Genomic DNA, 57,671 nt, shown 5'->3' on the forward strand with positions numbered 1-57,671 from the left:
ATAAGTGATAAATGCATCGAAAGTGAAGTTTTTATACTGTAATCTGTTTCTCATACCACCCTGAAAATCCGGGGATGCAGAACCTACCAATCGGGGAGCAGCCACTCCATAATCTTCGGTAATTGTTCCATCCTCGTTAATCCATTGAGGAGCACCCGTTTGTGGATTTACACCATACCATTCTCTCAGGTAATAGGTGTTCATGTCGTATCCTTCTTCCAATCGCATGTTGTCGTCATCAAGATTGATAGGCTCGCCATCATACAATTCAACAACTTCGTTTCTGTTTGTTGAGAAGGTTAAAGACGTGGTCCAGTTAAAGTCTGTTCCCTGAATATTTGTAGTGGTGAGAGCTAATTCAAAACCTTGGTTTCTTACCGATCCAACATTCAGGATACGATCGTCAATACCGCTGGTACCTGGTAACGTAACTTCCTGGAGGAGGTCGTCATTTGTTCGCTGATAAACATCAACTGACATGTTGATTCTGTTCCAAAGATCCAAGTCAACACCTATGTTGTATGTTTTGGCAACTTCCCAGGTTAAATCATCATTTGGAACCCGAGAAGGGAAACTGGCAGGAGAACCAATGTAGTTACTGGTAAAGGAATACAATCCCTGTGCTTCATAATTACCAATACTGGCGTTTCCTGTTGTTCCGTAACTGGCACGAAGAGCCAATTGCTCGATTGCATCAACATCGGCAAGGAAATTCTCACGGCTTAAAATCCAAGATGCACCTACTGAATAAAAATTACCGAATCGGTTCTCTGCACCGAATCTTGAAGATCCGTCACGTCTGAATGAAACCGTTGCGATATATTTTTCAAGGTATTCATATTCAGCCTGAGCCAGAACTGATACAAACGCGCTTTCGCCAATATTCCCTCCTACTTCGTAAGGTACAGCTGCTGCGTCAGGAATTTTCAAACCCGGAGCAAGACCACCGCCAACAAAATTGTTCCACTCGGATCGGTTTTCCTGATACTCGAAACCAACCAGACCACTTAAGGACTGAGTAGCCCAGCCTTTGTTAAGATGAAGAAGGTTAGAAGTAAGCAAAGATGTAGCCCGCTCACTTTCATTTTCAATTGAGCCATTTCTGGCGCCACCTGCCAAAGATCTGCCATCCAGGAATATCTCCCGTCTGCCGTCCCGTTGGGAGTAGCGGTTTGAACTCGTAACACTTGCCCAATCTGTAATATTATACTCTAAACGGATATCAGTAGAGTAGAAAGAGACTTTATCAATGTCAGTATTCCATTGCATCCCATGAAGCGGGTTTTCAGAATCACGAGAGTACCAGTCTGACTCGGTACCTACACGAACTGTGCCGTCTTCATTATAAGGACTATCCCAAGGCAGAGCTCTTTGTGAGAATGTTAAAATCGTATATGGATTTCCCTGTACAACATTGTCTCTCGTGCCATAGTTACCGGCAACCCTGGCAGCTACACGAAAGTCTTCGTTAAAATTATGCTGTACGTTTACACGACCAGAAATTCTCTCGTAGTTCGTACCGATGTTGGTACCTTCTTCCTGAAAGAAATTTCCTGAGATAAAAAACGTAGTCTGACTGTCACCACCGGAAATAGAAGCGTCATACATCTGTGTAATACCCGTATCAAAACCGATATCTCTCCAGTTGGTGTCATGGTTCAGAATTTCCGGACGGTTATAAAAAGGGCCATTTTCTGCACTCACCATGCTTTGGTGAAAATCATATAATTCCTGTGCATCCATCCACTCTTCATTTCCATGCAGAGTTGTACTGTATCCCCTTGAGGATTTCAAGTTAATTTGAGTATCACCAGCACGACCTTTTTTAGTGGTAATTACCACAACCCCGTTAGAAGCCCTGGAACCATAAAGTGCTGTTGCTGCCGCATCTTTCAGCACACTAATCGATTCAACATCAGAAGGCGCTACTGCCTCACGTTCACCTGCACCCGCAATCACACCGTCTATAACGTAAAGAGGTGACGAACTGGCTGATATTGAGCCCATTCCACGAATTATAATATCCGCGTTTTGACCAGGCCGGCCACTGGATTGTTCAACAATAACACCAGCCATTTGTCCTTCAATAGCTTCCGTCGGATCACTGGTTGTTATCGTTTCAATATCCCGTTCGCTAATTTGAGCAACAGAACTGGACACGTCCCTTTTTGACACTACTGTATAACCCAATACAACAAGTTCATCAAGAGCCTGGACGCTTTCCGCCAATTCCACATTTATAGTTTCCATTCCATTAACCGGAATATTCTGTGTAATAAAACCGATATATGAAAAGCGAAGAGTTGCATCTGCGCTCACATTCAGTTCATAATTACCTTCAAAATCTGTTGTGGTACCGGTTGCTTGACCAACAACAGCAACGTTTACCCCAGGAAGAGTTTCTCCTGTTTCCACAGAAGTCACTGTACCAGAGACCGTTATTTGCTGAGCATATAGGGAGGCACTAAAGATCAATATCAATACTGCACCCAACCCCGATCTTATAAGAGAGGAATGTATATGTTTTCCCATATTTACACCGTTTAGAGATTAAATAAGAATTTTAAACAAAAGAAAAGTTATTGTTTCTTTATATAAAGGAATAAAAATCAAAAAAATGAGAAAAGCAAAACATTTATGTTTTTTTTAATTCGTTTTATAACTTTTTTAGATGAAAAAAACAGATATAGTAAATTTCTAATGGTTAAAAGGGAATAGAAATGAAATGAGCCGAAAAAACAAAAGAAACCTAACTTCTTTAAAGGAAAGAAGAAATTATTTAAAAAGTTTAAATTTTTGATCGGTATTATCTGAAATAGAAACGAATAAACTTGGTTTACATTATATTTATAACATAAAAGAATATGTAAAAAATTTACTTTTCTATCCGTACAACTCACATGAAAGAAATTTTCGCCTTTCGTTTTATAGTTTTTTAAAACGAATCGAAAGATTAAAACTATTCTTCCTTCCAAATATTTATTGAGTGAACCTTCCCGGGACATATAATAAGACTATAGTCATTCATAAAACCACCACTCTTTACGTTTTTTTTACAAAGATGGATTGATTTAGGTGATTTTTTATCCCGTTCTCACTAAATCGATAGATATGCTAAACTTTTCTCCCCGGTCGCCATCCTGCTGTTTTATGAGAAACAGCAGGATGACAAGCTTTGTAATTCTCGTTATTTAACGTGAATTGATTACTCTACTAAACTAATGACAAAATTTACTGAAGCTCAAAGTGTGGCACACTCTCTAAAGTCACACGAACTTCAACCACCTGATCCCCTTCATGTACTTTTCCATTGCTGTCTTTCCAGCGTCCGGCCGGAAGAACAACTTTTCGTGTATCGATACCTTTCTCCAGTACGGGAGCAACGAGGATGGTGTCTCCAAGGAAAAATTGATCATTTATATTTTCAAATCCCTGATGTGGAAACATATACTCCATCGACCGGACGATAGGTTCGCCTGATTTTACCGACTCACGGGCTAACTGAAGAATAACGGGTGCATATTTTTTTCTCAGTTCCACCGCTTTTTCCACCGCTTCTAAATGCTCGTTATCCAAAATTCTCCACGGAGCAACTGAAAATTGCATCATTGGCATGAGCGCATGAGATTGTGCTGAACGAACAATCAACTCCTGATCAATTTCCGCGCCGGGTAAGAATGAGGTAAACTCGCCGCCGCCAATCATATCCGGACAGGTAAAGTTGTATCCAATCAGTCCCTGGAGGAGAATGTCCGGAATTAATTTATGCAGATCTTCCCAACTATGAGCTTTATCCCGCAAGCGATTTACCAAGGGTTGTCCTCCCATTTTCCACATCGCACGATATTCATTCAAAGAATAATCAAGCCCTATACGTCCATACAGTTCACTTTGTCGCTGGCGGGAAGCCGGACCATCGCTCGTATAGGTGTTGTCATAATGATGAAAATCTCCCGCATCAAATTTAAACCCATCTACATTGTAGGTTTCCTGAAGGTAATCCAGTTGTTCCTTGAACCATTCTTCAGTATCCGGATTGGACAGGTCCAGAATACCGCTTGCCCCATTCCACCATCGGATAACCGCTGCATTTCCTTCGGCGTCTTTCAGCAGCATATCTTTCTCACTCAGCAACCGGAACACATCACTGTCGGGGCTGACCATAGGCGCCATCCAAAGCATCACTTTGAAACCCATGGCATGAAGAGAGTCTACCATTGCTTTTGGATCCGAAAACCGGCCGGGATGAAAATCCCACTTTCCGTAATCTTCCTGCCAGTTGTCATCAATCATCAAAACGCCGGGAGGAAATCCGTTTGATATGATATTCCGTGCATATTCCAGAATATCTTGTTGATTCTGATCGTACATCAGCTCAATCCAGGTGTTGTACTGTGGCGCGCTAAACATCAATTCATCCGGCAATTCTCCTGCCGGCGGAAAATAGGTTTTGGAAGCGTAAAGATATCCTTCTCTCAAAGTAGAACCTGCGTCTGTATGGATCAGTGATGAATTAGGTGAAGAAACGGTTAAAACATTATTAGCCATTTTTACTTCAAATGGGTCTTCCGACCAGATCACGTCACCTTCGGTTGAAAGAAGAAGCGGCTGAACCTGGTTTCCGTAATTGCTTTCCAAATTGGCATGATATCCGTTTTTAATTGGGAGCATTTCTCCATGATTCACCACTCCACTCCACCAGGCTTCATTATCTTGAACCGGAATTTCAATGGTTGCTTTTTTTTGTTGGCCAGTGGCAATTCCTGTCACCAGAAACAGGAAACAGAGTAATTGAGTTATGATGTATTTTTGATTCATGCGATTGTCTGTACTGCTTTTAATTATTTTCAAACCTTTATCTACTAACCTATTCATCATCATTTTAAAGAAGCTTGTGAAATGATATTTGTTTAAGAGTTACATCTTTGTTTTGGGACGTTTTTCAAATTTGTATCTCACCAAGAATATTTCGTCCCGTTTCGGAATCCCACATATCTTCATTGGCAAGCTGAATAGCAAACTCAGGACGGCCTTGTAGTAATCTGTCTGGCAGGTGCAGAGAAACCTCATACACGCCGCTTTCCAGTTCTGATTTTTCAACCGGGATTGTAATTTCAAATTCGCCTTCCCAGGTTCGAACATCGCCGGGTACAGAAACGATTTGTTCTTCGCCCGTACTTGAATTCTTGAAAATCAAATAAGCTTCGCGTTCCCTGAAAGGCCGAGCATAGCCTTTGTTTTCCATGGTTAATGTTACTTCTAACATATCTCCGTTTTGTGAGAACGAGGCTTGATTCAGTACAAGCCGGTATCCTAAATTTTTGAGCATTTCATCAAAATAACCGGAATCAATCCAGCCATTCACAACATCCGGATGGTAATCCCGGTTGATGATGGACCAGTTTGCCAGATCCATCTCTTCCACTGCATTTTCGCCATCCGTCCGGGGAGAATTTAATCCGTTCGTTTCACCGGTCATGGGCAGGTATTGAGTTTCATTTTGCAGGAATGAATAGTCATCCGTTCCCACAGGATTTTCATTTTCGCCCGAAACGCGATATGTCCCCATATCACCCCAGACATTTAAAAATGCATCATTATAAAAACCAACTCTTGCCTGGGGAGTATCTTTGTACGCCGTGGCATCCGTAAGTTCTGTTTCTCCATACATGCTAATTTTTGCTTCCGGATATCTCACCTGTATTGGAATGTCCATCGGAGTGGCGTCGTGCATAGCGTATACCACCTCTCTTCGATTTGCCCATTGCGTTTCGTTGATGCTGCCGTCTGTTCCGAATTCGTCGGAATTTGTATAATACCACTCGCCCCACGTACCAATAAAACCAGCCTGATGAGCTACAATCACATCTTTATTTTCTTCCAGCACAGGAGCTAACTGGTTGATATGCTGCAAAATCAATGCTTTGGTTGGCTGCTGAGGCTCGGTGGCTGACTGACGATTGGTATAGGAAAACCGCACCAAACATTTAAAACCTGCATTGCGAATCCGGTTAAAATCATTCTGGATATTCTCTAAATAGGCTTGTGAGATTTCTGATTCTAAAAAATCTCCCAATAAGAAATATCTGTATAAAACCGTGATTTTTTCCGGCCCTGTTCTCCACTCTGTTAACTCCGCTTCATCAATATTCGAATAATCCGCCGTTGAATAATAGGAATCATCGGTAATGGAATATTTTTGCAGGCCCCGTTCAGGGTTTGCAATAATTGCATCGGATTCTGTGTATGTAAAAACCTGATCCTGAAAGGTATTTTTGCCGGAGTTTTTATTTACATCACAGCCATACATTAATAGTAGTGTAGCTGCCAAAGCTGAAAGTGTTCGTTTCATATTTCTCAAGATGATTGAATTGTGGTTTGTGCTATTTGTTAGCATATGTCTCTTTCTTTCGCCGCCGACCCTAAATTTATCCAAGACCGGGCGTTGGTCGGAGTGTCAGGCTTCCGTCAGAATTTGTTTCCTGTCGGCAGGCCCATTCCACCGGATATAATTTTCCTTTCACCTTGATTTCTGCAGACAATCGTAATTTTTGCCAGTCAGCGCCTTTGGGAAGCATCATTCGCACCTGCCGTACGCCGGTGGGTTTCGGATATCCCGGATCCACAAATCCGGAAGAAAGTTCCTCACCACTTTCATCTTTCAGGATCAGTTTGATCGATCCCGGAACGCCGGATAATCCGTCATTTACCAGACCAAAAACCAGTCCGTTATGCCCTTCTTTGTTAAAGTGCCAAATCCATGACGGGCGAATTCTATACCCGATTTTTCGGGCAATTTCATCGATGCCATTGGGATGTTGTTCATAATACCGCAGAACTTTATCGGCAGCGATGGCCTGCCAATTCCACAAGGAGTAGTAATTGGGCCCTACATCCATCACATGGTGGATCTCATTTTCTGTGTGCGTTTGTCCATCATAAACCAATGTACCTTCTTCGGTTCCGTCTGACATTCCCACTTCAATGGAAGCCGCAATATGCGACTCGCGATTACTAAGTGCAGCAATCTGCTGATTTTCAATAAAAATCGTGTCGGTTCGCAGCCAGTTTCCGGTTCTCAACGTTTCTTCCAGAAGTGCATCATTTCCAACTTTACTAAAATCCGGCTGTGTGTTTGTTGTGAGTGGCACATGGTTCCAGTGTTCCTGCTGTATTCTGAACATCTCATTAAAAGTTTGTTCAGCTACGACAGAATCGGGAAATGGATTTGTCTCAAACGGCCAGGTATGTCCTTCTCCCCAAAATCCATACATATAGGTGTCCATATATTCGATAAGCGGATGGCCATTATATTGCTCTGCCAAAAGGCGATCGAAGTCACGAAATGCTTTCTGAAATTCGGGATGATCATACCGGGGTTCATAATGAACTTTTCCATCCAGGCCAATTTCGTCTGTTTTTCCCAGCTCAACCATTGGCACTTTTTCTGCCACAAAATCGGGCATCGCCAGGCCGGGAATTTCAGGATTGCTGAGCATCACACGGAATGCAATTCGTTTGTTGTATTTTTCTGCCATTTCAAAAGCCAGATTCCAGGCTTTGGATGAATTTAACTCGCCTGGTTTTTGCTGAAGATCTTTCCAGTTCAGGCGCAGGTACAGTTTTTGTCCCATGGGAATCTGCGCAAGCTTTTCAATGGATTTTTCCAGTGATTCACCTTTCACCGACGGTGGTCCTGCTTCATCAATTACATATGTAACCAGTCCCATCCCAAAATTATTAAGGATTCTTTGCGATGGAATAGTCGTCATAACCACGCCCCATCCCGGAACTTCATCTACGGGAAAAGGACCTTGGTAAAGTCTGTTTTTTTCGGGGGAAAGAATCTCAGATGACAAGGGATTTTTACCAATATTATTGACTCCCAGGAATGCCGCGGCTCCTGAAAGGCCCACGGAATGTAAAAACGATTTTCTATTCATGATTTAAGCTCTATGGATTGATATTGAAATAAGCAGAAATCAAATCTCTCTCAGATTCGATTTTATTATTGAACAGGTAATACAATCGTATCCAGGCCCTGCTCTCCGGCAGAAGAGGTATAACTGGCTGTTAAGACATACGCCCCGCCGGTACTATTCTGATCAGGTTTTTCCATCACTTCAAGCACACCTTCGGCTCCCTGATATACCCAACATGTGGTGCAGGAACCCTGCTGAAGGATGTAGTCTACAATCTTCGAAATTTCTTCGTCGTTGTATGTTACTGTCGGCGGCATAACCACCTCTCCCCATTTACCAGACGACCCGTCTTTCACACTTTTTACCAGTTGTTCTTGACGATTTGCATCATTTTTATAAGCATCTGCTATCTCTGAAAAGGAAGGGCCAGTCATTTTATTTTCATCGGAATGACAGCCAAAACAAGTGCTTTTACCAAGCAGCGCCAAACCGCCGGCTGTATACAGATCACTTTTTGCCTGATCTTTCAGAGAAGCTGAATTTTTATAATCAGACACATAGCGAACATTCAGAAATACTTCTATTGAATTGATTTCTCCGTAGCGCGAACTTCCGTCCGTTTCATCTTCCACATGAATGGAATAACGGACCCGCTGTCCCCACGTGAGATTTCCTGAAGCTCCAATTTCTAACTTGACATCCGGTTTTCCGGCTTGAACAATGGTTGTCGTTGGCAGATCTGCGTTCCCGGAACTTGGATGCAATGCATAGAAGAAGGTAAATCCTGCGATGATACTTAAAGCAACTCGTATACTCATAATGCCCGTTCTCTAAGCCTGATCGATTTCGTTCGCTACACGATTTGCCGAGTTGGTTGCAGCTTCCATCCCCCAGCTTCGGTTATCTGCGTATCCGCCGGCAAAATGCATTCTTTTCTCGGGACGAATCAGGTGAGGCCAATAGCTGTTCAGCGTTCCCATCGGGAAACCTTCTCTTTCACACCCCGGCGTAAATGTGTCGGTAGACCAGTCTTTTATCAATACTTGCTCAATATCAATGTTTTTGGCATCACCGGGATAGAGTTCTTTAAATGTAGCCAGTGTTCGCAGCGGATTTACACCGGATGGCGCTTTGGCCATCAATACAGTTCGTGACGTATCCACCTCTTCCGCTACACGCCAAATGGTTTGCAAAAACGGATGATTAAAGGTGAGATTGATACTCACATCATCTTTCTTCCAAAATTCGGACCGGGCCTGAAAAACCACGCGGGATTTTTGTTCGTATGATATATTATCGAGGATAAATTTCTTTTCAGCGGGTAAATCCGGTGTGATGATGACATTTCGAAGAGCTGTAACCGGTAAACAATTGGCTATGAAATCAGCCGAGATTTTTTTGTCTTCGCCAAACTCACGATAGGTTACGGCTACGCCGGCAGTGTCATTTTGGATTTCAAGAATATTGCATCCCAGTTTTACTCGTGTGCCTAACCGTTTCGCAAATTCTTTTGGGAGAACTTCATTTCCCTCCTTAATCCTGAAAAGATCAATGGGGCCCCAGTAGCCCCTTTTTTTCATGATATATGTTTGCCATAATTTGTTAAGGGCAGACGTACCGCCCCCTCCAAGCAACTGAAGGGCAGCCTTTGAAGCGCCCTCCTTTTTATAAATATCGGATACAGGAACCGTATCTAACTCATCATAGCCAACACCGAATGGCTGATATTCATCATCGAACTTTTCGAGGTAAGGTTCCAGGTATAATTTTTCGAGGCTTACATAGGTGCTTACATTCTCGTTTTCAGAAATTGCACGCTTTTCCCTTCGGTTAAGCCCACCGGATTTTTTGATAGCATCCTGCTGCCTTTGCTGCTGATCACTTTCGCTGAGCCACTCATCATCCACTCTGTTCAGCGTATTTACGCGATGGTAATAGGGAATCACAGGAATATCGAACTCATCGATATATTTCCAGTAATTTTCATACCCCGGCTTTGTGAAATTTTCGGCGCCGTAGTCGGCATACAGGCCGTCAGCCAGTCCATCATGCACAGATAAAACGGTTCCCCCGTAACGGCCGGCGGCTTCAAGTACCACAACTTCGTGGCCCATTTTCATCAGTTCATAAGCACAGCATAAACCGGCAATACCCGCGCCTGCCACAATCACTTTTTTCTTTACGCGCGGGTTTGCAACCGGACGTTCAGCCCGGTTTTGTTTGGAGTAAAAAGGCATGGCGGAAAAACCCAACCCTACTAATGAACTTTTTTTCAAAAAACTCTTTCTGTCCATGGTTATTTCGGCTTAAAAAATTTGGATTAGCACTGATTTATTCCGGGCTTGCCATAACCATTACATGATGCGTAAAGCTGGTTTCCAGTTTCGCTTCAGGACCCGTTGCGGTTCCAAGATCTTCACCGGTTTCATAATTCATCAGATGATATTCTTTGCCGGATTCCAAGCCGCGAAGTTCCACTTCGCCATCAAAAGAATCGGAATAGAAAGCGTAGAACAGTTTACCATCTTTTTCTACCGCATGGGCTTCGGGAGAGTAGAAACCAATATCGTACAGTTCACCACGATAGTTTCCTTTTGGCAGCATATATTTTTTGTAGATATCCATCCATTTGGCTACCAACTCTTCTCTTTCTTCTGTAAGCACATATTTTCCTTCGGGATCAGCATCGGCTGGCCATGTAAATTTGGTTCCAATCACGCCGCCAATTCCCACGGTAGAAGCAAAATCACTCTGATCGTCACTTAGTTCAACGTGATCTCCATAATAAGCCGCATCGCCACCCATTAACGCTTTGTAGGTTTTTCCTTTCAAACGAATTTGCCATGAATTGAGCGGATCAGAAGAAACCGACTGGTTCATAAACGGTGTGATAAAGGAAGAGATCGAAGCTCCGCAGGGACAAATTTCCACAACGGCATCGGGCTTAATATCAAGGGCTGTATCATAAATCACTTTGTACAAGTCCGGGAGTTCTTCTAACGATTTTTCCGGGTACTCCTGACTGTCCTCATGTCCGTAATCCGGCGGTACCTGGTTCAAATGTTGTCCGTCAATTTTCAGCCCGTCATATCCCCATTCGTCCATAAACTTCTCAACCAATTGTTTGTGATACTCTTTGGTTGAGTTCAGTGCAGGATTTAAATAATGGCTGTTCCACCACGTAATATGCTGGTAGTCTCCTCCTTGATTTACCAACAGCATATCGGTCTGATTTTCGTGAACATCCGATCCGGGATCTGCAGCCAGCGGAGCCCACCATAGTTTTGCCTTCAGTCCATGCTGGTGAATTTGATCCACAAATTCCTTCATGCTGGTATCATTAAACTTGTTATTTGTAACCCAGCTACCTTCGGCAATCTGCCAGCCGTCATCCAAAACAGCCCATTCAAATCCAAGCTCTTTTACTTTTGGAAGGGTGTTTATCACTTGGTCAACTGTAAAATTACGTTCGTATCCCCAGGCGCACCAAATAGGCTCATAAGCTGTTTCAGGCGGAGTTGGAAACCCGACTCCTTTAGCTTCCATTATTTTACTGTAATTCTTAACAGATGCAAAAAAGTCTCCTGTATGGGCCATAACAATAGTCTCCAATGTGGAGAAATTTTCTCCCGGAGCAAGATCTCTGTCAAATTTTTGGGTAGAGATACTATCTGCATCAAATTGAACGGCAATCTGTACGCCACCTTCAATACCTTCTGAATTTACCGGAAGTGAAAGCAACTGGGGTTCAATATCAATATGACCAACTGCTAATCCCGCATCCTGTCGCCAAACATCTACGATTGGTGTACCTCCTCCATAATCAGAAGAGTTCATTCCCTGGTAATTTTTTTGATAAAAATCTTTTCCTACAGGTAACACCCAATCCTGCCGTGAAGGATACGTTCCGCTCTGGAACGACCAAAACCCTGCCTCAGATGCGTCTGTCACTTCACCGGCCACGGTATACCGATTGTTTTCCCATCCCTGGATGGCAATACTTTCATCTCCAAGATTTTCATAATCTACCTTTGTAATAATCAGATTTGGGATATCCTCATAAACGGTAGCCGTAACTGTTTTTTTGATTTGATATGAATCCTGGTTTAGCTCACCACTGATTGTAAGGCGATTTCCTTTCCCAATCATATCATTGACAGATTGGCTGGTGAACTCCGTTTGTTCGAAATCACTAAATGATTCTCCGTTTATCTTCAGAATTTCTGAAGCCTGAAAATCCGTAATGAGATCCGTTTCTGCCTGTGAGAAATCAACTTTTGTATATAGTTGATTATTGAAATGAAGAGTTAAATCGCCACTTTTTATCGAGGGTTCATCATGGCTGGAACAAGCTGTAAAAACAATGGCTATTCCGAGGGAGAGTAAAAAACCAAAACGTGAGATAGATTTCATATATGGATAGGTATTATCGGTTAAGAATTTTTTCCGGATTGGTTACATAAATTTTTCTGAGCACATCTTCACTCAAATCAAAACCATTCAAGCTCCAGTGATATCCGAAAGTGTCGTGTTCATAAAAATGCTCGTCCATTGTTTGAAGCACCCGAAATGTTACATCGTACATATGCCCGTCCGTACCCATATCCGTACCGTATACAATCTTATCCTGGTGGTCGATAATAAATTGCCGAACATGCCGCGGAATTTGAGATAGTTCGGCGTAACGCGCGGAAAGATCAGCATAGAGGTTGGGATATTTTTCAAGCATCCGTCCAATGATGTTCAGATCATATGCACTATTCCCAAGATGGGCGGCCACAAATGTTGTATTTGGATGTTTAGCTACTGCATTCTCCAGTGTTTTCAGAAGTTCGCCATGGCCAAGAATATCTTTCTTGTTATCAAGACGCCAATCGACAGCGTTCATCAGGCCATCATTGGTAGAGTCCATTTCCATATAAAACCAGTATGGTTCAGCCACATGAATATTGATCGGCATATGAAGTTCGCCTGCTTTTTCCAGAACCGGATCCAGTCTTTCATCATCAATGTGCAGACCTACACCTTTTGTTGGATGTGAATAAACAAGGCCGCTTCCTTTATCGCCAAGTTCGCCAATGCCGGTTGCACCAACCGCGTGCAAACGTTCAAGCTCTTTAACTGATTTTTCAGAAAATCCGGGTTCGTTGTAACCGGTGTAATCAATTCCGCTCCACACTTCAAAATAATCGCCGTATTTGGAATAGACCGAATACAATGAATCAAATTCAGCGCCTGTACTGTACGTGAGAACCATGGTTTTTTTGATATTATTTTCCTTCATGGTTTCCACCCACTTCTTAATTCCCTCTTCGCTATTGGGATAAGGGTGCGAATGCATATCAATAGCACCAAAACTTGCTTTTTCTGCTTTATACTCCGGGAGTTTATAAATGGATTTGGGACGGTAATCTTTTAATAAAACTTCTTCCGCCGGAGCTTTTTCTTCTGCGGTATTATTCTGGGCAACCAGAGACGTGGAAAAAACGGCCAGTAAACAGAACAGACTGATTATTTTCTTCATGAGAGGAGTAACGAATATATCATATTGGAATTAGCAAACATTTGATTTGTCCTGCCGCCATAACGTTCTGCTTGAACAATATCTGATTCTCGATTTTATGGCCAGCTTTTAATATCAGTATATAATCTACAATACTGAAAATCTTGCACTTGCATGGATCTATTCCGGCTCCGCCCGGATTTCAACAAACACCCGGACAGAACCGTAACAGATAAACTGATGTTAGTATCCCGGATTTTGGGTTAGTTCCGGATTTACATCAATTTCGGATTGAGGTATGGGAAAAATCAAATGGTGCTGCTGGATATTGCTTCCTTTTGCACTCATTACCTCCAGCGCACGGTCTGTTCGCACAAGATCCCACCAGCGGTGACCTTCTTGTGCAAGTTCTACTCTGCGTTCATGGTAAACAGCATCACGAAATGCGTCTTGACTCATTCCGGAGGCCAGCGGCGCCAAACCAACTCGTTCGCGAACCTGGTTTACATATGGGTAAGCTTCTCCGGTTCGTCCAAGCTCATTCAATGCTTCAGCATAATTGAGAAGAACTTCTGAATAACGCATTACACGCACATTTACCGGGGAATCACTTCCGTCTTCTATGAAACCATCTCGTTTTACAAGATATTTTCGGGTGTTGTAACCGGTTGAAGACCATTCAGGATTATACACTTTGCCACCCTGAATTGTAGAGCCTTCCATCAATACGGTAGCTTCTAAACGAGGGTCACCCTCTTCGAACTCATCCACCAAATCCTGGGTTGGCATATCAAAACCCCAACCTTCCAAACCGGGTGTTCCGGAGTTTCTGGGTGCAATACTGATGTGATGAATGGTACCATCACTTCCATTTCCCCAGGCTCCATTGGGCCCGCCTTTCATGAACTGAGCTTCAAAAATAGATTCACTGCCGTTTTCGAATTCCTCTTCGAAATTATCAGCATAATTTTCCAGGAGGCTGTACACGCCGGAATCGATTACTTGCTTTGAATAATTCGCAGCTTGTTGCCAGTCTTTTTGCCACATGTATACTTTTGCCAGCATTCCGTTGGCAGCTCCTTTTGTGATACGGCCCAGATCTCCGTCTGAATAAGTTGTGGGCAAGACAGCAGCGGCTTCGCTCATGTCTCTTATAATCAAGTCGTATATCTGAGCTTTAGCTGTTCTGCTGACTTTCAGATCCCCAAGAGATTGCGGTTCTGTAATAAGCGGAACATCACCAAACAGGCGAACCAGCCAGAAGTAATAGTAGCCGCGGAGGAATTTTGCTTCACCGATTAACCGGTTTTTCAGGCTTTCGTCCATATCAATAGCAGGAATTCGCTCCAGCGCAATATTGGCTCGGTAGATGCCGGTGTAACTATCTGCCCAGCTATCTGCTAAAAGGGAATTTGTTGATTTAATATCAAAAAGGTCAAACTCCCACCATGCGGGACCATCTGACTTACCGCCATCACCTTTGTCGGCATCATCGGAAGTAATATCTCCGATGGACCAATAGCTGTTTTTGAATAATCCACGATACTGTAGTGCATCGTATACGGCATTAATAGCTGCCACGGCATCATCTTCGGTTTTATAGAAATTAACTGCCGTTACTTCATTGGGAGATTGCTTATTGAGGATTTGATCTTCACACCCCCAGGAAGCAACTGCCAGAAATATCAGAAAGCTTATAATTAATTTTTTCATAACACTAAATTTTTTGATTTAAAAGCAATGATGTGATTAAAGTCCAACACTTAAACCTACATTAAAGGATCGAGGTACGGGATAACTACCCATATCAATTCCATAATTCAGGTTATTGTTGTCAACTTTACCCAATTCAGGATCAAATCCATCGTAATTCGTAATTGTGAACAGATTACGTGCACTTACATACACGCGGAGCTCACGCACACCAATGGAGCTTGAAAGATCCTGTGAGAGGTTATATCCAAGCTGAATGTTCTTCAGCCTGAGATATGATCCATCTTGCACATAACGGTCAGAAATTCTGGCATTATCATTGGGGTCGTTCCAGGTCATACGCGGCATATCATTACTTGTACCGGGTCCGGTCCATCTATCAAGGGCGCCGGCCATTTTATTACCGATATGTGATCCGTTCAGCAGGCGATATCCCATGGTATTGATCAGCTTATTCCCGTACACCCCGCTGAAGAGCATTCTCAGATCGAAGTTTTTGTAGGAGAAGTTCGCTGTAATTCCAAATTGAAAATCGGGAATCGGGCTGCCAAGATAGGTTCGGTCACTGTCATTAATCACGCCATCACCATTTGTATCCACAAAACGGATGTCGCCCGGTGCTGCACCCGGTTGGGTAGCATGGTTGTCAATATCCTGCTGTGTTTGGAACAAACCATCTGTTTTATATCCGTAAAACTCACCGACGGACCGGCCTTCTTCGGTTCGTGTAAGACGAACAGATTCACGGTATAAAATGGGGGAGGGGATAGGAAGTCCGCCCCCAAGGTCAAGCACTTCGTTTTTAACTGTCGCGAAGTTACCGCCAATTTTGTAGTAAAAATCGCCTACTGAATTTTGGTGCATCAGGGAAATTTCAAGTCCCCTGTTTTCAACCTCGCCTGCATTTTGGTAAGGAGCTTCTGTGATACCAGAACTACTTGGTATTGGCACAGGCACCAACATATCAGTGGTATTTTTGATGTAATAATCTACCGTAAAGTTGATTTTTTCCCTCATCATCGCCAGGTCAATACCAATATTGGTCTGGGTGGTTGTTTCCCATTTCACATCTTCGTTGGGAACACTGTTCGGAGCTACGCCGGGCACGATTTCCTGACCGTTTCCTAACACATAGTATTGAGAAAGGTTGAGGCGCGTGGCGTAGTTGTAATTTCCAATTTGGGAATTACCGGATTTACCCCAGCTTACACGAAGTTTCAAATCATCAATGGCATCCACATCAGACAAAAACTTCTCTTGAGACAATCTCCAACCGGCAGAGAATGAAGGGAAAACACCATATCGGTTTCCTTCACCAAATTTTGAAGAACCGTCTACCCGGATATTTCCTGTGAATAGATATTTACCCTGGTAAGCATAATTTACCCGGCCGAAATATCCGATCATTCCTTCTTCTTCAACATATTCAGATAAACTGTTGATTTGATCGGCAGCACTAATCACTCTCACATTTTCGCTGATAAAACCCTGGGCGGAAGCATCCAGTGATTCATACCTGGACTCGCTAACTGAGAAACCAGCCAACAAATCTAATTCATGATCTTGCTGAATAATCGTTTCATACGTTGCCGTAGTTTGACTTGTCCAGCCATAGCTATTGCTTTCAGCCCGGTACAACTGGGCAATGGAGTTGGAAGTAATTCCCCAGCGATAGGTTGGGTTAAATTCAAAATAGCTTCCATCTGTATAATCAACGCCCAATTCGGACTTAATTACAAGATTTTCAAGTGGTGTAAGTTGGACATAAGCGCGGTTTACAACATTTGAAATTTGATTTTTTACATCATTAATGGTCGCCAATCCAACCGGATTCGGACCTTGACCGCTACCTTCAAAATCACCCTGCGGCCCGGCAAATTGTCCATTTCTGTAAACCGGTACTGTGGGAGACATTTCCAGCGCACCAACAATACGGTTATCTGTTGCAAACGGATAATCTTCCGGAATAGCAGATTGAGTGGTTCGGGCTAATGAAAGTCTGTTTCCAATTTTGAAATAGTCGTTGATTTTATAATCGGCATTGGCCTGGATGGATCCTCGTTCAAAACCGCTTCCAACGAGAACACCTTCTTGTTCATAAAAACCACCTGAAACAAAATATTGCAGATCTTCCGTACCTCCGGAAGCCGACAAATTATATTGCTGAAGAGCGGCATTTCTGGAAAGTTCATCCTGCCAGTTCGTGCCTTTTCCTAAAGAAGATGGATTATCCCAATACGTTTCTAATCCTGAAGCAGCACGCGCCTCATTTTGCAATGTGGCATATTCTTCGGCATTCAACACATCCACAGTATTAGAAAGCTGCTGAATTCCGTAGGTCATATCAAAATCGATTTGAGGCCGGCCTACTCTTCCTCCTTTCGTGGTAACCAATACCACACCATTTGCACCATTGGCCCCATAAATGGCTGCCGCTGACGCATCCTTCAAAATTTCAATAGACTTGATATTTTGTGGATTTATGGAGTTAAGATCGCCTCCGGGAATGCCATCAATGACGTATAGTGGACTACTATTCCCAATGGTACCGATTCCACGGACATCCACAGAAATACCAGCTCCGGGCGCACCACTGTTCTCGGTAACGTTAACACCGGCCACACGGCCCTGCATTGCCTGATTTATATTGGTCGTGGTCTGTTGCGCAATTTCATCTGCAGGTACAGAAGAAATTGCCGAGGTTACTTCAACCCTTCTCTGGGTACCGTAACCAACTACAATCAGTTCTTCCAAACTCCCGATATCTTCTTCGAGGGTTACATCCAATACTTCAGAGGAGCCTACTTCAACTTCCAAAGATTTGTATCCTACAGAAGAAAAGACCAAAATGGCGTTCGGATCAGAAACGTTAAGGCTAAAATTGCCATCCATATCGGTAGCCGTTCCTGAAAGCGTACCCTTTATGACAATGTTTACTCCGGGGAGTGTTTCTCCGGTTTCTGCGGAACTAACTGTTCCTCTAATAGTTCGCTGTTGAGCATATATCGACGTTGCAAAAAACAACACTAAAAAAAAGCTATACCCTAACTTTTTAAGCCAGGACTGTACTTGTTTCTCCATATTTACACCTTAATGATTAGTAAGAATTTCAGCTAAGCAAATTGTATTCTTATACGTGTAAATAAGCTAAAAAAAAGTATAAAAACAAGGTTTAAAAATTTTTATTCTTTCGTTTTATATCGTATTAGCTATTTTTTCCTATTTATTTTGAAGCTTTTAAATAAAGTATTTTTAATACCTTATTTTAAATCATTGTTTTTAAAATAAGATGGATGAATGATCTTAGAAGCTAATAATAAAAAAGAAAAGCATCGATTTTTTCTAAAAACAGGATGGAATTGAAATTTTTTTAAAGCATCAAAATATAAATGAAGCTGATAGCGGGGTAATCAGAAATGAATCTTAAGAAACATTCTTTTTTATTTTCCAGCGGATATCCCACGTAATACAACTATCGGGCTCTATATAGGTGGCTAATCCAGCCTTATGCGCATCGTCGAGCTTACTGGTCAGGCCTGCAATGGGCTCAAATGCGCACTCACATCTTCTATGACCTTCTTCATTTGGATATCCCCAGTTATCCCACCAGATACCAATGGATGAAAAGTACTCTTGAGGAAAAGACATCTCTACGCACACGCCGTTTTTATACTTCCATTGCACTTTGTTGTCATCAGGTTGTACCAGGTAAAGCATTCTTGCGTGACCTTTTCCCACAGAAAACAGGAAATCTCTCAGATCTTCTGAACTTTTTAATTTTAACTCACCTTCGCTCTCATCAACAACAGACTTGAAACCGGGTAACTTTACATCGGCAATTTCTTCAATATTCAGCAAGGGGTGCATTACATGTTGAAAGGGAAGCCATTCATTACCATGATTATTGACTTCAAATGACCATCTCAACTCGTTTTCACCAAAAAACAGCTCTCTTTTAAATGTAACCGGCAATGCCTGGCTTTTAACTGAAAAAGTCAGTTGACCGGTTTTTTGTTCAACCTCCCACGGCAGCCAGCACAACTCTCCATGATCAGGAACTACCCACTCTTTACCGGGATATCCACACCTTTCTACCGAAGGAAAACAGTCGTCATACCCGTAAACAGGTCTCGTTTCAAATTTTCCAAAATCCTGGCTGGGAGGAGTAAACCGTGAAGGCTCGCGGGTTAAAAGATCAAATCTGTTAAAGCATAAACGCTTTATTCGTCCGCCGTCTTTTAAATCGTAGTCAACCAGCCAATCTCCAAAAATTTCTGATTTATTCATTGGCTACACTGGTAATACTTTTAAGCAAAGCGATTCAATAATCGGAATTCGTGAAAAGCAGGTAACTCCAACTATATTGATTAGAAAAGCCAATCAGTTTCAGCGCTATCACTGAAACTGATTGGAAAAAGATGATTCTATTTATGAAAGAAAAGTTGTATTGCCGCCTCTTACTAACTCGATGTCCATATTTGGCTCGTTTGTTTTCCAGGCACCGCCCGTAAAGTCAGGGAAGTAAGCGGGCGTTGCTTCATTGGCAACGGACCATTCACTTAACATAACCACCGAACTCCAGGAAGCTGCGTCATATACATCCATATCCAAAGGAATTCCATTCCTGAGGCAGTCAATCAGCCGCCATGTCATCAAGGCGTCCATTCCACCATGGCCACCCACTTTTTGGGCCAATTCTCCTACCCTTTTAATAATCTCAGGCTTGTATTTTTCCATCACTGCATCAAATTCCTCTTGCTCGAGCCATCCTTCGTGGCTTTTTGCAATGCGTGGTTCGGGATATTCTCGAGCCACACCTTCGGTACCACTCAGCAAATGAATTCGTGAGTAAACCCGTGGTGAAGAAACATCATGCTGTAACATGATAGTTCGTCCATTAAATGTTTTAATGATACTCGTATTCATATTGCCGCGGAACTCATTATCCACAAAATCTTCAAAAAATGGATCCGACTCGGCTAACTCGCGGGTCTTTTTCTGCATCATAAAATCTCCGCTGGAAACAGAAACCATATACTTCATCTGGTCGCCATAGTTAATTCCCATGCTTTGCGCCACACTTCCCAATCCATGCATTGGATAGAGATTTCCGTTTCTTGCAGCATTTTCGCGGAAGCGCCACATATCATAATAGTTACCTCTGGTAAAATTATGCGTCATCAGTTGATGGATGTACGCTCCTTCTCCATGAATGAGTTCACCAAAGTATCCTTCCCTTGCCATATTCAGAGTTATCATTTCAAACTCGCCATAGCAGGCATTTTCCATCATAAAACAATGTTTTTTGGTTCGCTCAGATGTTTCTACGAGCGCCCAACACTGCTCCAGGCTTTGTGCGGCGGGAATTTCGGTAGCTGTGTGTTTGCCATTTTCCATAGCGTAGAGACAGATGGGGGCGTGTAAGTGCCATGGAGTGGCATTTACAACCAAATCAATATCATCCCTTTCACACAATTCCTTCCATGCATCTTTACCGTCTGTATATGTATCTACAGGTTCATCGAAATCTTCAAGCATACGATTGATGGCTTCCGGATCAATATCACAAATGGCCTTAATTTCTACACCTTCAATTCTTTTTAGCCTTCTCACATGGCCGCTTCCCCTGCTTCCAACTCCTATAAAACCAACCCGAACCACATCAAGTGCAGGAGCAGCATAATTATGCATGTTGAATCTTTGCTGATGGCCTTCTTTTAAGAATTGAGTACCAGAATTGTTTTCTGATTTAGACCCGAGTGCCCCGATCCCGGTAAAACCAAGTGTGGCAAGTCCGCTTTTTTTTATGAAATCTCGACGATTTAAACCCATTATCTTTAAATTTTAATGATGGTTAAAGTTGACAAATTTTATACCGGATTTCTTTTTACTGAAACCCGGTAATTTTTTCTGATCCATTCGAACAATTCTTCAGGATCCATTTCAGGAAAAATTAATACCCTAACTCTTCAGGAAGGAAGATGGGTTTGTTGCTCATCCATTTTCCTCTGGTAAAATCAGGGAAATCGACCAGCTCGCCGCCTTTTGCAATCGACTCTTCAGACAAAGCCACGATGGCTGCACTTGCCACAGCTGAGTACACATCAATTGGCGGATTTACTTTTTGCTTGATTGACTGTACAAATGCATTTCTGACAAACCAATCTTTACCGCCATGACCGGCTCCTTCAGCCTCGGCTTCATGTTTTTTCCAGACGGATGAATCAAATTCATCCTGGTAAGGCTGGAAATCGTCCCATCGGTGTTCACGCGACCGTCCTTCTATATATATCCTGTCGGCTTCAACCTGCCATAAACCATTGGTTCCCTGAACCCTGAAAGCCTTGTTGTTATCGCCCCGCGGGAGAGTTGTATCATTTATAACGAATACCGTTTCACCCCTTGCAGTGGTAATATTTACAGTTACGATATCACCTTTTTTAAAGTCTGCATCTTTATAAGGATGGTTTTCATCACCATACTTATCAATGTATTTCTCCAAACCTACAGACTTGCTTGCAAACGCAGACAGTGTCATATACCTGTTGCCACGATAGATATCCAGCCAATGACCAATTGCACCTGTACCATGATCAGGATAGAGAAGGGCATTCTTATTCATATTATGAAGTGTTCTCCAATCCGACGTATCATTTCTTTCCGGACCCGGGCCAAATCTGGCATTTTCCCGAAACAGAACACCATATAAATTATGCTGATATCCGCCCTGGCAGTGAACCAACTCCCCAAACATTCCTTCCCGAACCATATTCAGAACAGCCATAACATCCCGCTGGTAACAGGTGTTATGCAAAGGCATCAGCGGAACTCCTGTTTCTTCATAGGTATTTACCAAATCCCAACACCCCTGAATAGAAATGGCGGAAGGAATTTCCACAGCCACATACTTGCCGGCTTTCATTCCTGCAATGCTCTGCTCCACGTGATAATCCCACGGAGTGGCGATGACGATTCCATCCAGATCATCCCGTTCAACTAAATTCAGGTAGTCTTCAGGGCCATTTGTATAAAGTTCCGGCGCTGCTTTTCCGGCATCAGTCACGAATTTTTGAGCTCTTCGCGCATTTTCTTCATCAATATCACAGATAGCCGGGATTTCTACGTCTGGCCTAGTTGCAAATCCTCGTACATGCCCCCCTCCCCGAGAACCCGTTCCTATAAATCCAAGCCTTACTTTACGATCATCTGCTCCTTTTAAAATACTGTAAGGCATTACTGAAAGCCCGACACCCGCCATTGCACTGGTCTGTAAAAACTGTTTCCTATTCATGTGTATCCATATGATTTGTGAAAATAAAAATTACATCTATATATAGATGTGAGGCAAAAACTACCACCTGCTGGGAGAATTTCATTATTAAAAACAAATATAACAAAAGAATAATAAGTTGAATTAGTAAAAAATAGTAAATAAAGAAAGTTTTAAAAATTATTTTTAATTGGCATTCATCGTTTTTTTGGTTTTTATTTAAAGAAACAAAACAGCCGTGTATTTCACTCAAAAAACAAATAAACTGCTATAAGTCTCTTTCTATCAACAGCCAAGTAGAATCAGACGGCTTAATTTCTTAATTACTAATTGAGATATTGAAAAGGAAAAAGAAAAAAAGACCTTTTAAAAACCACTATTTCAAAGTTTTTATAATTGTAATTTTTTTTATTCTTATTATTTAATTGTTTTTATATTTCATTTAGTGTTTTTTAGATTACAAAAAATTTCAAATTATACTAATAAACCATTAAGTGGGCTTTCAAAATATCTAATGATATACGTTGTGTCCCTCTTTCTACCAATTATTTACTTAGCATGGATTTAGAAAAAATCAATACAACCGTTCATACAAGAAAGGAAATTGAGGGTCAGCCTGATCTTTGGGTTGAGACCATCAATTCATTAAAAGATGATCACCGGATACGGGAATTCCTGACATCACTTTTTAAAAAGGAATCGCTGGATATCGTTCTTACAGGTGCCGGTAGTTCCGCTTTTATTGGTGAAACGGTAGAATCATCTTTTCATCTGGGTTCAAACATTCATGCCAGGGCTATATCTACCACCACTCTTGTTACACATTTTGAGGATAATATTAATAAGGACAAACCTCTTCTTCTTATTTCTTTTGCAAGATCTGGTAATAGTCCGGAAAGTAACGCCGTTGTTAATATTGCAGAAAAACTTTGCAAGGATGTACATCATATAGCCATTACATGTAATAAAAATGGTCTTCTTGCTGAAAGAATTGATGAACTGGAAAACGGACTCGCCATCGTGCTGCCTCCTCTGTCGGAAGACCAGGGATTGGCTATGACTGGCAGTTTTACCTCTATGGTATTATCAGCTTTAATTATAGCAGCTGATCAGGGCGATAAGGAAAAACAAGTATCCGTTATTAATGACATTGCAGCAGCGGCCAAGAAAACAATAGAAGAATGTACGCCCGGCCTGGAAGAACTCTCTTTCAGACCTTTCGACCGAATTGTCTTTTTAGGGTCCGGCCCTCTATTGGGAATTGCTAGAGAATCTCATCTCAAAGTACAAGAACTCTCCGATGGCAGTATTTGCGGAAAGTTCGATTCTTTCCTGGGATTTCGTCACGGTCCTAAAGCCGTTGTAAATGAAGAAACAGTTATTGTGTTTCTCTTTTCCACGGATGAAAAAGTTTTCAAATATGAAAAGGACCTGGCTGAACAAATTCTTCAGGACGATATTGCCATGCATTGCATCGGTGTATTTTGTGATGAAGAACAGGCTAAAGGGTTGGAAATGGATCAAAAAATCATTTTCCCTCTTAGCGACCAGGCGAAGAAATCTGCTTTTAATACGGTTTTATATGTAGTTCCGGCGCAAATTCTTGGTTTTTATAAGTCACTTGATTTAGGACTTAATCCAGATTCTCCTTCTAAAAACAATGTTATTTCACGCGTAGTACGCGGTGTTAAAATTTACGATTAGCAAAAATTGTCATATTTAAAAAACTATCAGTATGCAACTTCCTGCTTTAAAGAAGATTATTACCTATTTCGTTAATGAAGAACAAATAAACAAAACTCTCCTTGCAGTTTGCCCAAACTCCGAATCCGTAACACGGGCGGCGCTTTTGGCAGCAAAGGAAGCAAATGCTCCGATGCTCTTCGCTGCAACACTCAACCAGGTTGATCGCGATGGAGGGTATACCGGATGGACGCCTTCTGAACTAACTGATTTTATCTCCAGGGAAACAGATCGAATTGGCCTTGAATCGCCGGTTTATACATGCCTGGATCATGGCGGTCCATGGCTGAAGGATAAACACACCTCAGAAAAGCTCAGCTTCGAAGAAACAATGGCTGAAGTAAAAATCACCCTCGAAGCATGTATCGATGCAGGGTATGAACTTCTCCATATCGATCCCACTGTGGATATTCGATTAGGCAACGACGATCCGATTCCTATAGATCTTGTTGTGGAACGCACATTGGATATGATTGAACACGCTGAGACTTATCGAAAGAATAACAATCTGCCTCCCATTAGTTATGAAGTTGGAACCGAAGAGGTTCACGGCGGACTCGCAAATATGGAAAGTTTTGACCAATTCCTGACCAGTCTCGATGAAGGATTGAAAGAAAAAGGCCTTGAAGATGCATGGCCATGCTTTGTAGTTGGAAAAGTGGGAACCGACCTCCACACAAGCCTGTTTGATCCTGAAGTGGCTAAGAATTTAACATCAAAAGTAAAACCCTACGGCGCTCTGATAAAAGGCCACTATTCGGATTATGTAGACAATCCCGAAGATTATCCATTAAGTGGAATGGGTGGCGCGAATGTAGGCCCTGAGTATACAGAAGAAGAGTTTATCGCTCTTATGGAGCTCGTAAAGCTGGAACAAAAAATCGGGAAGGATTCCGGTTTGACAGATGCTTTGAAAAATGCCGTTATAGACAGTAACCGATGGCAAAAATGGCTTTCTAAAGAGGAAAAAGGAAAAGACTTCGAAGATCTTTCCGATAAACGCCAACTTTGGTTGATGCGAACCTGTAGCCGATATATTTGGACATCAGAAAATGTTCAGGAAAGCCGAAAGAAATTATATGCAAACCTGGAAGGTGTTCGGGATGCAGATGCCTTTGTTATTTGGCATCTTAAGAAATCCATCATGAAATATTATCACAATTTTAATTTGATTAATTTCTCATCCGATCATCCAGAGTTAGTGCAGTAGATTAATCGTTTCAAAAAATACTTGTTTATGTCTGAAGGAAAAACAAACGACATAATGGTCATCGGAGAATTGAACGTTGACCTGATTTTCAACCAGTTGAATAAAGCCCCTGAATTTGGTAAAGAACAGCGGGCGGACCAAATGACTCTCACACTGGGCAGTTCTTCTGCTATTTTTGCTTCTAACTGTTCCAGTCTTGGCTCAAACGTAGCCTTTTGCGGAAAAGTAGGCGGAGATAGCTTTGGCGATTTTGTGATGAAATCCCTTAATCAAAAAAATGTCAACGCAGATAATGTCTTTACTGAGCAAGATTTGAAAACCGGAGCAACGGTTATTTTCAACCACGAGGGTGACCGAATGATGGTTACCCACCCCGGTGCAATGGAACATATGACGGTGGATGAAATTCCGGATGAGCTTTTTAAAAAGAGCCGTCATCTGCATACATCAGCCATTTTCTTCCAACCGGGTATCAAAAAAGACCTGGTGAAAATGTTTTCAAAAGCCAAGGAGTTTGGGTTAACCACCTCTATGGATACCCAATGGGATCCCGAAGAAAAATGGGAAATCGACATTGAAAAAATCCTTCCTGTTCTCGATTTCTTCCTTCCGAATGAGGATGAATTAGTTGCCCTCACCGGAAGTTCGAATCTGGATGAAGCCCTGGAAAAAATAGACGGCTTTGATACATGTGTAATCGTGAAGCGCGGTACCAAAGGTGCCTTAATGCAAAAAAATGGCGAGAAGACAAGTATTAATGCGTACCAGGTAGATGATTTTGTGGATGCAATTGGTGCCGGCGATAGCTTTGATGCCGGGTTTATCTCATCATTTCTGAAAGGCAAAAGCCTGGATGAATCGCTGAAGATGGGAAATCTTACGGCAGCGGTTTCTACAACGGCTGCGGGAGGAACAACCGCTATAAAAAGTTTTGACAAAGTAATTGAGAAAGGGAAATCACTTGAACTCTCTTCATCATGACACTGCAAGAAAAATTCAATGAGCTTGAGCAGAAAAATTCTGCATTGCTGGCTACAAATTTCTACAATTTTGAAACAGTAACAGGCATTTTACAAGCTGTAAAAACCTTGGGGATGCCGATTATACTGCAAGCCAGCCCAAGCACCATTGACTATCTTGGAGTGAATATGACCGTAGCTTTGGCGCGGTCATCTTTAGAAAAGCATGAAGTAGAAGGTTGGTTACACCTGGATCACGCTCATTCTTTTTCCCTGATTCAGCAATGTCTGGATGCCGGATTTGACTCTGTGATGATTGATGCCAGCGAAAAATCCTTTGAAGAAAATGTTGAAATCACTTCAAAAGTAACAGAGCTTGCCAAAAATTACGGCGCAAATGTTGAAGCCGAATTGGGGTACGTTGCCAAACTGGGCCAAGCTCAGCAAAAAGAAGACGGCTTCACCAAACCGGAAGAAGCCAAAAAATTTGAAGAACAGACTGGAATCAACGCTCTTGCCGTAGCTATTGGCTCAGCTCACGGTTTTTATACATCTGAGCCAAAGCTGGACTTAGACAGGCTTCAGGAAATTGATAATGTAACGGAATGTGCACTTGTATTGCACGGCGGATCGGGGATCCCCAAAAATCAAGTTCAGGAAGGCATTCGGAGAGGAATACGCAAGATCAATGTGGCTACTGAAATCAAAGATATTTTTATGAGTACGCTACAAGCCGATCTCAGAGATAATGATGAGATTGATCTTCGAAAAGTGTTTCCGCCAGCTATTCATAAAGTAGACGAACTGGTTCAGTCTAAATTGATGATTATTAAAAGTTTACATAATTAAGCAGTAAGAATAATCTTACAAATTACATATTAACAACCAATAACCGGGATTCTATGAAATCAAAAATTTGGCTTGTCTTTGCTTTAGTTACAACAATCTTTTGGGGCGTTTGGGGGGCTTTTATTGAAATTACCGAACAAGCGGGGTTCCCGGCTACTCTTGGGTATGTTGTTTGGTCTTTGACAATGATACCTCCGGCTTTAATTGCCCTTAAACTTGTAAATTGGAAAATTGAGAAAGATACGCGATCTATCTTGTTGGGATCCGCTATTGGATTTCTCGGGGCCGGCGGTCAGCTTATTCTCTTTCATGGGGTGAGCATCGGCCCGGCATATATCATATTTCCAATCATTGCTCTTTCGCCCGTAATCACAGTTCTTCTATCCATTTTGATTTTGAAGGAGAAAACAAACGGTACCGGATGGATGGGCATTGTTTTGGCATTAATTGCCATTCCGTTGCTTTCTTATCAGCCGCCGGACAATACAGCTGTAGAAGGATATGTATGGTTAGTACTGGCGCTTGGTGTATTTTTTGCCTGGGGTTTACAAGGGTTTTTTATGAAATTTGCGAATGAAACCATGAGTGCCGAAAGCATCTTTTTCTATATGGCTGTAACCGGGATCCTTCTCTCGCCATTTGCAATTTATATGACTGACTTTAGCCAGGAAATAAATTGGGGATTCAAGGGGCCGTATTTGGCTGCGCTTATCCAGGTTTTAAATTCTATTGGTGCCCTTTGCCTGGTCTATGCCTATCGATATGGAAAAGCCATCGTGGTATCTCCGCTTACAAATGCCATTGCCCCGGTCATCACTATTGTGATTTCATTGGTTATTTATGCAGTTTTTCCTCACACTGTAACATTGATCGGGATGATTCTTGCAATTGCGTCCACATTCCTGTTGGCAATTGTTGAAGAAAGTACCGAGCAGGCAGAAGAAATCGACAACAAATTTGAAGACGTAGCAGCAGAATAAAATGAGTCCGAGTGGTGAAAGTTTATACAATGAGATTCCAAAAATTGATGCTCATATTCATCAAAATGTAAAACGATCCGCTCTGCTTGATATAGCCAAGAAAGAGGGATTCCGGCTGTTATCCATTAACACGGAAATCCCGGATTTTCCTCAGCCAAATGAGCAGCAGAATATTGTTTTAGACTGCAAATCTGAAAATCCTGACCGAATCAATTTCATTACCACATTTACTACTGAAAATTGGGGTGAAACCGGTTGGCAGGATCAAGCCATCGAACAAATACAAGAAGGCCGTAAGAACGGCGCTGTGGCCGTAAAGATTTGGAAGAATATTGGCATGGATCTGCAAGACAAAGATGGAAATTTTGTGATGGCAGATCACAAGGCTTTTAACCCAATCTATGAGTATTTGGTGAAGGAGGAAATTCCTCTGGCCGCACATTTGGGTGAGCCAAAAAACTGCTGGCTGCCGGTTGAAGAGATGACCGTGGATAGCGATAGAGACTACTTCTCAAAAAATCCACAGTATCACATGTTTCTTCATAAAGAATTTCCTTCCTACCAGGATCAAATTCAGGCAAGAGACAACGTCTTGGAAAAACATCCCGACCTAAAATTTATCGGCTTGCACCTGGCCAGCCTGGAATGGAGTGTACGAAAAGTTGGAAGTTGGCTGAATCGCTTTCCAAATGCGGTTGTTGACCTGGCAGAGCGGGTATGCCACTTGCAATACCAAGCCATTGATCACCAGAGCAAAGTAAAAGAGTTCGTGGAAACACATCAGGATCGAATTATTTACGGTTCCGATCAAATTGATGACGGTTTGATGGCTGCTAGTGATATTCAAAACCTGATCCGGAGTAAATGGACAAACGAATTTGAGTTTTTTGCATCGGGAACGGTTCAATCTGCATGGAATGTTAGCCAACCATTCAAAGGTTTGGGGTTAAAGAAAGAAATTCTGGAAAAAATATTTCATGACAACGCAATTCGTTATTATCCCCGTTTGGAAATAAAAAATTAAGCTATCTAATACTTCAACAATTATGCTATTATCTTCTGTTGATTGGCTGATTATCGCCGTTTATATGCTTTTCTCACTTGCTATCGGATTCTGGGTGATGAAACAGGCCGGTAAAGACTCAACAGAATTTTTCGCCGCAGGAAAAAATATGCCGTGGTGGTTGTTGGGGATCTCCATGGTGGCAACTACATTTTCAACCGATACGCCAAACCTTGTGACAGATCTGGTTCGGCAAAATGGAGTTGCCGGAAACTGGACATGGTGGGCTTTTCTTTTAACCGGAATGCTGACCGTATTTGTATATGCAAACCTCTGGCGACGATCAGGTATCTTAACAGATGTTGAATTCTATGAACTGCGATACAGCGGTAAATCAGCAGCTTTTTTACGCGGATTCAGAGCAGTCTATCTTGGCTTGATTTTTAATGTGATTATCATGGCTACCGTCTCATTGGCGGCCATAAAAATCGGAAGTGTTTTAATGGGAATCACTCCCTTCCAAACAATTCTGATTGCAGGAATTGTCACCGTAATTTATAGTGCACTTGGCGGCCTTCGCGGCGTTTTGATTACCGATTTCTTCCAGTTTTTTCTTTCGATTCTTGGTGGACTCGTGGCAGCGTATGTAGCCCTGGATCATCCGGATGTAGGTGGACTAAGCGGACTCTTATCTCATGAGGCGGTTATTCCGAGACTTAATATCTTGCCCGATTTTTCAGATCATTCCCAACTCCTTTCACTGCTGATTATCCCTTTGGCGGTTCAATGGTGGAGTGTTTACTATCCCGGCGCAGAGCCCGGAGGAGGCGGTTATGTAGCTCAAAGAATGTTTGCCGCTAAAAATGAAGATCATTCAATTGGATCCGTTTTTCTGTTTAATGCTTTGCACTATGCGCTTCGTCCGTGGCCGTGGATTATTGTTGCGCTCTGTTCAATCATCGTATTTCCGGACTTGGATTCTATTCGACAGACATTTCCCCAAGCCGCTTCTGTGGTTGACCATGACATGGGATACCCGGCGATGCTCACATTTCTTCCGGCCGGTTGGATGGGATTGGTTATCGCAGCGTTGATTGCAGCGTACATGTCTACTATTTCAACACATCTGAACTGGGGATCATCCTACCTGGTAAACGATGTTTATAAACGATTTTTGAAACCCGAAAGCTCCGAAAAAGAGCTCGTGAACATGGGACGGATTATAACTGTAATCCTGATGATATTTGCCGGATGGCTTGCATTAATGATGCAATCCGCACTCGACAACTTCCAGATCATTCTGCAGATTGGAGCCGGAACCGGATTGATCTTTATTCTCCGGTGGTTCTGGTGGAGAATCAATGCCTGGAGTGAAATTGCAGCAATGATTGTTTCATTTTTGATTGCCCTCTATTTCAGATTTTTACATCCATCAACTGGATTACCAACCCTGTCAAGCTCCGAAGAATTGCTGATTGGAGTGGGAATCACAACCTTGGTTTGGCTGATTGTTGCATATACAACCCAACCAGCCAATACCGAAACATTGATCAATTTCTGTAAGCTGATCCGTCCAGGCGGGCCCGGATGGAAGAAGGTCCGTAATCTTGCAAAAGAACGGGGAATTGCAATGAGTGAAATCGAAGATGAAGCTTGGCGTGTACCCCAGGGAATCCTCTGTATGATTCTTGGTTGTATTGTGATCTACGGAATTCTCTTCGCCACCGGTTATTGGATTTATGGCCAAACTCTGTTAGCCCTGTCACTGACAATATTTATCACCATCTGTGGCTGGCTTTTGGTTCGGGAGTGGAAGAAATTGGTTGCTTTATCACCAAAATCAAAAGAATTGCATTCTGAAGAGTAGATATAATTACTGTCTTTGTTCGGGAAGTAGTTCTTCTTCAAAATCCGAGTCATTGACCCAACCCGTGTTCAACTCTTCTCCGCTCATAAACCGCTGGTAAAAATTCCTGCCGCCTGGATCCATATAGGGATAAGCATCAAACACATATCCATTTCCGAGTATTCGTGGATCGCCCTGATCTTTTAGTTTTTGATAGAGTTCTCTCTTCAGGTCATTCTTAAGATCCGCATAGCCTGGATCTCCGGCGAGGTTATGCATGCAGTCCGGATCGTGTTCAAGATTATAAAGTTCTTCGGCAGGTCGACGGCCAAAATTCATTCTCCAAAAGTGATACATCCCATTGGTTGTTCGGGTATTCAGAATAAATGTTTTTGTGGGACTCCCATCTGTATTCAAATAACCCGTTTCAGGATTTCCAACAGGCCATCGGTCATTTTCAAAATTATGCAGATAGAGAAATCCGCCTTTGATAATTCCACGAATCGGATATCCCCAATCATACGGCCTCCCGATATCATGGCGTTCTTTTCCTAACAGTACATAATTTCTCTCGGGATCAATCTGTCCCTCTTCATCAGAAAACAGAATATCAGTAAAACTCTTTCCCGTTATCGGTTCCATTCCGGTTTGATTGGTTTTAAGTCCCGCAAGTTCAAGAAATGTGGGGGCAAAATCAGTAAAGCTGATAAAATCATCTACAATTCTCCCGGGATTTTGTATTCCATCGGGCCACATGATTGCAAGCGGCAGATGTGCCGATCGTTCATACACCTGCCCTTTTATCCTCGGAAATGGCATCCCGTTATCGGATGTAACGACCACAATCGTGGTTTCAAGTTCTCCCTTTTCATCAAGAAGCTGTAGCATCCTTCCAAGATGCTGATCGAAATATTCGATTTCAAAAGCGTAGTCCAGCAAATCCGTCCTGATGGAATCACTATCCGGCCAGAAAGTCGGAATTTCATCGATATCGGAAAGTTTTTTTCCGAATTTTTCAATGCCGGATCGATATTCATAAACTCTGTGAGGCTCATGTCCTCCAAACCAAAATGAGAATGGCTGATGATCAGGACGCGAATCCAGGAAGGCTTCGAAGTTAGCTGCGTAATCGGTTGAACTTATCGCGGAGGTCGGAGCTGTCGTTTTAATTTGATTAAAAGGCTTTCCTGCCAAGTGACGTGGCTCCCCATTCTCTGTTTCTGCAATACCGGGAGCCCATCCCTTTCCTGTACTTCCTACAAAATACCCATGCTCTGCAAGGACATCGGTAAAAACTTTAAACTTCTGAGGGAATTTAGGCCAGTGATTGGCAGCTTCTTCCAATTGCCATGAATTTCGGCCCGTCAAAATAACGGATCGTGAAGGCGCACATTTCGGATTTGGAGTGTAAGCCCGTGTAAACAGAATGCCTTCATCCGCAACGCGATCAAAAGCGGGAGTTTTGATCCAATCGGTTCCATAAGCAGATGCATGGGGAAATGACTGATCATCACTGATCGCAAAAAGTATATTGGGGCGTTCATTATTTTGAGCTATCACGCCGGATAAAGCCGGAAGGAATAAAATCAGCAGAAAAAAAAGAAGGTGTAAGAGTCCATTCGTTTTTCTAATCATATTCCTTCCCAACAACTCAAACTTTCTCTTGAATTTAGACTTTAATCACGTCAATATTTCTTCTGAGTAACTCTTTTTCAAACTCTGCGGAGATATTTGTATCGGTAATAAGTTTACTAATTACATCCACATCACAAATGTATGAAAAACTGTGTCGTCCAAATTTACTTGAATCTGTGATGGCGATCACCTCCTGCGCTCGCTCAACCATAATTCTGTTTAATTGAGCTTCCATCGGGTTGGGTGTTGTTAGTCCAAAATTAATATCAAGCCCGTCAACTCCTAAAAAAAGTTTATCGAAATAGTAATTACTGATTGTTGCTTCAGCTTCCGGCCCGACTAATGAAAAAGACTCGCGCCGTAGTAAACCACCGGTCAACATTACGCTAACGGAATCATAACTACCCAGTTTCAGCGAAAGATTAATGGCATTGGTCATCACGGTCAGATTCTTCTTGTCATTCAATCGCTGAGCGATTTCCATTGCTGTCGTTCCGGAATCCAGTAAAATTGAATCGCCATCATTAACAAGTTCAACTGCCTTTGCGCCAATTCTTTGTTTCTCGTCCTGATATCGTTGTTGTTTCTCTTCGAGGCTGGGATCTTCATAAACACTTTTTCTGAGAAGAGCACCACCATGCGTTCTGTGTACAATTCCTTTCTTTTCTAGGAAATCAAGATCATTTCGAATCGTAACACTCGATACGTCAAATTTCTTGCTTAAACTATCAACCCTGACCTTCCCATCTTTTTGGACAATTTGGATGATACTATCTCTTCGTTCAACTGTAGATCTCATATAAGTATTAATTTTTAGTTATGAATAGAATCGAAGGAGAAAAACAAACTAAAAAAATATTTAACGCAGTTTATTTTCAGAATCTTGTTATTCCTTGCTGAAGCTATATATTTACACTTTTAAATGAAAGAAAAGAACTATTTAATTAGCAAATAAAAAGACGCAAGAAAATATATTTTTACCAGCTGCAATTCCTTATCACCCTTGTGTATATCTCTTGCTGAAGTAAATTATTCGATTTGTAAAGTGACCCCGGAGAGGCTCGAACTCTCGACCCGCTGATTAAGAGTCAGCTGCTCTGCCAACTGAGCTACGGAGTCAAGTTTGTATAGGAAAATTACGAAAATCTTGTATCAAGTTGAAGATGGATACATCGAGAGTTCAACGGTTGTTCCGCGATTAATCTCCGATTCTATCACGAATTTTCCGTTAAATATTTTACAAACGTGATACGCTTTTGTTAGCCCGAATCCCTCGCCCATCGAACGAATATCTTTTACGTTAGATCCCCGGTGTTTGAATTTCACCACACTGGCAATTTCATCTTCTGGAATTCCCATTCCCTCGTCAATGACTACAAGTTTAATCCCATTATTTTCTAATTGGGTTAGTTGAATGATAATCTCAGATCCGGGCTTTGAGTATTTCCTGGAATTGGCTGCCAAATCCCGAATAACATCATGAATAATTACCGGCGCGTGCAAACTTTCAGGATTCGCTGCGATATCGAACCTGATCAAAAACCCATTCGGCCCGGGTATTTCAGGAGGGTATACAATTTGAAATCGCTGACGGCTAACCTTTTCAACCACCTTAAAAAAAGATCTCAATTTTGATCGAATCTCTTCCACCGGAATATTCTGCCATTCCAACCGGTCACGCCTGAATTCATCCAGCCGAACAATAGCCACGTGTATAATATCCAGAAGAATGTCTACCTGATCTCTATATGCTTTATGCTTTTTTGCGAAACTCTTCAAATCAGCAACAAAATCCAGGAAGCTCTCTTCGATTTCATCGCGGTTTTGCTCCAGCTTTCTCTCTCCCAGGGTAATCAACAAATCGACCACAAAATCCCTGTAGCCGTTTAGTTTGTCATCATCAACTTTATTGAGAAAAGCATTCAGTTCATGTTGTAAAACATTGAGCAGGTTTAATAGTGAATGGTGGTCCAACAATACTTCTTTAGATACCGAAAGATCCAGATTGAGATCTATCTCTTTTTGCATAAAATTCTTCCCCAAATCTTAAAGCCACGTTTTCCCAGGTAGTTATTTTTCGTCGCATCAATATAGTATGTTATCCGAAGTAAGTCCTGTTTTTATGTTAGAAAAATCTAACTCCATCGATCTGAATTCCTATATTCAATGTCATATGAAATTTCAGATAAATACCCCGGCGAAAAGGTTTCTTTTACCTTCAATCCTGATTGCTTTTTTACTTGCAGTTCCGGGATATGCACAGGTTATAACGGATGTTCCCCCGAATGAAAGAAACACTCGTTTTCTGGATGATTCTTCTATTATATCAATGCGGCCGGGTCTTTCTATTTCCGGATTTTCAAGGGAAGGATCCGGGGGATTGGGCCTTCAGCAAATCTTGAATCTCGCTTTTGAATCGAATAGCAATTCCGAATATCAAACTGTCTCGCAAATTCTGGATAAAGCGAAGGAATCTTTCTCCCTGAATCCACAACCAGCCCAGGTTGAAACCACTACAAATATCCTGCAGTACCTGGCTTTTGAAGCACTCGCCTCTTTGATACTCGAACAAAACGGTGTGAATTCGCAACAGTCGATAAATAACGGATTGAATATTCGGGAGCATTCGGATGTAATGGATGAACTTAAGAATGCCTTGGCAACCCTGACTGCAAATGACAAACTCGTCACAAAACTGCCGGGAGAAACGCCATTTGATGAGTACCTCGACGCTCTTCGATCTTATAATAATACGGCACGTGCCATTGACCTGTATCTGGCTATTGAAAATGCCTATGCCTATTTCAACCTGGATGAAAGCCCGCTTTTAAATGAAGGAGAAAAACGGGCGCTGATGAATCAGTTCCGGGCCGATATCGATATTCTTTACAATGACGGACTGAAAAGAGTGTATGAACTTGGCGGAAGTTCCGCCACTGAAGATGTACTGGAAGCGGGAAATCGTCCCCTGAAAGGATATTTCGCACTCGGTTATGCATCCATGAGTGCACAGGCAGATCAAAATTCCGAGAGAGAAATATTAGACGGTTATATTGATCTGGCAATAGCTCTTGCCAGTGAACCTGCAGATGAAGATGAGCGGCAAAATTACTGGATGTATCAAACCGGGAATGGCCAGAGATTTTGGGCAGAAGGCCCTTATTATCTTGATTTTACTTTGAAAGATGCGATCATTTTCTGGCACGCCTTTCGGAACAACCAGGATTTAGAACCTTCTTTTGATCCTTTTTTCAATGATTGGCTTCTCAATCCCGCACGGTGGCTCGCAGATATCTCTACACCGGATGGTTCCGTTCCTCCACTTGATGATAGCAATAAAAAACCGATACAATCCGCAAACCTTTTGCGCTGGTCCGGTGAATACGGAGATGAAGAAATCGGCAGAATATTTACTTCTGTTTATGATAAAGTCTCTGATTATCATGGAATGACTCAACTGGAAGATCAATATTTTCTGGTTGAAGTGGCCATTCCTTTTCATAATAGTGGCGGAATAGAAGTTCAGCCTCTTACAAATCCGAATGAACAGCAATTAATCAGCCGAACTACTGATTCCAGAGATGGAAAACTCTACATCTCCCTGACTGGAGAAAAAGGCGAGTCTGTTACAAACGGCGAAGGTCATGAGCAGCCTGATCAACTTCAGCTTTTGTTTTACCGTGACCAATATTCATTCCTGACCGATCCTGGATACGATTCGGGCAGTCCTCAAACCAACAGCACCTGGAATGGATATGTAAACACCAACACCATGCAGTACGATGCGTCTGAAATTCAAACATCCTTTGATTTTGTAACCAAGCAGAACGAAGGCGGACTGGAGAGCCCTTATGCTTCCTTTTTTCTGCTGAGAAAAGTGAGTATACACAACGAAGCTGAACTATTTTATGAAGAACCGGCACCCTCTGTTGAAATTCTTTCGGGCAGGGTTCAACTGAACTATCAAAATCCATTGCCGGCTGAGTCCATTTATCATCGAACGGTTCTTGTAGTAAAAGGTGGATCTCCCTATCTGATTGACATTAACGACATAACTGCAGAAACCGGCAGGAATGATTTTGTGATGCGCTATTATGGGAACAGCAATCAGTCAAATACACAAGACGGTTGGTTCTTTTGGGATCATTCAACCCGGTCATTTACAAGCCCGGATGATCGGCTGTTTCTTTACACCGTTCCGCTTATCGGGAATTTCGTTGAAGAAAATCAATCCATAGAAATCCAGGAGTACGAAAACCGGAACTCCGACGGCGATAAAAATCCATACCCGATTATCAGAAAATCATATATCAGCACAGAAGAAACGGATCGTTTTGCAACTGCCGCTATTTTAAAGGTTGATGATTCCATTCCATCCTCAGAACCTCAGTTTATATCCGATTCTCAAAATCTAAGTTTTATGGTACATCCGTTGGATTCGGAAACGATTGATCTGTTTGTGTTTGCCACTCAGTCGGTGAATCGAAAACGGACTCTTAGTATTCGTTCGGGGCCACTCGAAGAACTGGACTTCTCATTCCCCGCAAATGAAACCATCGGTTTTTCAAGATTGAATCAATCCGGAAATTCCTGGTCTCAGGATGATGAATATACTGTAAATCTAAGTGCCGTTACGGCTCCCGATGCGCCCACAAATCTCACAGTATCCATTGAAAGCGGCGCTTCAGGTCCCGCCGCCATTCTTAATTGGGATGAACCCGCTGAGAACAGCGTAAAATTTTATGAAGTCTGGAAACAAACCCGCGACAAAACTGATCTGGCCGAGGGTCCCGCTGCGTTAATTGCCACTCCAACCACAAACACTTATTCTGATATTTCCATCACAAACCTGCCGCCCGGAGAATTCGAACAACGATGGTTTGTAAAAGCTGTGAACAGTGATTCTCTCGTTTCCGAACCATCCAACACCACAGACTGGATGTTTATTGATACGTCTTCACCTCCGGATGAATTCGCTCTTTTTAATCCCTTCCCAAATCCCATGCGGCAAACCGGTAAAATAAAATACCAGCTTGCTGAACAGGCAAATGTAACTTTGCAAATTTTTGATCTGCTTGGGCGACCGGTAAAAACAATCCTCAGCGAAACTCAAACTGCCGGAATCTATACAAACGAATGGGATTCAAATGGCATGGCAGCTGGTATCTACATTTTGCAGTTGAAAGCTGAGCCTGGCTCAGGAACACCTTTTCAAAAGAGTGTGAAGGTGAGTGTGATTAAGTGATGATATTTTGCTTATTATCAAATCTTGCCAACAAAATTAAAACTATTCCAGAAAAGATCTTTTTGAACTGAACATGAGCAGCTTCTTTCTTCTGAAAAATCGTGCATTCCGGCTTCTCTCAATCGCTGTAATTTTTATGTTTTTATATGTGGGATGCCGTTCCAGCCAGCCCGTTATTGAACCTCAGGAAGAGACGGTTCCTGCCGATACCTTACAAACTATTTCAACTCAAACGATACCGGATCATTCCCTTGAAGCCAATCGCGAAATGCGGGCGGTTTGGGTGGCAACGGTTGCCAATATCGACTGGCCTTCAGAGCCCGGCCTGCCTGTGGAAAAGCAAAAAGAAGAAATGATTGACATCCTGAACCGGGCTGCCGCTCTGAATTTCAATGCCATTATTTTGCAGGTCCGGCCTGCGGCTGATGCACTCTACGAATCTCCTTACGAACCGTGGTCGTATTACCTCACCGGCAAAATGGGCAAGCCTCCGCTGCCTGGTTATGATCCTCTGGAATTTGCCGTTGCCGAGGCCCATAAACGCGGAATGGAACTGCATGCGTGGTTCAATCCCTACCGCGCCGGTCACCCGGCCGACAAGTCGGAGATCTCACCCAATCACGTCAGTAAAATTCATCCCGACTGGGTTCATGAATACGGTGATTATCTATGGCTCGACCCCGGAATTCCGGAAGTTCGTCAGCACACAAAGAATGTTATTTTGGATGTGGTACAGCGGTACGATGTCGACGGTGTGCACTTCGACGATTACTTTTATCCTTATCCGTCGTACGCAGGAGGAGCCGATTTCCCAGACGATGACAGTTGGAAAAAAGCTGTAGAAAATGGTACGACTCTTTCCCGTGATGACTGGCGCAGAAGCAACGTGGATTCGCTGATGAAAGAACTCTCTGAAGAGATCGGGCAAATCAAATCTCATGTAAAATTTGGAATCAGCCCGTTTGGGATCTGGCGGCCCGGATATCCCGAACAAACATCCGGTTTCGACGCCTATTCTGAACTCTATGCAGATGCCCGGCTCTGGCTGAAAATGGGCTGGGTGGATTATTTCACACCTCAAATTTATTACCGGATCAACCAGGTCGCTCAACCGTTTCCTGTGATGCTGGATTGGTGGGTAGAACAAAATGATTATGACCGGCATGTCTGGCCCGGTTTGTTTACCAGCCGACTCCGATCGGAATCTTCCGGGTGGACATCCAACGAAATTACAGGTCAGGTCTACACAGCCCGCGGCTTTCCTGATGTAACGGGTGCCGTCCATTTCAGTATGAAAACTTTTATGGAGAACCCTAACCACTTCAACCAGATTCTGGCAGCAGGTCCGCATGCATATCCGTCGCTGGTTCCGGCCTCCCCCTGGTTGGAAAACAAAAAACCGGGAATCCCAACGGTTACCTATCATGATTATAACTCCTATTGGTCACTCAACTTGCACCCCAATGATGGAGATGATGTTCAATGGTGGGTTGTGCGTACGAAGTTTAATAGCAGGTGGGAAATAGAATATTATCCCGCCAGGCATCGCGAACTGGTATTTTTTGGAGGAGAAGGGATGAAGCGTCCTTCAGAAATTGTGGTGTCTGCAGTAAATCGTGTAGGAGTGGAAGGGGAGCGGACCCGGTCCATTCCCACGAATGATCTTCAATCAGATAAAAAAGAATTCATTCATCCTCCTCAAAAGCTGATTAAGCGGGAGAATTGGGCCAAGACTAATCCCTTGGGTTATGACGCCAATGCCATTCGAAGAAATCTCTTGAAAGGTGACACCCTGCAATTCCGTGATTTCTCTCTGATTTTCACTGAAATGATTGAATCCATGCCATATCCGCGTCACTTGTTTGGAAGAGTCAACAGGAGTGAAGAACCCAAGGATAGTATCGAAATCACAAAAACGTTGACCGTTGAACTTTTTCGCAATGGGGTTTCGGAAGAAATATCTCTTGAGGCTGGAGAAGCCTTGAATTGGTATGGATATCATATTGGGCTAATTGACGCAAATTTCGATAGCGGAATGGCACAGTTTGAAGTGGCTACGGTGAATTCACTTCCTGTTGACCGTGCATCGGCGTTAAGTACAGGATCGGCCGAGTACCGGCTTCGGGTTCCGCATACTATCCAGAAAATCACCCTTCACCATTCCGGAAGTGCTGAACCTCTCAAACCGGGCGATGATCCTAAAGCCATATTGAACGGCCTCTTTGATTGGGGAGCGAAAGACAGAAACTGGTGGGATGTACCCTATCACTATCTCATCGATCTGGACGGAAATATTTATGAAGGCCGAAATGCCAATTATGCCGGAGAAACAAATACAACGTACGATCCGCGAGGACACCTGTTGATCAGCATCATGGGCAATTACAACCAGCAGGAACCAACCCAGGCACAGCTCGATGCCATCGCAGAAATGATGGCTTACGCTATTCAGAAATACGATTTATCAGTGGAGGATATTTATGCACACGGAGACTGGGCCGATACCTCCTGCCCCGGAACTCACCTTCAAAAATATTTGGATGACGGAACGATTCAGAAAATGGTGAGGGAGAAACTGAATAAATGAAATCAGTGAGATCTGTTGTTATCAAATAGCTGGTCGATGGAACTTTTCAGGTGAGAGTAGGTGATCGGTTTACCCAGGTAATCATGGTAGCCAATCTGCATAGCTTTTTCCTTATTTCGTGGATCCGTATTCCCCGTGATATAGATGACGGGAATATCTTTTTCCTGCTGAATTTCACGATAAGCCTCAATTCCGTCAATATCATCCTGTAGCATAATATCCATCAGGATTAAATCGTAAGGTTCATTTTTTGCCTTTTCAATAGCTGTAGCTCCCTTTGTGGCAGTACCGAAATGCTCAAATCCCATTTTTTTAAGCATATGCTCTAACATTAGCTGCAGAACCAGCTCATCCTCTACTATCAAAATCTTGTAGTCCGACTTCATATCTTTCTTAAAGAGTTACTTCTGTAGCCAACAAATCCAAAAAATGGATAAGAAACTGATACCCTGATACTCAAACGGCTCTGCATATCAGCATTACATATAATATATGATCTTACCCCTAAAAAATTTAGAAAAAATTAATGTTTCGTTAAGTATATACTACTGATAACAGACTTATGCAATAGTTCGATGAAGGAAATTTATAAATTGCTTCTACTCATTGCCCCCCATATGGTTGTAAGGTTTGAATTTCCGTGAATTATTTAATTATTTCAATCTCTATTTGGAGTTTTTTAAACAATTTTTCGCCTGACGAACTCATAATTAATTCTTTTAGAGTTAAGATTAAATATAAAAAGGGCACTTGGAGTAAGTGCCCTTCATTATTTTTTTATAAAAAAAACTTCGAGTTAGTAACCTGGATTTTGTTGAAGCATTGGAGTTCCACCCGTAGCACTAAGGTCTATCTGGCGCTGAGGAATGGGGAAATACTCATTCTTATTGGAAGTAAAATGCCCTTCATTAAGATATGAAGCCGGGAAAAAGGCCCCTTCATAATCCATGAAATCGTTGATTTCATCTTCAGCTATACCCCATCGAATCAGGTCGAAATATCGATGGCCTTCGAGCGCGAGTTCCAGTTTTCTTTCGAAACGAACAATTTCTCTGGCGTGCTCTTTGCTTCCCAGATCCGAGTATAAAGCTATATCATAGTTAGGCTCGGTGTATTCATTCCAACTGCTGATACTGCTGGCAGATCCTCCAAGAAAAACAAATGTACTGCCACGATCTTCTCTTACAACCCATGGTCCGGCGGTTGGTGTCAACGCGAGCATTTCAGCTTCGCTGCTTACAACTTCATAGGCATAGGCCTTATTCAAGTCGTTATTCACCCAACTGCTTTCGTCGGCAGCACGTTCTCGAACACGGTTGATGTATTGGCGAGCTTGTTCAAGACTTCCAACTTCAATCTCAACCTCGGCAGCCATCAGCAATACATCGGCAAACCGAATGATTGGGATGTTGTAGGATGTTCCCGGTGCCCACTGACTTGGGTTGTTAACAACAGCATCGGCGTCTAAAAAAAGAAAAAATAATATAACTACCCTAAAACTTAGGGGTCGTTATTTTACAAAAAATCACTTTATCATTAATTAGTGAATGTAATGAATGGAATGATGAGGAGTGTTACTGACAACACCGTTATCATCAGTAACAGTCAGTCTTATCTCTCTCCAATAGACATCGGATGACCAAGTATAACTAATCGTCTGTGTTTCACCAGCATTTGCCCAATTTGACCATCCTCCTCCTCCCATAGTTGAATATCGACTCTCCCAATGGTATTCATAAGGAGATGACCCTATTATATTTGCGGTAAAGTATGCTACACCTTGAAATCGACTTAATTCAACCGGCCCTGAGATTGTCACCCATGGAATGAGATTAAAAGTTCTAACTTGTGACCAGCTACTTGTGCCCTCAGAATTTTTTGCTCTAACACGCCATGAGTAAGTTCTTCCAGTTTCTAAATTCAATGAAGAAAGCAAATAATGTGTATTGGGGGTGGAGGAAGTATGATTGTATGAACCGCTATAAATGTTTATATCATAAGTTGGGGTGGGGTTCCCATCCGATTCCTCCCAAACAAGGCGGCTAGATGACATATAGGATACGTTCTGACCATTTAATGGTGATGAAAGAACTGGAGCAGATACGGCAGGAGTAACTGTAAAAGACCTAACTTGTGACCACCCACTTTCATCTTCAGAATTTTTTGCTCTAACACGCCATGAGTAAGTTCTTCCAATTTCTAAATTCAATGAAGAAAGCGAATAGTGGGTTTTGGAGGTGGAGGAAGTATGATTATATGAACCACTATAAATGTTTATATCATAAGTTGGGGTGGGGTTCCCATCCGACTCCTGCCAAACAAGGCGGCTAGATGACGTATAAGGAACATTCTGACCATTTGATGGTGATGAAAGCACAGGTACAGAAGGTGAAAATAAATTCTCAGTTCTCTTAATTTTTATCTTGTATAATTCAACAACATCTGCACCTTTTGTATAATCATCTACCTTGAATGTAGTCGATATATTTGGTTCTTTCGAATCTTTTGAAAGGACAGTATCGCCAGCGGTAATATGATAGTTCCATTGAGTTTTACTAGTCCATTCAGTACTGAAAGTAGCAGTTCTAAATGAAACGCTTTTTTGGTGATAACTTGCTGAATAAAAAGCGTCTGATCCTGGCCCAGCACTATAGATTAAATCCCTTTCTTTAGTTTGATGATGTTCACAAATTTCATACACTAAATCAGCTATTTTTAGATTGTTCTTGTCTTTTAATGTTCCAATAACAACATTTTCACAATTATCGCTTAGTTGTAATTCAGAACTATCTGAGTGACCTTCATCAACTAGAAATTCTTCACCCTCACTTTGAATTGATAAAGTAGAAGTGGGCGAATTATTGCATGAATATAAAATACTGCCAAAGACGATAATTGTTAAAATCTTCCAAAAAAAACGTCCATTTAAATTTAATTCTTTAAGTGTTTTCATTCTTTTGTACTTTGGTTAGTTGTTCTGATGAATATCGGGGAGTAGTATCAGATTGGTGATTGAATATTTATAGATCTTAGAAAAGCTATAAACTATTTTTCTAATCATCTCTCTCAAATCATGAACTCTCTCCATAGCAATTTTAAGTAGCCCAGAGCTGAATTCCCTAACTACTCTTTCTCTTTTCATAAGATGCTCAAAACCAGCTTAATTAAACTGAAATCCAAGAGATTTGACTAAAAAAGCACCTAAAACTACTTGTTATAGATTATGTTATTATTTATAAAAATCTTTTCAAGTAGGGGGAAACCTTAGGGTGCGATGGGGATAAATATTAAAACCAGGATGTCTTTTTTTTAATCTCTTGATACTATTGGAGATATAATTTTCAATCGAAATGGAAAGATTTTTCTTTTCTTGTTAAGCAATCTCTGACTATAAAAAGAACAAGAAAACCGGCCTCTACAAGCTTTCTTAAGGATATTCAGACAGATCAAATATTTTCTAAAATAAATTTCCCGCTTTTCAAATCGAAGCTGATTGATTAAGCTGAATCACAGTCAATCCTCTTAATTTTGGAAGTACCTCTTTTGTTATGATGAAGCTATTAAATTCATCCAAAAGTGACATTGTATTTCCTGTTTGGCAACACATCTGGGATTTTAAAAATTGTTTCTAATCCTGTAAATCAATCCTGCCTCAGAAAATACAATGTCGGTCTCTCTTAATCGCGGAGCAGTTTACAGATAGCTTCCGTATACGTCTGGGTTGAACCTTGTCCGCCTACATCCGGTGTGCACTCGTCTTTGTGATCCTGCAAAACGGTATAAACCGCCGATCTTATTTTCTCAGCCAGCCGATATTCATCCAGGTATTCAAGCATCATCAAAGCAGAAAAAAGGAGCGCTGTGGGGTTGGCCTTACCCTGCCCGGCTATATCAGGTGCAGAACCGTGAACCGCTTCAAACATAGCGGCATCATCTCCGATGTTGGCAGCACCCGTTACACCGAGTCCGCCCACGAGGCCAGAGGCCAAATCAGATAAAATATCCCCGAAAAGATTCGTAGTAACAATTACATCAAACCGTTGTGGATTGAGAACCATTTGCATGGCCATATTGTCCACAATCAAATCTTCAAAAACAATATCCGGGTACTTTTCGGATACTTCTTTACCGATTTGAAGAAAAAGGCCGGTGGTCAGTTTCAAAATATTGGCTTTATGAACCAGCGTTACTTTTTTGCGGTTATTTTTTTGAGCGTATTCAAATGCCGCAGTAATAATTTTCTTACTGGCATCGCGCGTAACTACGGCAATACTTTCGGCATGCTCTTCATCATCCACCCAATGCTCTTTGCCGATATACAATCCCTGCGTATTCTCCCTGAAAAGTACCAGGTCTACCGAACGAAACGGACTCTCTATATTTGGCAGGGAATGAGCAGGCCGAATATTACTGTAAAGATTAAATTTTTGCCGAAGCGCCACATTAATGGATCTGAACCCTGCACCAACCGGAGTTGTGAGCGGACCTTTCAATGCAATTCTGTGTTCTTGCATCGCCTCAATGGTCTCATCCGGAAGGGGATTGCCCGTTTTTTTATACGTGGCTTCGCCGGCTTCGCATTCAATCCAATTGATTTGTGCACCCGCAGCTTCAAGAATATCGGTTACCGCTTTTGTGATTTCAGTTCCAATTCCGTCTCCCGGAATTCTTACAATATTATACATAGTCTGCTTTTAATGGATTAATTTTTTTCTGAAGATAAAGAATCTATATCTACGAAACAGAACATACAGCAAGCAATTGCAGTTTCATGAGGGATGAGCTTTGAACAGACCAAAATGAAGTAAGAGATGCTGATTGATCGAAAGGCATTCGCATATCGAAGGTTTATAACTTCTACATTCGCTGTTTTTTCTTCCCGGTTCGATATTCGTTAAAGGTACTTTTATTAAAACCCGAAAATCGTTATATCTGTCTGAACCTGACTCTCGACTTTCAAACCTTTTTTATGAAACGACTTCGCAGCGACATTCCCAGGGCCTCTAAAAAAGAGATCTTTGGATGGGCAATGTTCGATTTTGCCAACTCTACCTACACACTGCTGATTATCACCGTTATTTTTCCGGTAATTTTTACCACGGTTATCGTTGGTGATGCTCAGCAGGATTATCGCCTTGGAAACCTTCTTTGGAGCGTGGCGCTTGCAGTCAGTTATTTTCTGGTAGTTCTCACCGGGCCTGTTTTCGGAGCTATTATGGACTATTCGGCCCTAAAGAAAAAATTCCTTTTTTACAGCTATGCTCTTACTGTGATCAGTACTTGCTTCCTCTATTTTGTGGAACCGGGTCTTGTGGTTCTTGGAGTAATTTTACTTGTTATTTCAAATTTTGCCTACGCTATTGGAGAGAATTTTATCGCGGCTTTTTTACCCAGTCTTGGGCCACCGCAAGATCTGGGAAAAATTTCCGGTTTTGGATGGGCTTTAGGATACGTAGGCGGATTGGTTGCCGCTGGTTTTGTGATTTATTTCCTGGGCGAACCCACTGCCGAAAACTTCGAACGAATCCGATGGGTGGGCCCATTCACAGCTCTTTTTTTTATGATTACTGCCATTCCAACATTTGTTTGGGTGAAAGAACCCGGAGCCCGCAAGGAACTACCGCCCGGCGAAACATTCTTTTCCGTAGGGTTTAAGCGTTTGGGCGAAACCTTTCGGATGATTGGTAAATTCAAGGATTTGGCCGTTTATCTTGTTTCTGTTTTCTTTGCAATGGCCGGCGTCTATATCGTTGTATCATTTGCATTTATTTACGGCGACCAAGTCGTCAACTGGGATGAAACCGTTCGGGTTCTGATGTTTGTTGTGGTTCAAATAACCGCAGCTATCGGGGCGTATGCATTTGGAATTATCCAGGACAAAATCGGTGCAAAGCTAACTTATAATATCACACTGGTTCTCTGGTTTTTGGGAGTCCTTGGAATTTGGGCCGTTACGGATGTCACAGCCTGGCTCAACCAGACATTCGGGGCAGATTTTGAAGCGCAATACGTCTTCCTCTGGATCGGGGTTATTGCGGGAATCAGCCTTGGATCCAGCCAATCTGCAAGCCGGGCCCTGGTTGGTATCTTCACTCCCGAACAAAAATCAGCCGAGTTTTTTGGATTTTGGGGATTATCAAACAAAATTGCAGGCGTGTTCGGAATCATCGGGCTTGGATTACTTCAAGCCGAGTTTGGCCTTCATATGTCCGTCTTGTTCTGTGCCTTTCTCTTTCTGCTGGCAATTGTGATTTGTTTGTTTGTAAACGAAAAAAGAGGCGAGCTTGCGGCGGACGATTTCCAAGAACAGCAAAACGGCTTTTTTTGATTAGAATTGATGTTTTTGATGTTCAGTCTTCATCATTTCCAATAAATTTCACAAAAGTAAAAAGTCCTCATTATTATTAAGATACGTTCTTTATCAAAAATAAAAACAGTAACTTAACACGTATTGACAAGAATTTTTTCTTTCTGGTTTTGAGGGATTTGAAAATCAGAAAAAGCCGCGTAAAAATTTCAGTGAAAGATAAGTGCATTTAATTGCCAGATTCTTAACTTAGTGCACTAAAAATATGTTAACGGGATCTGAGGATTCATAACATTGTGAGTGATGAGAAAAAGACCATCACCGTGACAACCCTAACAATAATGGAGATTTCAATGAGTAGAATAGATGAAGTGAAAAGCCTGATGGCAGAACTTGAAGAAGATCTTAGCAAGTTTTATGATAAAGGAAATAAAGCTGCCGGTACCCGTGCAAGAAAATCATTGCAGGATTTGAAAAAACTGGCACAAGATATTCGGGTAGAAATTCAGGATATCAAGAATAAGGGATAACTGCTTTTAGGTTTTCTACTAAAAAGCCGTTCCGAACTGCCGGAATGGCTTTTTTTGTTTGTAGATGCCGAATAAATTTTAGCTGGAAAAATGAGTAAACAGAAATTACAGTTTGGCAGAAAAACGGCTATTTTTTAGAGTCTATATATTTGTTTAAACACACTTGGAATGAACGAACCTCCTTTTCATAAACTAACGCCAAGATCTATTCGGGTATGGCAATGGAGTAATTCAATTCGGTCGCTGTTTTTATTTATTATCCCCATTGTTTATGCCATTGTAATCGGTTGGGATGGTTTTCATCGCTGGATTGTAATTTCTATTTCCATACTTGCATTTGCCTACTGGCTGCTCTCCATGTTTTTGATGCCCTATCTTTCCTGGAAAAACTGGAGATATGCTATTGATGAAAATGAAATTGACCTGAAGCATGGTGTTATTTTCAAAACACGGACTTTGATTCCGCTTAGCCGCGTACAACATGTGGATACCAGGCAAGGACCGCTTCTTGGTTATTACGAATTGGCGAGTGTTACTATTTCCACGGCTGCAACCACGCATGTAATTCCGGCCCTGGATTCTGTTCTGGCTGACCGTGTTCGCCATCAAATTTCAACATACGCCAGGCTTGCCGAAGAAGATGTCTGAATTTCAACGCCAACATCCCGTCGCTGCTCTAAGCCGGGCTTTCGGCCTGATACGGGGAAATCTCGTAACCATTATTGTCTTCCTCGTGTTTGGAGCGCAGTCTGATAGTTTTTCATTCTGGTGGTGGACGGTCGGCGGTTTTGCCTTTCTGCTCATTGCCGGTTTAGCCAATTGGTGGCGGTTCCTGTACAAGGTGGAAGACGGCCTTATTCATATCAAAAGTGGTATTTTTGTTCGGAAAAATCTTTACCTGACAAATGACCGAATCCAGGTCATTGATATTACTGCAGGCGTTATCCAACGGATTTTTGGTTTGGTTCGGCTTGATATCCAGACGGCTGCTGCAAGTTCGAGAGCGGCAGCTATTGAAGCCATCACAAGAGAAAAAGCTGAAACAATCAACCGGCTCCTCAGACGAGGAAAGGCAGAATCGTCTGAAGAAGATGAACAGGGAATTGGTGAAAAACCTGAATCAGAGATCAAAAAAACCATCAGCCTGCCCAATAAAGAGTTGTTGATAGCGGCTTCCACTTCGGGAAGTTTTGGTATTGCGCTTTCCGTCATCGGCACGGTCTTTTCTCAGGTTGAGCCGATCCTTAGTGAATCCCATTTTTATGAATATCTCTATGATCACCTGCCGTCTCAAAGTGACACAACCTTTTACATCGCGTTGGTTATTGGCTTTATAATTTTAGCTTGGCTGCTCTCCTTTTTTGGAACACTTTTCAACTATGGCAACTTCACTCTTGATGTAAAGGAAAAAGAGATTGTGATTTCCCGCGGGGTATTCGAGAAGAAACGAATTACCGTTCCATTTAATCGAATTCAGGCCATTCATATTTCCGAAGGAATTATCCGGCAGCCGCTTGGCTATGCATCCATTCATCTGGAAAGTGCCGGCTATGGCGATGATAAAGGAACGGGATCCATCCAGTTTTTTCCGCTTATCCACCGGAAAAGAATTCTGCCGTTGCTAAATGATGTTCTGCCGGAGTATCAAAAAGAATTAAATGCGCTCAAACCACCTTCCCGATCTCTCAGGCGATATATTTTTCGCTCTACCGTGCTGGTAGCTCTCGTTACCGGGGCAGCGTGGTGGTGGCTGAGTTTAAATCTCGCTATCTGGATTTTGCCATTGCTCGCAATTTTTTGGGGCTGGCTGAAATATAACGACACAGCTCTCGGTTGGGGTGATGATATGATTATTCTCAGAAGCAGAAATCTCGCCAAATCAACAGCCTATATTAAAAAGAAACGCGTGCAGGATGTGTCCGTCAGCCAAAGCCCGTTCCAGAGTTACAGGAATTTATGTACCGTTCAGATTTATGTAGCGTCGGGAGACCGTGGAAAATCATTTAGCGTCCGGGATCTGCAACTGGAAGACGGCCTCTCCATTATGCAACAAATAAAAATTGAAGGAAGTAATACAACGATTGGACAAGAGCTTGAACCGGCGTTGGATCGTCCAATTGTTCAGCTTCCCGGCTGGGCGTAGCAGGCTTCAGGTTACAAGTTACAGGTATCAAGGTTCAGGCAATAGAATTTTCCAATCATTAGCTTATTACTTCTTCAATTATTTTCCCTCTCAACTTTCTGACTGAATCTGTATAACATCCTTCCAAGCTTATTTAACCCTGCTGAAATGGAATCAAATGTATGCTTATGATGAAGCGAACCGGTTTCAAAAAAGGTTTCTAAATGATCTCTGGTTTCATCTACCGATGGAATGAGCATATGTCAAAAATCGCAAATAATCATTTCGATATTTTCTTCTTCCGTAACCTTCTACAATGTTAGCGGGAATTGATTTGGAAGATCGGCGGATTTGACTTCCGCACTCATACAATTCAAATGAAGGTACCTTTAACGACATTCTGTGAACATCAATTGAAATTTTTCGTGCCAACTGCCAGACTTTCAGTTTTTTATAACTCATAAGAAAACCGTCTTTTACATGTATGAACCAAAAACTGTTCATACCTTACAGTTTTCAATCAATTATAGGATGATCCTATTCTTTATCTTTGGACTTAAACTGCATCTTGAAACTTGAAACCTGCATCTTGTATGAAGCCTTACATCCTCGCCGAAAATAACTGGAAAAATATTAAAGAAATGGACATTGAGCTCGCCATTTTGCCGTGGGGAGCAACGGAGGCTCATAACTATCACATGCCGTATGCCACCGATAATTACCAAGTGGATGCCATTGCTGAAATGGCTGCAAACATTGCCTGGAAATCAGGCACAAAAATCATAGTTTTTCCAACGGTTCCTTTTGGCGTGAATACGGGACAGGCGGATATTAAACTGGACTTAAACCTCAATCCGAGCACGCAGCTTCAGATCCTTCGGGACATCGTTACTGTTCTGAACCGTCAGGGAATTCACAAACTTTTAGTTTTGAATGGACATGGAGGAAACAATTTCAAACCATTGCTTCGCGAACTTGGCCTGGAATTTCCGGAGATGTTTCTCTCACTTTGTAACTGGTTTCAAGTCGGGGATAAATCAAAAATCTTTGAAGCAGAAGGAGATCATGCCGATGAAATGGAAACCAGTGTTATGCTTTATCTTCGTGAAGATTTAATTCGTCCGCTTGAGGAAGCGGGCGATGGAGCCGAAAAGCAATCCGTTATCAAAGGAATTCGCGAAGGTTGGGCGTGGGCTGAACGGCAATGGTCTCAGGTTTCAGCCGATACAGGAATCGGAAATCCCAAAAAAGCAACAAAAGAGAAGGGAGAAAAGTATCTCAAAGAAGTGACTGAAAAAATTGGCAGTTTGATGATTGAACTGGCAGCTGTGGATACGGATCATTTATACGAGTGAGAGCTTATCATTGCGAACCTTAATTTATCAGGGTGTTGCAATACCAAATACTCTTACTGTCATCGCGAGTCCTGTGCATTTCAGGGCGTAGCGATCTCCATATGTTGAAGAAAGAGGTCGACACAATTACGCCCGTGGATTGCCGCGCTTCGCTCGCAATGACTTTTCCAAACGTTTTGCTGTCATTGCAAACGGAGTGAAGCCCCGAAGGGATGCCCTTGGCGCAATCCCCAAACGATAGTAGCCAGAAGATTGCCGCGTTTCACTCACTTTGTTCGTTACACTTGCAATGACTTTCCCAAGACTCCTTTTCTCAAGCCGGATAAACCGATTCACCCGCAGCCGGTTCTTGTCCTTCAGAATAAGCTTCAACCGGAAGACAACTACACACCAAATTACGATCTCCGTACGCATCGTCTACCCGACTGACCGCCGGCCAGAATTTATTAAACCGAAGATTCGGCACAGGAAACACAGCTTTTTCACGCGAATACGGCCGATTCCAGTCGTCACTCAGTGCCACTCTCATCGAATGTGGCGCGTGTTTTAATACGTTTTCTTCCGAATCCGCTTCACCATTATCCACCTCTTCAATCTCTTTACGAATACTGATCATTGCATCGCAGAACCGGTCCAGTTCTTCTTTCGATTCGCTTTCGGTCGGCTCAATCATAAGCGTACCCGGAACAGGAAATGACATCGTGGGAGCGTGGAATCCGTAATCCATCAATCGTTTGGCAACATCGGTGGCATCAATACCGGCATCCTGTTTGAATTTTCTAAGGTCCACGATAAATTCGTGTGCAGAACGGCCGCCTCTTCCTGTATATAAAACCGGATAGTACTCTTTCAATCTGTCTTTCAAATAATTGGCATTCAGGATGGCAATTTCAGTTGCTTCCTTCAAACCCTCCGCGCCCATCATCCGGATGTACGCATGTGAAATTGTCAAAATACTTGCGCTTCCCCAGGGAGCAGCGGAGACTGCAGGAATTCCTTTTTGTCCATCTATCTGAACAACATCATGACCGGGTAAAAATGGAACGAGCTTTTCAACAACACCAATTGGTCCCATTCCCGGTCCGCCTCCACCATGCGGAATACAAAAGGTTTTGTGAAGATTCAGGTGACAAACATCCGCACCGATTTGGGCAGGAGAGGTCCAGCCAATCTGTGCATTCATATTGGCACCATCCATATAAACAAGTCCGCCATGTTCATGAATCAGTTGACAAATCTCACGAATATCTTCTTCAAAAACTCCATGAGTGGACGGATAAGTCACCATCAGGGAAGAAAGACGATCACTGTATTTCTCTACATTTTTTTGAAGATCTTCCAGGTCAATATTGCCGTGATCATCACACTTGGTAACCACCACATCCATGCCGGCCATCACGGCACTGGCGGGATTTGTACCATGAGCCGATGACGGTACAATCGTTACATTCCTCCGGGATTCGCCATTGGCATGATGATATGCCCGAATGGTCATCAATCCGGCATATTCGCCCTGGGCACCCGAATTGGGTTGAAGAGAGATTTTCGAAAACCCGGTTATTTCTGAAAGCCACTCATCCAGTTCATCAAAAACCTGGTGATATCCTTTGGCCTGATCAGCCGGAACAAATGGGTGAATTTTCCCGAACTCCGGCCAGGTTAGCGGAATCATTTCTGATGTGGCATTGAGTTTCATCGTGCAGGAACCCAGGGAAATCATCGAATGAGTTAAGCTCAAGTCCCTGTTTTCCAGCTCTTTCAAATACCGAAGCATTTCGTGTTCGGAATGAAACTGGTTAAACACCGGGTGCTCCAGGAAAGATGAAGTCCGGGACAACGGTTCCGGAAAATCCACCGTCATCACTTCAGATGATTTTTGTACGTCAAAATCGGTTTCTTTGCCCAGGGACTCAGCAAAAATTTCGAGTACCGTTTCTACATCAATCAGGTCTTTGGTTTCATCAAAAGAAATCCCGACTCCATTTTTCAGGTATCTGAAATTTATTTGATGTTGCAGAGCATTTACGCGGACGGCTTCAATCTGCTCTTTACCCAAATCGGTAACCGTAATCGTATCAAAAAACTGATCGCTCGCCATTTCCAACCCTAACTCTTTCAATCCGGCGAATGCCAGTTTTGTGACGCCATGAACTTTTGAAGCAATTTTCTTCAACCCGTCCGGCCCGTGATAGGTGGCATACATTCCGGAAATCACGGCCAGCAGAACCTGTGCGGTACAAATATTGGATGTGGCCTTCTCACGGCGGATATGTTGCTCGCGGGTTTGGAGTGCCATTCGATAGGCAGGATTTCCTTCAGCGTCTTTCGTCACGCCAATGATTCGGCCCGGAATCTGTCGTTTAAAATTCTCTTTTGTTGCAAAATAAGCAGCGTGCGGACCCCCATATCCCATTGGCACGCCAAAACGCTGCGTCGTTCCGACAACCACATCTGCTCCCATTTCTCCCGGAGGAGTCAAAAGTGTAAGACTTAGCAAATCCGCAGCAACCGTTACATAAACATCATTGGCATGAGATTCTTCAATAATTTCTGTCAGATCTTTAACCGTTCCATATGTGTCCGGGTACTGAAGAAGAATTCCGAAATAGTTTTCATCCGACAGGTCAACTTCTTCCGGATTGCCGAAAACCAGTTCGATATCCAGCGGTTCCATTCGGCTTTTCAGAACCGATTTGGTTTGTGGATGAACGTTCTCAGAGACAAAAAATGAGTTCGCGGTTTTCCGCTTCTTACCTTTTCTCTGTCCGTGAAGCATAGAAACAGCCTCTGCGGCGGCAGTTCCTTCGTCCAACAGAGAAGCATTGGCAATTTCCATTCCGGTGAGATCTGTGACCATCGTCTGGAAATTGATCAGGGCTTCCAGCCGTCCCTGGGAAATCTCAGCCTGGTACGGTGTATATGCCGTATACCATCCCGGATTTTCGAGAATATTTCGCAAAATCACTTTTGGCGTGTGGGTATCGTAATACCCCATTCCAATGAACGATTTGTAAATCTTGTTCTTTGAAGCAATCTCTTTGATTTCATCCAGGTACTCGTTTTCGCTGAGTGCCGGCGGTAAATCTAGAGGTTTGTCGAGACGAATTTTAGCTGGAATAGTCTCCTTTAAAAGTTGCTCAATAGATTGGGCTCCGCAAATCTCAAGCATCTCCTGTTTCTGCTGTTCATCCGGTCCGATGTGCCGTTTGGAAAAGCGTTCCTTCTCAAAATTTATCTGCATAAAAATCGAATATCGGGGTTTTGGTCATTCAGATTTCAAACAAGTTACCGTATCAAGAGGTTCAAAACAGACTGGCTTTTTGCGGCAACTTTTTAAAGAGTTTAACAGTCAATAAAGATATGGATTTTTTCGGGCTTTGGCATGTTTTGATGTGATCGTTTTGGCAAAGAAAATTCATCCGTTGCTAACGTCTTCTCGGATCTCCCTTTTTGTTTTGTCTCAGTCTATGTACGCAATGCTTTCTTTCGCTTGGTGCTAGCAAAAATGGCGATTTTAGAAAAACAGTTTATTTTTTATTGGGATAAAAAACTCAAAAAATAATACTACTTTTTCCAAATAGTTTTTAGTTCTGGCAGATTAGATTTCAAAGATTCTTTTTTCCAAGCTATAATAATAGCAGGCACTTGGAGATTATTTATTTTGAAATAATCAAAGAGTAATTTTGCTAAATTTGATGACTTTTGTTTTAAACTGGGTAATTGTTTTATGCTTTCCATATGTGAAGAAAATTGTTCCTGTAACAAGCGCTCTTCTTCATTTGGGAATTTAGTATCATGAAGAAGATATTCAAGTGCCATAATAAGATCTTGTATTAAACCTTCCTTCTGTTCTAAAAGCACAACTTTATTAATTATAATCCAGTTTATTACATCTATTGACTCTCCCAGACCTAGACGCTTTCGTTGCATAATTTTATTTACTAATTCAGTAATAAGATCTAACGGAAATATGTCTTCTTTCCAATTATGATAGTCAGTAATACTAATCCAGTTTTTAATAGCTTCTATTGCACTCCGAACTTCATCAATATTATTTGAATTTAACGTAGATCTAATTCTAATCGATAAATCTGAAACAGTTAATAAATCTTTATAGCACATTGATGGGTAAATTGAAATCAAAAATAATTCTGATTCTTCTAATTCCTTAATAATATCGTGAATTTCATTGAGTTGTTTTTTTGACTCACAAAATGGTACTAAAATATGTGCTAATAGTGGTATTGCATGTTTGAATCTTCTCCTGACCTCATTCTCTCCTGCAAAAGGATTAATTTTTTTATCCTCAATTTTAATTTCATCTTTTTCATCATTCCACCAATCAATAAATTCCTTAAAAAATTTGTTAAGTAATTTATTGTCTATTTTAAGAAGGGATCTTTTTTTATTTTCATTTCTAAATGACAAAGAGTTAATAGTGCCAGATACAATCTCATTAATAAGCACTCTGTTAGGTTCTACCCCGCCAAAACCAATACTTCTAACTATTTTTCCTTCCTTGTTCTTCTTTTTAATTACAATTCTACTAAAAGAGGAGTTTAGCAGAAATTTCCTAAACCTTTTTTTAACATCTATTTCACATGGGGCAGGTAAAGTGATTAAGTAATGCCTATAATAATAATCTATTTCTGGCAATTCATATTCATCAGTGTATTCCCACAAGTTTTCCCCAAATTTCTTTAACTGATGATCAGAAATAAGTTCATTATTGTATAAAAGATTTAATCGTTGGAAAGCCCCCCTTCTTGTTTCCTTCGATGTACTTAGTAAAAGACTCAATAATCTCTGAACTTGGTTTTCAATTACTTGATTCGCTTTCTCTTTATTTGTGTATGAAACTTGCGAAATGTATTGAACAGGATCTGACCAAGAATCTGTCAACTTAATCTCTAATTTCCCTTCCCCTATAACTTCTAGTTTTAAGATTTTGACTAAATCATCAATATTTATTGCTCCTATATGATATAAAAGTCTCTCAAAGAGAGGTTGAATATTTCGGTGTAAAAAATGAGTTCTTTGATGGAGTGGGTGGCTATAAAAATCTAATGCCAAATCAAAAAGTCGCGAATTCTGTTCTTCTGTTAACCGAAAACTAAATAATGAAAGAATTTGTGAAGCAACCTGAACTTGTTTAAATGCTATTCCTTTTTTGATTGGACTCACTTGATCTAAATTCTTGTAGAGTGATTCAAGCCCCTGATTGAAAGCTTTTAATAATAATTCAATCAAATATCGTGCATCTTCTTCTTTCTGCTGTGAAACTCGAACTCTGTCAAACCAAGCGTCAATTAGCTTTTTGTCACCACAACGTATTAAGTTAGAATAAATCCACCTTGGCTCTTGAAAAGCTAGAGCTTTATTCGTTTTTGATAACGTTTTTGTATTTATCACTGAAATTCCACCACCATTAAAAGGAATCCCAGCCTCATAAAAAAGGCGAATATAATTATAAGAATATCTTTGTACAGTAAATAAATTTGAATTTCCAGCTGAAAAGGACTTTGTAATTTTACCAGGATCAAATTTTGGAATTTCTTGTACCTGGGGCTTAATTATTATTTCTTCAGCAAGAACATTAAGTGATGCTTTTCTAATTATCTCACTAATATCAGAATCGAATTTTTTTAATTCAGCCCATCTATTCCAAAAATGTTCCAACCGGTCTCTATTCCCAAAATACATTTGTTGTTCTATAAGGCTAAGCAAATAAACTGAAATACCTTCTTCTGAATATTTTGTATAGTTTTCTGTTTCATTATTGATTTGAGATCTAATTTTTTGGAGTGAATTTCTAACTAATACTTCAGATTTATTTATCTCACCTATTTCTAATAAAATTGATGCTTTTCTTAAACCCCATTCTGGCAGCTCTTTATAATCAGGCCATTCCTTTAAGAGTTTATTTAATTTAGCTGCGTCAAATTTTTCAAGAGCATCATATGATGCCAAGTAATAGTGCTCAACTATCCACCTTTTATCTAAATATTTAATCTTGTCGAGCCTTTCTAACCAAGAATTAAATTTGTCATCATTATGTTTTTCTCGATAATATTTTAGAAGTGTTATCAAAATATTTGTCCATCTCTTTTGAAGCTCCTCTAGATTTTGCTCTTTAGATGATTCTCTAATTTGATTTGAACTATTTAAGTCTAAATCCTTTACCTCATTAAAGGGAATATTATCTAATAAAAAAGAATCTAAAATAGGAACAAAATCATCCCAAATAGGGAATAGACATAAATCAAACCTCCAACAAAGCTCATCAAATAGGATTAATTTTACATTAGAACTCACACTCTCAATTTTTTTTATTAGAGTCCAATATTTGTCATAAATGTCGTACCAAATATTTGTTCTAACACTATTTGGAGCTATTACCCATCCAGGATATTCATTTCTTTCTTGTACCCAATATTTCAACAACCCTTCTAATTCAGAATCTGAAAAATCATTTTTGATTTTTGGAGCTTTTTTATCAATAATTTTACTTTTACTATACTTCGGAATCGGAGGGAGGTCGCCATCAATCTCCAAATTAATTCTGTTTGATCTATAATTGGGCCATTTATTTTTTTTTGGAGGTTTACTCTGATGGAGTGACAGTAAAAACCATTTTAAAGCTTTGTAATTTCTTAAATCATAAGATGGATATTCATCTTTTGAAAAAAGTGGACCTAGATCAATTGGCCTGATATCGCGTTTTAACAATAATTCCCGTTCTGAACTTTGTAAATCTAATACACCAATTAAATAAATTGGAATTCTTGAGCTGCCTAAATTATCTCGAACCCAGCCAACCCACTGCTTAAAATTCGGATCTTCTCCTGAGAATCCAATCAGACATAAGCAGTTTTCCATAAGTGATTGCTGA

37 protein-coding genes and 1 tRNA gene (2 of these 38 running past the window's edge) are annotated in these 57,671 nt (G+C 41.7%); 14 read left to right on the forward strand and 24 right to left on the reverse strand.

Features of this window, described 5'->3' with window-relative positions; all coding sequences use genetic code 11:
* The 13 genes from L0B18_RS01285 to L0B18_RS01345 form a co-directional block, all read right to left on the reverse strand.
* Window positions 1-2,532, reverse strand: the 5' portion of a protein-coding gene (locus L0B18_RS01285) for a SusC/RagA family TonB-linked outer membrane protein (protein WP_234567305.1). Its footprint begins 402 nt before the window's first position; only the first 2,532 of its 2,934 coding nucleotides appear in the window; its start codon is at window positions 2,530-2,532; its stop codon lies off the left edge, out of view.
* 699 nt (window positions 2,533-3,231) lie between these two features.
* On the reverse strand, window positions 3,232-4,818 hold the full coding sequence (locus tag L0B18_RS01290) for a glycoside hydrolase family 31 protein (protein ID WP_234567306.1): 1,587 nt from the start codon (window positions 4,816-4,818) through the stop codon (window positions 3,232-3,234).
* A 124-nt stretch (window positions 4,819-4,942) separates the two neighbouring features.
* Window positions 4,943-6,352, reverse strand: coding sequence for a DUF4832 domain-containing protein (locus tag L0B18_RS01295; RefSeq protein WP_234567307.1), 1,410 nt, complete (start codon window positions 6,350-6,352; stop codon window positions 4,943-4,945).
* A gap of 76 nt (window positions 6,353-6,428) precedes the next feature.
* Window positions 6,429-7,943 carry a hypothetical protein gene (locus L0B18_RS01300; protein ID WP_234567308.1) on the reverse strand — a complete coding sequence of 505 codons (1,515 nt, stop codon included), beginning with the start codon at window positions 7,941-7,943 and terminating at the stop codon, window positions 6,429-6,431.
* A gap of 65 nt (window positions 7,944-8,008) precedes the next feature.
* Entirely contained in the window at window positions 8,009-8,740 is a 732-nt protein-coding gene (locus L0B18_RS01305; protein ID WP_234567309.1) for a c-type cytochrome, read from the reverse strand.
* A 12-nt stretch (window positions 8,741-8,752) separates the two neighbouring features.
* Complete coding sequence (locus L0B18_RS01310; RefSeq protein WP_234567311.1) at window positions 8,753-10,216, reverse strand: flavin monoamine oxidase family protein; 1,464 nt, start codon at window positions 10,214-10,216, stop codon at window positions 8,753-8,755.
* Between the two features lie 37 nt (window positions 10,217-10,253).
* On the reverse strand, window positions 10,254-12,335 hold the full coding sequence (locus tag L0B18_RS01315; RefSeq protein WP_234567312.1) for a glycoside hydrolase family 36 protein: 2,082 nt from the start codon (window positions 12,333-12,335) through the stop codon (window positions 10,254-10,256).
* A gap of 13 nt (window positions 12,336-12,348) precedes the next feature.
* Window positions 12,349-13,446 carry an amidohydrolase family protein gene (locus L0B18_RS01320; protein ID WP_234567313.1) on the reverse strand — a complete coding sequence of 366 codons (1,098 nt, stop codon included), beginning with the start codon at window positions 13,444-13,446 and terminating at the stop codon, window positions 12,349-12,351.
* 222 nt (window positions 13,447-13,668) lie between these two features.
* Window positions 13,669-15,138, reverse strand: coding sequence for a RagB/SusD family nutrient uptake outer membrane protein (locus L0B18_RS01325; protein ID WP_234567314.1), 1,470 nt, complete (start codon window positions 15,136-15,138; stop codon window positions 13,669-13,671).
* 36 nt (window positions 15,139-15,174) lie between these two features.
* Window positions 15,175-18,219, reverse strand: a complete 3,045-nt coding sequence (locus L0B18_RS01330; protein WP_234567315.1) for a SusC/RagA family TonB-linked outer membrane protein — start codon at window positions 18,217-18,219, stop codon at window positions 15,175-15,177.
* A 342-nt stretch (window positions 18,220-18,561) separates the two neighbouring features.
* Window positions 18,562-19,425, reverse strand: a complete 864-nt coding sequence (locus tag L0B18_RS01335; protein WP_234567316.1) for a hypothetical protein — start codon at window positions 19,423-19,425, stop codon at window positions 18,562-18,564.
* 141 nt (window positions 19,426-19,566) lie between these two features.
* The gene (locus L0B18_RS01340) at window positions 19,567-20,970 is read right to left on the reverse strand and encodes a Gfo/Idh/MocA family protein (protein WP_234567317.1); all 1,404 of its coding nucleotides are present in this window, start codon (window positions 20,968-20,970) and stop codon (window positions 19,567-19,569) included.
* A 121-nt stretch (window positions 20,971-21,091) separates the two neighbouring features.
* Entirely contained in the window at window positions 21,092-22,429 is a 1,338-nt protein-coding gene (locus L0B18_RS01345; RefSeq protein ID WP_234567318.1) for a Gfo/Idh/MocA family protein, read from the reverse strand.
* Window positions 22,430-22,966: 537 nt separating this feature from the next.
* On the opposite strand from L0B18_RS01345, the gene L0B18_RS01350 reads away from it, so the two are divergent.
* The 7 genes from L0B18_RS01350 to L0B18_RS01380 are packed head-to-tail and all read left to right on the forward strand — an operon-like array spanning window position 22,967 to window position 31,019.
* The gene (locus L0B18_RS01350) at window positions 22,967-24,112 is read left to right on the forward strand and encodes an SIS domain-containing protein (protein WP_234567319.1); all 1,146 of its coding nucleotides are present in this window, start codon (window positions 22,967-22,969) and stop codon (window positions 24,110-24,112) included.
* A gap of 31 nt (window positions 24,113-24,143) precedes the next feature.
* A complete protein-coding gene (locus tag L0B18_RS01355; protein WP_234567320.1) occupies window positions 24,144-25,361 on the forward strand; it encodes a class II D-tagatose-bisphosphate aldolase non-catalytic subunit in 1,218 nt (405 codons plus the stop codon).
* Window positions 25,362-25,388: 27 nt separating this feature from the next.
* Entirely contained in the window at window positions 25,389-26,342 is a 954-nt protein-coding gene (locus L0B18_RS01360) for a carbohydrate kinase family protein (protein ID WP_234567321.1), read from the forward strand.
* Window positions 26,339-27,169 carry a class II fructose-bisphosphate aldolase gene (locus tag L0B18_RS01365; RefSeq protein WP_234567322.1) on the forward strand — a complete coding sequence of 277 codons (831 nt, stop codon included), beginning with the start codon at window positions 26,339-26,341 and terminating at the stop codon, window positions 27,167-27,169. Before L0B18_RS01360 ends, L0B18_RS01365 begins: the two co-directional genes overlap by 4 nt.
* A 53-nt stretch (window positions 27,170-27,222) precedes the next feature.
* Complete coding sequence (locus tag L0B18_RS01370) at window positions 27,223-28,149, forward strand: DMT family transporter (protein WP_234567324.1); 927 nt, start codon at window positions 27,223-27,225, stop codon at window positions 28,147-28,149.
* 1 nt (window position 28,150) lies between these two features.
* The gene (locus L0B18_RS01375; RefSeq protein WP_234567326.1) at window positions 28,151-29,173 is read left to right on the forward strand and encodes an amidohydrolase family protein; all 1,023 of its coding nucleotides are present in this window, start codon (window positions 28,151-28,153) and stop codon (window positions 29,171-29,173) included.
* Window positions 29,174-29,195: 22 nt separating this feature from the next.
* Window positions 29,196-31,019 carry a sodium:solute symporter family protein gene (locus tag L0B18_RS01380; protein WP_234567327.1) on the forward strand — a complete coding sequence of 608 codons (1,824 nt, stop codon included), beginning with the start codon at window positions 29,196-29,198 and terminating at the stop codon, window positions 31,017-31,019.
* 6 nt (window positions 31,020-31,025) lie between these two features.
* Here the strand turns inward: L0B18_RS01380 and L0B18_RS01385 are convergent, their stop codons facing one another.
* The 4 genes from L0B18_RS01385 to L0B18_RS01400 form a co-directional block, all read right to left on the reverse strand.
* The gene (locus L0B18_RS01385; protein WP_234567328.1) at window positions 31,026-32,633 is read right to left on the reverse strand and encodes a sulfatase family protein; all 1,608 of its coding nucleotides are present in this window, start codon (window positions 32,631-32,633) and stop codon (window positions 31,026-31,028) included.
* A 34-nt stretch (window positions 32,634-32,667) separates the two neighbouring features.
* Window positions 32,668-33,432, reverse strand: a complete 765-nt coding sequence (gene agaR, locus L0B18_RS01390) for a transcriptional repressor AgaR (RefSeq protein WP_234567329.1) — start codon at window positions 33,430-33,432, stop codon at window positions 32,668-32,670.
* Window positions 33,433-33,679: 247 nt separating this feature from the next.
* Window positions 33,680-33,752, reverse strand: a tRNA-Lys gene (locus tag L0B18_RS01395).
* 33 nt (window positions 33,753-33,785) lie between these two features.
* Window positions 33,786-34,661: a sensor histidine kinase gene (locus L0B18_RS01400; protein ID WP_234567330.1), complete on the reverse strand. Its 876-nt coding sequence runs from the start codon at window positions 34,659-34,661 to the stop codon at window positions 33,786-33,788.
* Between the two features lie 145 nt (window positions 34,662-34,806).
* Here L0B18_RS01400 and L0B18_RS01405 point away from each other — a divergent pair, with 145 nt between their 5' ends.
* Both L0B18_RS01405 and L0B18_RS01410 read left to right on the forward strand, forming a co-directional pair.
* Window positions 34,807-37,878 carry a T9SS type A sorting domain-containing protein gene (locus L0B18_RS01405; RefSeq protein WP_234567331.1) on the forward strand — a complete coding sequence of 1,024 codons (3,072 nt, stop codon included), beginning with the start codon at window positions 34,807-34,809 and terminating at the stop codon, window positions 37,876-37,878.
* 73 nt (window positions 37,879-37,951) lie between these two features.
* Window positions 37,952-40,465: a family 10 glycosylhydrolase gene (locus L0B18_RS01410; protein ID WP_234567332.1), complete on the forward strand. Its 2,514-nt coding sequence runs from the start codon at window positions 37,952-37,954 to the stop codon at window positions 40,463-40,465.
* A gap of 2 nt (window positions 40,466-40,467) precedes the next feature.
* Here the strand turns inward: L0B18_RS01410 and L0B18_RS01415 are convergent, their stop codons facing one another.
* The 4 genes from L0B18_RS01415 to L0B18_RS01430 all read right to left on the reverse strand — a co-directional run bounded on the left by L0B18_RS01415 (window position 40,468) and on the right by L0B18_RS01430 (window position 45,150).
* Entirely contained in the window at window positions 40,468-40,851 is a 384-nt protein-coding gene (locus L0B18_RS01415; RefSeq protein WP_234567333.1) for a response regulator, read from the reverse strand.
* Window positions 40,852-41,261: 410 nt separating this feature from the next.
* Complete coding sequence (locus tag L0B18_RS01420; RefSeq protein WP_370647517.1) at window positions 41,262-41,951, reverse strand: RagB/SusD family nutrient uptake outer membrane protein; 690 nt, start codon at window positions 41,949-41,951, stop codon at window positions 41,262-41,264.
* Window positions 41,952-42,005: 54 nt separating this feature from the next.
* On the reverse strand, window positions 42,006-43,418 hold the full coding sequence (locus L0B18_RS01425) for a hypothetical protein (protein WP_234567335.1): 1,413 nt from the start codon (window positions 43,416-43,418) through the stop codon (window positions 42,006-42,008).
* Between the two features lie 724 nt (window positions 43,419-44,142).
* On the reverse strand, window positions 44,143-45,150 hold the full coding sequence (locus tag L0B18_RS01430; protein ID WP_234567337.1) for an isocitrate/isopropylmalate dehydrogenase family protein: 1,008 nt from the start codon (window positions 45,148-45,150) through the stop codon (window positions 44,143-44,145).
* Between the two features lie 284 nt (window positions 45,151-45,434).
* Here L0B18_RS01430 and L0B18_RS01435 point away from each other — a divergent pair, with 284 nt between their 5' ends.
* The 4 genes from L0B18_RS01435 (at window position 45,435) to L0B18_RS01450 (ending at window position 49,445) form a co-directional block, all read left to right on the forward strand.
* The gene (locus L0B18_RS01435; RefSeq protein WP_234567338.1) at window positions 45,435-46,793 is read left to right on the forward strand and encodes an MFS transporter; all 1,359 of its coding nucleotides are present in this window, start codon (window positions 45,435-45,437) and stop codon (window positions 46,791-46,793) included.
* Window positions 46,794-47,125: 332 nt separating this feature from the next.
* The gene (locus L0B18_RS01440) at window positions 47,126-47,302 is read left to right on the forward strand and encodes a histone H1 (protein ID WP_234567340.1); all 177 of its coding nucleotides are present in this window, start codon (window positions 47,126-47,128) and stop codon (window positions 47,300-47,302) included.
* A 168-nt stretch (window positions 47,303-47,470) separates the two neighbouring features.
* Complete coding sequence (locus tag L0B18_RS01445; RefSeq protein ID WP_234567342.1) at window positions 47,471-47,950, forward strand: PH domain-containing protein; 480 nt, start codon at window positions 47,471-47,473, stop codon at window positions 47,948-47,950.
* A complete protein-coding gene (locus L0B18_RS01450; protein ID WP_234567344.1) occupies window positions 47,943-49,445 on the forward strand; it encodes a PH domain-containing protein in 1,503 nt (500 codons plus the stop codon). The genes L0B18_RS01445 and L0B18_RS01450 overlap by 8 nt, the downstream gene beginning before the upstream one ends.
* A gap of 216 nt (window positions 49,446-49,661) precedes the next feature.
* Here L0B18_RS01450 and L0B18_RS19785 read toward each other — a convergent pair whose 3' ends face one another.
* Complete coding sequence (locus tag L0B18_RS19785) at window positions 49,662-49,928, reverse strand: four helix bundle protein (protein WP_370647466.1); 267 nt, start codon at window positions 49,926-49,928, stop codon at window positions 49,662-49,664.
* Window positions 49,929-50,017: 89 nt separating this feature from the next.
* Here L0B18_RS19785 and L0B18_RS01455 point away from each other — a divergent pair, with 89 nt between their 5' ends.
* Window positions 50,018-50,779: a creatininase family protein gene (locus L0B18_RS01455; RefSeq protein ID WP_234567345.1), complete on the forward strand. Its 762-nt coding sequence runs from the start codon at window positions 50,018-50,020 to the stop codon at window positions 50,777-50,779.
* 313 nt (window positions 50,780-51,092) lie between these two features.
* On the opposite strand, the gene gcvP is transcribed toward L0B18_RS01455, so the two are convergent.
* Window positions 51,093-54,020 carry an aminomethyl-transferring glycine dehydrogenase gene (gene gcvP / locus L0B18_RS01460; protein WP_234567346.1) on the reverse strand — a complete coding sequence of 976 codons (2,928 nt, stop codon included), beginning with the start codon at window positions 54,018-54,020 and terminating at the stop codon, window positions 51,093-51,095.
* 323 nt (window positions 54,021-54,343) lie between these two features.
* Window positions 54,344-57,671, reverse strand: the 3' portion of a protein-coding gene (locus tag L0B18_RS01465) for an SIR2 family NAD-dependent protein deacylase (protein WP_234567347.1). The gene runs 581 nt beyond the window's last position; the window shows 3,328 of its 3,909 coding nt (coding positions 582-3,909); its start codon lies beyond the right edge, outside the window — the gene reads right to left on this strand; the stop codon is at window positions 54,344-54,346.

This window comes from Rhodohalobacter sp. 614A (assembly GCF_021462415.1).
Lineage (GTDB): Bacteria > Bacteroidota > Rhodothermia > Balneolales > Balneolaceae > Rhodohalobacter.

Excerpts from the sequence above, each read along its gene's own strand:
- L0B18_RS01290 (WP_234567306.1), bottom strand. The coding sequence starts at position 4,818 with ATGAATCAAAAATACATCATAACTCAATTACTCTGTTTCCTGTTTCTG.
- L0B18_RS01295 (WP_234567307.1), bottom strand. The coding sequence starts at position 6,352 with ATGAAACGAACACTTTCAGCTTTGGCAGCTACACTACTATTAATGTAT.
- L0B18_RS01300 (WP_234567308.1), bottom strand. The coding sequence starts at position 7,943 with ATGAATAGAAAATCGTTTTTACATTCCGTGGGCCTTTCAGGAGCCGCG.
- L0B18_RS01305 (WP_234567309.1), bottom strand. The coding sequence starts at position 8,740 with ATGAGTATACGAGTTGCTTTAAGTATCATCGCAGGATTTACCTTCTTC.
- L0B18_RS01310 (WP_234567311.1), bottom strand. The coding sequence starts at position 10,216 with ATGGACAGAAAGAGTTTTTTGAAAAAAAGTTCATTAGTAGGGTTGGGT.
- L0B18_RS01315 (WP_234567312.1), bottom strand. The coding sequence starts at position 12,335 with ATGAAATCTATCTCACGTTTTGGTTTTTTACTCTCCCTCGGAATAGCC.
- L0B18_RS01320 (WP_234567313.1), bottom strand. The coding sequence starts at position 13,446 with ATGAAGAAAATAATCAGTCTGTTCTGTTTACTGGCCGTTTTTTCCACG.
- L0B18_RS01325 (WP_234567314.1), bottom strand. The coding sequence starts at position 15,138 with ATGAAAAAATTAATTATAAGCTTTCTGATATTTCTGGCAGTTGCTTCC.
- L0B18_RS01330 (WP_234567315.1), bottom strand. The coding sequence starts at position 18,219 with ATGGAGAAACAAGTACAGTCCTGGCTTAAAAAGTTAGGGTATAGCTTT.
- L0B18_RS01335 (WP_234567316.1), bottom strand. The coding sequence starts at position 19,425 with ATGAATAAATCAGAAATTTTTGGAGATTGGCTGGTTGACTACGATTTA.
- L0B18_RS01340 (WP_234567317.1), bottom strand. The coding sequence starts at position 20,970 with ATGGGTTTAAATCGTCGAGATTTCATAAAAAAAAGCGGACTTGCCACA.
- L0B18_RS01345 (WP_234567318.1), bottom strand. The coding sequence starts at position 22,429 with ATGAATAGGAAACAGTTTTTACAGACCAGTGCAATGGCGGGTGTCGGG.
- L0B18_RS01350 (WP_234567319.1), top strand. The coding sequence starts at position 22,967 with ATGGATTTAGAAAAAATCAATACAACCGTTCATACAAGAAAGGAAATT.
- L0B18_RS01355 (WP_234567320.1), top strand. The coding sequence starts at position 24,144 with ATGCAACTTCCTGCTTTAAAGAAGATTATTACCTATTTCGTTAATGAA.
- L0B18_RS01360 (WP_234567321.1), top strand. The coding sequence starts at position 25,389 with ATGTCTGAAGGAAAAACAAACGACATAATGGTCATCGGAGAATTGAAC.
- L0B18_RS01365 (WP_234567322.1), top strand. The coding sequence starts at position 26,339 with ATGACACTGCAAGAAAAATTCAATGAGCTTGAGCAGAAAAATTCTGCA.
- L0B18_RS01370 (WP_234567324.1), top strand. The coding sequence starts at position 27,223 with ATGAAATCAAAAATTTGGCTTGTCTTTGCTTTAGTTACAACAATCTTT.
- L0B18_RS01375 (WP_234567326.1), top strand. The coding sequence starts at position 28,151 with ATGAGTCCGAGTGGTGAAAGTTTATACAATGAGATTCCAAAAATTGAT.
- L0B18_RS01380 (WP_234567327.1), top strand. The coding sequence starts at position 29,196 with ATGCTATTATCTTCTGTTGATTGGCTGATTATCGCCGTTTATATGCTT.
- L0B18_RS01385 (WP_234567328.1), bottom strand. The coding sequence starts at position 32,633 with ATGATTAGAAAAACGAATGGACTCTTACACCTTCTTTTTTTTCTGCTG.
- agaR (WP_234567329.1), bottom strand. The coding sequence starts at position 33,432 with ATGAGATCTACAGTTGAACGAAGAGATAGTATCATCCAAATTGTCCAA.
- L0B18_RS01400 (WP_234567330.1), bottom strand. The coding sequence starts at position 34,661 with ATGCAAAAAGAGATAGATCTCAATCTGGATCTTTCGGTATCTAAAGAA.
- L0B18_RS01405 (WP_234567331.1), top strand. The coding sequence starts at position 34,807 with ATGAAATTTCAGATAAATACCCCGGCGAAAAGGTTTCTTTTACCTTCA.
- L0B18_RS01410 (WP_234567332.1), top strand. The coding sequence starts at position 37,952 with ATGAGCAGCTTCTTTCTTCTGAAAAATCGTGCATTCCGGCTTCTCTCA.
- L0B18_RS01415 (WP_234567333.1), bottom strand. The coding sequence starts at position 40,851 with ATGAAGTCGGACTACAAGATTTTGATAGTAGAGGATGAGCTGGTTCTG.
- L0B18_RS01425 (WP_234567335.1), bottom strand. The coding sequence starts at position 43,418 with ATGAAAACACTTAAAGAATTAAATTTAAATGGACGTTTTTTTTGGAAG.
- L0B18_RS01430 (WP_234567337.1), bottom strand. The coding sequence starts at position 45,150 with ATGTATAATATTGTAAGAATTCCGGGAGACGGAATTGGAACTGAAATC.
- L0B18_RS01435 (WP_234567338.1), top strand. The coding sequence starts at position 45,435 with ATGAAACGACTTCGCAGCGACATTCCCAGGGCCTCTAAAAAAGAGATC.
- L0B18_RS01440 (WP_234567340.1), top strand. The coding sequence starts at position 47,126 with ATGAGTAGAATAGATGAAGTGAAAAGCCTGATGGCAGAACTTGAAGAA.
- L0B18_RS01445 (WP_234567342.1), top strand. The coding sequence starts at position 47,471 with ATGAACGAACCTCCTTTTCATAAACTAACGCCAAGATCTATTCGGGTA.
- L0B18_RS01450 (WP_234567344.1), top strand. The coding sequence starts at position 47,943 with ATGTCTGAATTTCAACGCCAACATCCCGTCGCTGCTCTAAGCCGGGCT.
- L0B18_RS19785 (WP_370647466.1), bottom strand. The coding sequence starts at position 49,928 with ATGAACAGTTTTTGGTTCATACATGTAAAAGACGGTTTTCTTATGAGT.
- L0B18_RS01455 (WP_234567345.1), top strand. The coding sequence starts at position 50,018 with ATGAAGCCTTACATCCTCGCCGAAAATAACTGGAAAAATATTAAAGAA.
- gcvP (WP_234567346.1), bottom strand. The coding sequence starts at position 54,020 with ATGCAGATAAATTTTGAGAAGGAACGCTTTTCCAAACGGCACATCGGA.